The organism is Chitinimonas naiadis (assembly GCF_054780835.1).
Window position 1 is genome coordinate 516,815 of the sequence record NZ_BAAGVO010000007.1, and the last position, 55,732, is coordinate 572,546.

The window sequence follows — 55,732 nt, forward strand, 5'->3', positions numbered from 1 at the left end:
CCGCATCAATCCGGCAGAGGCCCTGCGTTATGAGTGAACTGATCCTGCATGCCCGCGGGTTGACCAAGACCTACCCGGACCTGGATGTGCCGGTATTGAACGGCATCGACTTGGATGTGGCGAGGGCCGAAAAACTCGCCATTGTCGGCAGCTCGGGCTCGGGCAAGAGCACTTTGCTGCATCTGCTGGGTGCGCTGGATGCGCCGAGTGCGGGCACGGTTGCAATTGCCGGCCAGGATCCGTTCGCGTTGAAGGAATCCGCACGTAGTGCCTTGCGAAACAGGCAGTTGGGCTTTGTCTACCAGTTCCATCATCTGCTGCCCGAGTTCACGGCGCTCGAGAATGTCGCCATGCCGCTGCTGATACGGCGCAGTCCGCGTCAGGAGGCGGAGGCCAAGGCCGCTGCCATGCTGGAGCAGGTCGGCCTTGGGCATCGCCTGCGGCACAAGCCGGGTGAGCTGTCGGGGGGGGAGCGGCAGCGCGCTGCCATTGCCCGTGCACTGGTGACCGAGCCTTCCTGCCTGTTGGCCGACGAGCCAACGGGTAATCTGGATCGCCATACCGCGCAGGCGGTCTATGAGCTGATGCTCGAGTTGAATGACCGTCTCGGTACGGCGCTGGTGATCGTGACGCATGACATCGAACTGGCTGCGCGCACTGGCCGGGTACTGACGCTGGCCGATGGCCGGTTCCATATCGCAGAATGAATATGTACAAGCTCGTCATCCAGGCGGCCGATGTCGCCACCCAGAACCTGAAACGCCTCAGCCTCCTGGCTGGCGCCCGCCAGATCGTGGCGGTCCGGCCCGGTGAGCTTGCCCACCAGGCATTCAGCCTTTCCCCTGCTGATCCGGCGCGCCGCGATGAGGTGGCTGCGTTCTGCCAGGAAGCGGGTTATGACTACGCCTTCATTCCCCAGGGGGCCCGACTGGCTGATATCGGCCTGATCGCGATGGATATGGATTCCACGTTGATCACGATCGAGTGTATCGACGAGATTGCCGACATGCAGGGCATCAAGCCCCAGGTTGCGGCAATTACCGAGCGTTCCATGCGCGGCGAGCTAGATTTCCGGCAGAGCTTGCTTGAGCGGGTATCGTTATTGGCGGGATTGCCGGAGCAGGCTTTGGAGGCTGTCTACACGCAGCGCCTCAAGCTGATGCCAGGGGCTGAGACCATGCTGCGGGCTGCGCAGGCGGCAGGTTGCAAGACCTTGCTGATTTCGGGCGGGTTCACCTTCTTTACCGAGCGGCTGCAGGCACGCCTGGGGCTGACACGGGCCATTGCCAACACATTGGAAGTGATCGACGGCAAGCTCACTGGCCGGGTGGTGGGTGAGGTGGTCGATGCAGCCCGGAAGGCGACTGAGCTGGTCCGCCTGCGTGAGGAGCTGGGGCTGCGCCCTGATCAGGTTATTGCACTGGGCGATGGTGCCAACGACCTGCCCATGCTGGCCGCGGCCGGCTATGGCGTTGCCTGCCACGCCAAGCCTGCCGTCAGGGCTCAGGCGGCGTACGCCTTGGATCAGGTCGGCTTGGATGGCGTGCTGGGCTACTTTGACTGATCAGGCTTGCTCAAGCAGGTCGAGCAGGTACTGAGATACTGCACCTGGTGCATCATGGTGAAGGTTATGCCCGCAGTCGGGTAGCGTCTCGTAGCGTAGTCGCTTGAAGCAGCTCAGGCGTGCCTCGAACTGGGGTTTGTCTTCGCCCAGCCAGTGCAGCAGCCTTGCCTCATCGCCGGCCAGCCAAACCACATCGGCGCTGGCATTCCGCCAGCAAGCCATCGCTTCTTCCAGTCTGTACAGCACGGGATTGACCCATTTGTGACGTGGGTCCGCCCGGTAGCGTGTGTCGCCGCCCTCCCCGTGCGCCAGTTCGGCGGCCAGCCAGAGCGCATGGTCCGTGGGTAGCCTCGGGTTGACCTTTTGCAGGCGAGTGGCAACCGCCGTCAAATGCGGCATCGGTTTCTCGGGCAGGGGCTGCCTGACCTCATCCAGCCAGCGCACATAGCGAGCCGGCGCTTGTTCGGGCCGGGTGGCCGGCAGGCCAAAGCCCTCCAGGGAAAGCACCTTGTTGATCCGCTCCGGGCGAATGCCGGCATAAAGACAGGCCACGATGCCGCCCATGCTGTGACCCAGCAGCGTCAGTGCCTTCTCCGGCGCCACCTGATCCAGCAAGGCGTCCAGGTCAGCCAGATAATCGGGGAAATAGTAGCTTTGGCCGGCCCAGTCGCTTTGCCCGAATCCGCGCCAATCCAGACCAATGAGTTCGTACTCCAGCAGCTTTTCGGGGGCGGCATCGATCATGAACTGAAAGGTGGCGGCGCAATCCATCCAGCCGTGTAGCAAGATGACCGGTGTTCCGCCTGCCCTGCCCCAGCGGCGCAAACCATGGTGCATGCCGCGCAGCAATACCGTTTCACTGCGGTGGGCATGGGTCGGGATATAGGCTGTCTGCATGAGGGATTCCAGGAGGACGGGATCAGACTGCAGAAGCGATTATGCCCGCCTAGGCGGGCATAATCACGGTTTGCGACAGGGCCTTCAGGCTGCTTGGGGTTGCAGCATGCCTATCATGTCGCTGACCGCACGTTCGACCGACGGGCCGCTCTCGATCAAGCTGACTTCACCGGTCTTGAACTGGGCAATCAGTTCCAGCAGTGTGAATTCCAGGCTGTCACCCTGACGGTTGGTGAACAAGTAGCGGCTCTTGCGTGGGCTGACCCAAGCGAGCTTCGCACGGCTGAGCGAACCATCTTCCTTGCGGAACTCCACCCAGGCGCCGCGCTTGAGCTGATTGGCCACTACGTCGTCATAGTCCTGGTACTTGTCTAGGCCGGCATCCCAGTTGGCGTCGGTAATTTCGAAACCCGTTTCCGATGAGCCCAGGTTCAGGGCAGGCAGGTCGGCTAGATTGGCGTTAGGTGCTGTGGGTGGTGGCGGAGCCTGGGCTGCCAGCGCGGCGATAGCTGCGCTGGAGGCGATAGGCGGCGTGATCGCGGCGGAGGGGGCGACCGGCATATCCGTTTGCGGCTCGACCGGCTTCAGGCCGGACTTGATCGCATTGGCGTGGCAGTGGACGAGTTCGGCAAAGAATGCCTCACGCAGACCGCGATCAATACCTGCCGCTTCGGTGCCATGTTCCAGTCGGCGCAACAGTTTGGGCAGCAAGTTGATCAGGCGCAGGCGCTCTTCCACTCCAACCTTGGGCGAAATGCTCCAGCACAGGTCCTCCAGCGCCTGTAAGGCGTTGGGCCAGCTTTCGGGGTTGGTTTCATGTTCAAGGGCCGCTTGCTTGAGTACCTGCTGCCACTGGACATGAGCAAAATTGGTGATGAGGTCGGGCAATTCACCTGCCGCAGCCAGCTTCTGCTTGACGGCATGGGCGGCCTGCTGCGTTGCCATCTCATTGCGCTCTTCCGCCATCAGGGCCGCTGCTGCCGCCTCTGCGCCGGAATCCGCACGTTTTTCTTCCTCGGCCAGGAAACCTTCCAGATCGGCCAAGGCTTCGTCGAACAGGCCGATGTTCTCGTCGAACTCGTTCACGATACGTTCGACGATGTCGGAAATCTTGCAGTACAGGCGGTCTTCCAGGCCGTCGGCCTCATCCCAGCCCAATGCTGCCTGGGCAAGTGCATCAAGCAGGCGCCGGGTAGGGTGCTGCTTGCGTGAGAAGAACTTGCTATCCAGCATCGCCACTTTGAGGACCGGAATCTGCAGACGGCCGATCAATGCTTTCATCGGTCCCGGAATATTGCGGTCGTCAAACAGATTGTCGAACAGCATGGCCACAATGTCGATGGTCATGGCGTCGACGTGCCCCAGCGAAGAAGCCAGGCTGGTGGTCTTGATCTGGTGCAGTACATTGGCTGTGCCGCCGGTCAGCGCCTGGGCATCCAGTTCACCCGGATCTTCCACCGCACCTTCAAGCTGGCCTTGCTGCAGCAAATTCAAGGCATCCAGAAAGCTTTGGCCCAGGTTGCCGAGGAAGGCCGGCGCCATCGGCGCGGGCGCCGTATCGGCTGTTGCCGTCTGGGCGTTGGCCTGGCCCTGTGCTGGAGCCGCCTGCATGGCCTGGTTGAAGGCCAGCAGTTGCTGCAGCGTGGACAGCAACTCCTGCTCGTTGCCGACGGCGTAAGCGGGCAATTCACCGCCGCTGGGTGCTTGTGCCGGGGCAAAGCCGCCTGATCCAAAGCCGACCTGGTTGGCGTAGCTTGCCAGCTCGGCAGCCGTCAGGCCGCTGTCCTGCTGCGCGCCACCCGCGTTGTTCTGACCCGGATTCTGGCGCGCTGCCGAACCGGCGCGACGGCGGACGCTGGCCTTGGGCAGCGTCGGCATGATGTTGCGCTCTACCAGGAAGCGATTGAGGTTCTGGTAGACGTTAGGTACGTTCTCGGCCGCGAGCTGTTCGAACTGCTTCAGGACTAGCAGCCGGACATTCAGGTCCGACTCGATCTTCATGCAGGCGCTGCGGAATGCCTCCACAACGGCTTGGGGGTTCATGGGGTTGTCTTCGCGGCTACCTTCCGGCAACTGCATCAGGTGGCCCATGCGGAAGTTCAACGCGTTCAGGTCATCACCGAGCTTGGTCTTCAGCTTGGTCGTGATATTAGTGACGGCAAGGTCTTCCTCGTAGTCATCATGACCAATCAGCGACAGCTCCAGATTGTCGAAATCCAGATTGTCGAAGCTGCTTGTGTCGGACTTACCGCCGTCGATGGTCCGGTTGAACCCTTCCACAAAGCGGCGGCGGAATTCCATCTCAATTTCACTGCGCTTGCTCTGGGCTTGTCCGCGGGCCTCCATGTAGAGGTTGTAGGATTCCCTGTCCAGCGCCTTGTCGGCAAGCTCAAACAGCGATTCTTCGATCTTGTCGAGCATCGTCACCAGCGACTTGGACAGCAGGTCCGCTGCGAGGTCCCGGCAGGATGTCAACATGGTGAGGGATTCTGGTTTTTGGCTCATCGCGCTTGGACGTGTGGCAACCGCAGGCCGGGCTTGTGCCGTACCTGCGCTGGTTTCTGGTGAAAGATTCAATCCGGCCGCGCTCATTACCCGCTCCCACGCGTTCCTGGTCAGCTATTTCCCTCTACTGGGAATGTTAGCATCGCCAAGATTCGTCCATGTCTTGTCTATCCGCCCCTGTGAGTTTGGCACAGCATCGCCATGGAACATCACAATGGAATATAAGTTCATGTTAATTTTTTGGCGAAACGCCGTCAACCACAGCAGAAATTTTCTCAGGACATGATCGCATATCTTTGATTATTAGTGCTTTAGTGTATGTTGATATTAAATGACTATGGCATTTTATATGTAAAATGCCTGTGGATAACTCAAATAGTGTGGCGTGCAAGCCAATCCAGCACCTGTGGATAGACCTCCCGCTCGGCCTCGGGGTGGGTCAACATGTCAATATGACCATAATCCCGACTCAATCCTTCGCGCTTGGCGAGCAGACCAAACCGATGTTCATGCGGTCCTGACTCCGCCGCAAAACGGCGCACGTCCCTGTCGTGCCCGCGTACTGGATCGTTCCCGCCTATCAGATAGAGGGTGGGTGGCAAGCCAGGCTGTTCGCGCTGAAGTGCCGCCTGATAGTCGAACCCATCCTGGCTATCGCGCCAGTCGGCCTCCCTCACCCATCGTTGGCTTTGCCTGAGACTCTGCCGGGTTTCATCATCAGCCCCCATGCCCAATCGGGCCGCAGCCAGATAGCCGCTAAGACTGGCCAGCAGGCCGGCGATACGCTGCCAAAAGAGTTCGATCTCATAAAGGCGGTGCCAGTTCCATACCCGTATGCTTCGTTTGCTGCCGAGGTATACGCTGGCGCTGACTCTTGCCGCCCAGTCTGGATAGCGTGCCAGCATGGCGCTCAGTAGAACGCCGCCCCAGGAGTGGGCAACCAGGTATAGCGGAACCTGCTCCCCCCGTAGGCGGATGATCTCTGCCAGGGCGGCCGGAATGTCCTCCACGATGCTCTCCGTCTGGCCGTGACGGGCGCCAGGGGCAATCTTGGGGACTGAAAGCCCCCTGCCCCGAAGATCCAGAACGTAGACATCGTACCCGCGCTGAGCCAGCCAGGGGCCGAGGCCTTTGCCCCTTTCGCTGTAAAACGTCCGGGCGTTGGCGACGGCACCGTGCAGCATCAGCACTGCGGGGCCAGTTGCGCTAGAACGGATACGGCGCAAGTGCAACTGCGCACCATCGCTGACGGTGACAAAAAGAGATTGCTGGTCGACGGGCAGATCAGTAGTCATTCGGATTCAAGCAAGCATTTGGTTGATTTCATGCTACTGGCAGGCCGAGGGCTACTCAAGTGCGCGATAAGGTGCGCGCTCGTCCAGTTCATCGAGGTAGTGGTTCATCCCCTCGCTTTCCCTCTCCAGGAAGCGACCTACCGCTTTGGCAAGCTGGGGGTTGGCCAGCCAGTGCCAGGATTGGGTGCCCACTGCTTCAAAGCCTCGCGCCAGCTTGTGCTCACCTTGCGCCCCCCCCTCGAATGCCGCGAGTCCGCGTTCGATCGCAAATTCGATGCCCTGGTGGTAGCAAAGCTCGAAATGCAGGCTGGGAACATATTCCAGCGCTCCCCAGTAGCGGCCATACAGGCGCTGTTCATCGAACAGGTTCAAGGCCGCTGCGATGGGCTCCTCCCCTCGATAGGCCAGGACCAGCAGGCAATGCCCAGGCATGGCGTTACCCAGTTGCTTGAAGAAATCCAGATTCAGATAGGGCGTAGAGCGGTGCGCGCGGTAGGTATGCTGGTAGCAGCGGTCAAAAAAGGCCCAGTCGGCTGCCGTAATGTCCCTGCCGGTCTTGCGCACTACCCGGATGCCGGCGTCAGCCACCTTGCGTCGCTCCTGCCTGAGCTTCTTGCGCTTGTCGTGATTCAGGGCGGACAGGAACGCCTCGTAGCTGTCATAACCGCGGTTTATCCAATGGAACTGCACGCTTTGCCGGCATAGCAGGCCTGCCTGCTCATAATGAGCCTGCTCGTCGCGGGCAGGGAAGAGACAATGAAAACCGGACAACCCTGCGGTCTTGACCATCAACAGTACGGCTCGCAGCAAGGTTGCGGCAGCGTCGGCACGATGTGCCAGGAGTCTGCTGCCCGGTACCGGAGTAAAGGGAATGGCGGCCAGCAGCTTGGGGTAGTAGTTCAGCCCTGCCCGCTCGCTGGCGTCGGCCCATGCCCAGTCGAAAACATACTCGCCCCAGGAGTGATACTTCAGGTAGAGCGGTATGGCGGCGATCAACTGCTCCCCTTCGTAAAGCGTTGCATACAAGGGCTGCCAGCCGGTATCGCTGCCTATGCAGCCTGTTTCTTCCAGGGCCAGCAGGAAGGCATGTCGCAGGAAAGGCTGCGAGCCCGCCAGGTCGTCCCACTGTACTGCCGGGATCTGATGGATACTATCGAGGAAGCGAGCTTCCCGTGTCGCTCCGGATGTTGCCTGGCTCATGGGGCTATCCTGGCCTGTCACGCAAGAATGGCCGGCAACTGGGGCGCATAGGTTTGGCGCTCCTTGGTGGCCGCGCCCAGCAGGACCAAACCAAGCAACTGGCCGGCCGCATCCTTGAACAAGGCCCGCAGTCCTTCCGTATCGGCTTCTACATGCCAGCTGCCGGCATTGCTGTCTACCGGTGGTGCAATCACGGCCGGACAGGCGGGCGTCTTCACTATGACAGGCATCGACGGGTAGGACAGCGTTGCGGCCTGTCCGGCGAGAATGCCACCGAGTGCCCGGGTCGCCTGCATGATGGGCAGCACGAAGGGCAGGACATGGCCAGCGACTTCGGCGCAATCACCCAATGCAAAAATATCCGGGTCGCTGGTGCGCAACTGCCGGTCGACCAGGATGCCCCTGCCGGTCTGTAGGCCGGCCGCCTGCGCCAATTCAATACGCGGCCGCAAACCAAGGGCAGACATGATCAGGTCACCCTGAAGTGCCTCGCCATCCGTGCAATGCACGAGATAGCCATCCCCTTCCCGCTCCACGGCGCTCACCGTCGTTTGCCAATGAAAGCGCACGCCCGCTTCGGTCAGCCTGTGCTCCATCCAGCGCCCTGCGGCTTCCGGCAGCAGGCGTGACAGGGGCCAGCCGGCAATATCCACCACCTCGACCGCGTGGCCGGTTGCCGCCAGATCATTGGCGAACTCGCAGCCGATCAGGCCACCGCCGAGCAGGATGACCCGTTGCTTGCCCGCCAGTGCGGCTCGGTAGCGTTCATAGTCGGCAAGATCATTGACTCGCAGTACCTCGGCGGCCCCGCTGCCGCTCAAGGGCGGACTGATGGAGTCCGCGCCCAAGGCCAGGACCAACTGGCTGTACGGCAGATTCCCCTCAGGCGTTACGATCTCCTTGCGGTCGCGATCAATGGCGCTTACCCGGGTGTGGGTGAGCAGGTCTGCACGCAACTCTTCCGCCATCTTGCTGGCGGGTTTCATCGCCAGTTGCGCCGCCGTCTTATTGGCTACCAGGCCATTGGACAACATGGGCTTGGAGTAGAAGTCGCCGGCGTCGGCGGTCACGATGCGCAGGTCGGCATCCGGTGCCTGCTTGCGCAGCTCGCGCGCCAGGTTGTAGGCGGCGAGCCCGGAACCGATCAATGTAATGGGTGCAGCCATGAAGGCTCCGTGGTGTGAGGCGTTGAAACGAAACTGCCCGGTGGGACCCACCGGGCAAGCTGTCTGGCCATTGCCAAGTTCGTCGCGCCGACTGGCGCCAAGGGTATGAGTTTATTCTACTGGCGCATTGCTCAGCATGCTGACTGCAGGCAGGCTGCTGCTAAGGATGGCTTGGCGTACGGCTTCGATCGCCTCGCGACGGGGAAAGTTGCGGCGCCAGGCCAACACCACGCGGCGCAACGGTGCCTGCCCCTTGAATGGCCGTATGGCCAGCAATTGTTCGTCAGCGGGGGTGATCGACGTTGCTGGCAGGACGGTCACGCCGATTCCTCCCGCGACCATATGTCGTATGGTCGTCAAGGAAGAGCCTTGCAGGGTCCGTTGCAGGCTGCTGCCGGTCGGCAGTGCCTCACGGTTCAGCTCGGGGCAGGTTTGCAGCACCTGATCGCGGAAGCAATTGCCCGGTGACAGCAGGAGTACATTCTCGTCTTCCAGCTGCGCGGCATCGATCGACTTGAGCGATTCCCAAGCATGCCCTTTGGGCGTGGCAACCACGAAGGGCTCATCATAGACCGCCTGGGTGGCGATGCCACTCTCCCGGAATGGTTCGGACAGAATGGCGATATCGATATCGCCCTGCTTGAGCATCTCGGCCAGGCGGGCGGTGTAGTTCTCTTCCAGCAGCAGCTGCATCTGCGGTGCCTTGGTCCGCAGGCTGGGGATCAGGAACGGCAGCAAATAAGGGCTGATGGTATAGATGGAGCCTAGCCGCAAGGGACCGGAAAGCGGGTCCTTGCCCTGCTCTGCCAGCTGCTTGATGGTCTGTACCTGCTCCAGCACGCGTTGTGCTTCCGAGACGATGCGCTCCCCTATCGGGGTGATGGAGACATCCCCCGCCGAGCGCTCGAACAACGTAACACCCAGCTCGTCTTCCAGCTTCTTTACCGCCACCGACAAGGTGGGCTGGCTGACAAAGCAAGCACCCGCAGCTCTACCAAAATGGCGTTCGCGGGCAACGGCAACGATGTACTTCAGCTCGGTCAGGGTCATGGCGCTCGGCTTGGTCCTATCAGCGACAGCAATCGGGTATTAGCAAAAGCTTACACTCGTGTCGCCCACAAGTCATATTCGTCAGCATCGGTGATTTCCACATTGAGGAAGTCGCCTACTTTCACGCCAGCTGCATGATCAACATAGACCAGGCCATCAATCTCCGGCGCATCGGCATAGCTGCGGGCAACAATGCCCTGCTCGTCGATCTCGTCTACCAGTACGGTCAGCTTGCGGCCAATCTTGGCCTGCAGCTTGGCGGCACTGATGGCAGCCTGCTTTTCCATGAAGCGGGCCTTGCGCTCCTCGGCGACTTCCGGCTCGACATGGTTGGGCAGGTCGTTGGCGGTTGCGCCGTCAACCGGCGAATAGGTAAAGCAACCCACGCGATCAAGCTGGGCTTCACCGATGAAATCCATCAGTTCCTGGAAGTCTGCCTCGGTCTCGCCGGGAAAGCCGGTGATGAAGGTGGAGCGAATGGCGATATCAGGGCAGATGGCTCGCCACGCTTCCAGGCGCTTGAGCACGTTCTCTGCGTTGGCCGGGCGCTTCATGGCCTTCAGCACGTTGCGGCTGGCATGCTGGAAAGGGATGTCCAGATAAGGCAACACCTTGCCGGCGGCCATCAGTTCGATCACTTCATCCACATGCGGGTAGGGATAGACATAGTGCAGGCGAACCCAGATACCCATGTCGCCCAGCTCCCGCACCAGTTCCGTCATGCGGGTCTTCACCGGGCGACCGTTGTGGAAACCCGTCTTGTATTTCACGTCCACGCCATAGGCGCTGGTGTCCTGCGAGATCACCAGCAACTCCTTCACACCCGCCTTGGCGAGGTTTTCGGCTTCCCTCAGGACTTCATGGATCGGTCGCGAATCCAGGTCGCCGCGCATCGATGGAATGATGCAGAAGGAGCAACGGTGGTTACAGCCTTCCGATATCTTGAGATAGGCATAGTGCTTGGGCGTCAGCTTGATCCCTTGCGGCGGCACCAGGTCGATGAAAGGATCGTGCGGCTTGGGCAGGTGCGTATGGACAGCCGCCATGACCTCCTGGGTGGCATGGGGGCCCGTCACGGCCAATACCGAGGGATGCACGTTGCGGATCTGGTTGCCGCCATCCTTGGCGCCCAGGCAACCGGTCACGATCACCTTGCCGTTCTCGTTCAGGGCTTCACCGATGGCGTCCAGCGACTCGGCCACCGCGCTGTCGATAAAGCCGCAGGTGTTGACCACCACAAGGTCCGCATCCTGATAGCTGGGCGAGATGGCGTAGCCCTCTGCGCGCAACTGGGTCAGGATCTGTTCTGAATCTACGAGTGCCTTGGGACAGCCTAGGCTGACGAAACCGACTTTGGGGGAGTGCATAACAAATCCTCGATACAAAAGCAGAACGGGCGTGTCACGCGACACGCCCGCTTGAATAAAACGTATTTTAAAACAGTAGACTACTTCTTGTCGCTGCTTCCTGGCGGGAAGCCAAAGCCGGTCCACATGTTTTTGGTTCTGTCCTGCAGCTGCTGCTGCATCTCGACGAACATATTGGTGCTTTGCTCAAGGTAGCTGGTCATCATGTTCTGCATGGCCGGCGCCTGGAACTTCATGAAATCACCCCAGAGGTTGGCATTGCCAGCGAGAGGGTTGTCGCCCTGGCCGTAGACCGACTTCGATTGATCCTGCAGGCGCTGTTGCATCTGATTGAACAGCTGCAGGTTCTTTTCCAGGTAGTTGCCCATCAGCCCCTGCATGGCATGGCCGTAGAAGCGGATGATCTGGGTCAGCACGTCGTAGGTGAACATCGGCGCACCGCCGCTCTCCTCTTCGAGGATGATCTGTAACAGCACGCTACGGGTAATGTCCTCGTGCGTCTTGGCATCTTCAACGGCGATCTCGACGTTTTCAAGTACCAGCTGCTTGACGTCATCAAGTGTGATATAGCAACTCGTGGCCGTGTCATAGAGGCGACGGTTGGGGTACTTCTTGATGATGCGCTTTTCGTTATCAGCCAAGTTTGTCTCCGTGTTTTTTTGTGAATCAATGACTTAGCAAGAAAGATTAGCACTGCTGCGATGCAGCATGGCGTTCTTGACGGCCCAAAACCCACTTCCTAGAATGAATTCTGTTGTGCGAAGCAGCATAACTATAACGCAAGCCTTTGCATACAGCACCCCTACCCAACGTGAGGAGCGATACATGAGCCAAGCCCCCTATTCCGAGTTGGCACAGCAACAACTGGAAATGGCCCTGCAGGTTGCACGCATCAGCCTGGATAGCGCAGAGAAATTGTTGCAGCTACAGCTAGAGGCTGCCAAAGAGGCGCTGGATGGTTCTGCCCAGAGTGTCGCCAAGTTGGCCGAGGTGAAAGACCCGCAGAAAGCTCTGGCGGTGCGGGCAGAGCTGGCTGAACAGGCCATGGGCTCCATGCTCGGCTTGTCCCGTAATATCTATGAGCTGGCCGCCCAGGCGCAAGCCGAGCTCGCCAGGCTGGGTGAAGCCCGTGCCGGCGAATTGCAGAGCAGCCTGCTCGAAGGCTTCGAGAAGCTCAGCAAGAACAGTCCGGCTGGCGGCGATGTGTTGGGCTCGACCTTCAAGTCCAGCATCGCGGCAAGCCAGGCCGCGTTCGATAGCCTGAACAAGGCCGCCCGCCAGGTCGCCGAGTTTGCCGATGCCAGCCTCAAGGCGGCGACGACCGCGACAACCGAATCGGTGAAATCCGGCAAGCGTGGCAAATAGAGGACCGGGCAGTACGCATCAGTAAAAACGCCACCGCATCACATACCAGGCTGGGCTGGATACGATGGGTGGCGTAGTCAGGGCCGGTCAGGCCGGCCCATTCATGACAAGGCGGTTTATCCCCGGCCAGGAATGGCTGCTAGCAGCTTCTGGGTGTAAGGATGCTGTGGATCACGGTACAGCTGATCCGAATTGGCATACTCCACCATCTCGCCCTGGTTCATGACCAGCACCTCATCCGAGATGTATTTCACGACGCTCAGGTCGTGGGAGATGAACAGATAGCTCATGCCGTACTCTTCCTGCAGTTCCTGCAGCAGGTTGAGTACCTGGGCCTGTACCGATACATCCAGTGCCGAGACGGATTCGTCGCAGACAATGATTTCCGGCTTCATGGTCAGGCAGCGTGCAATGCTGATCCGCTGACGCTGGCCACCCGAAAATTCATGCGGGTACTTGAAGAAGGCACCATCCGGCATCGAGACACGCTTGAGCAATTCACGGGCGTGGTCGGCGCGATCCTTGTCGTTCTCGAAAATACCGTGAACCCGCATCGGTTCCATCAGGATATCGCCGACGGTGAAACGGGGGTTCAGGCTGGCGTACGGGTTCTGGAAGATGATGTTGAGCCGTTTCTTGTACGGCAGGTAGTCCTTGTCGGACAGCTTCATCATGTCCTTGCCGTCGAACAGCACTTCACCGCCCTGGCATGAATGCAGGCGCAGGATGGTCTTGCCCAAGGTGGTCTTGCCAGAGCCGGACTCACCCACGATACCCACGGTCTTGCCACGTGCCAGCTTGAAGCTGACGTCCTTGACGGCATGCACTTCCCGCTTGCCGAACAGGCCCTGCTTCATGGTGTAGGTCTTGCTGAGGCCCTTGACCTCCAGCAGGATGGGATCCGACGGGTTGACACCTCGAGGACGCTCGCCCTTGGGCAGGTCCTTGTCGCGACCACTCAGGAAGTCCTCTACCACCGGCAAGCGCATGGGCCGGCTGTCGATATGTGGACGGCAAGCCAGCAAGGCGCGGGTATAGGGATCCTGGGGGGCCTCAAACAGGCGTTCCGAGCTACCTTGTTCCTTGATCACGCCATGCTGCATCACGACAACGTGATCGGCGATTTCACGCACCAGCTCCAGGTCATGGGTGATGAACAGGATGCTCATGCCGTGGCTGCGCTGCAGCTTCTTGAGCAGTTCGATGATCTGCTTCTGCACGGTTACATCCAAGGCCGTGGTCGGCTCGTCGGCGATCAGCAGTTTGGGTTCGCAGGCGATCGCCATGGCGATCATCACGCGCTGCTGCTGCCCGCCCGACATCTCGTGCGGATAGCTGTCGATACGCTTGGTCGCATCGGGAATGCCGACCTCATTCAAAAGCTCGATCGCCCGCTCGCGTGCCGCCTTCTTGCTGATGTTCTTGTGCAACATCAGTACTTCGACGATCTGCTGGCCGACCCGGTAGACCGGGTTCAGGGAGGTCATCGGGTCCTGGAAGATCATCGAGATCTGCTGGCCGCAACGGCGGCGGCGCTGATCGTCGCTTTCCTTCAGGAGATCGACGCCGTCGAACAGGACCTGGCTGTCAGCCGCAAACTCGGTATTGGTCTTGGGCAACAAGCCCATGATCGCCATCGCCGACACCGATTTGCCCGAGCCGGACTCGCCCACAAGGGCGACGGTCGAATGCTCGGGTACGACGTAGTTCACACCTTTCAGGGCTTCAAAACGTTGGCCCTGACCCATGCGGAAAGTGACCCGCAGGTTCTTGATTTCAAGCAGATTCTTTTGGCTCATCATGCATCCTGGCGCTTAGCGGCGAGTGGCTTTGGGGTCAAAGGCGTCACGCAGTACATCGGTGAACAGCCCGAAACAGACCACGAAGGTCGACATGACAATGGCGACGGTCGCCAGTTGCCACCACTTGCCAAGGACCAGCTCAACCGTTACCTCATTGATCATTACGCCCCAGGAAATCGAATCCAGCGGTACGCCAAAGCCCAGGAAGGACAGCACGACTTCGGCCTTGATGAAGTCGATTACCAGTTGTGACAGTTGCACCAGGATCAGGTGGGACACGTTGGGCAGGATATGTATGAACATCATGCGGCCCTGGCTTGCGCCGATGGCATTCGCAGCCTGTACATATTCGCGACCACGCTGCTTGATGTACTCCGCCCGTACCAGTCGGTAGACGCTGGTCCAGCCCGTCAGGCCCAACACAATGATCACCGCGCTGATGCCCTTGGTCCCCACGGCACCGGCAATGGCGAGCACCAGCAGGAAGTAAGGCATGGCGGTGAAGATGCTGTAGAACCATTCCAGGATGTCGCCGATGGTGCGGCCAAAATAGCCGCTGATAGCGCCGAGAACCGTACCGATGGCAACGGCCAGCAGTGCCGCGAGCACACCTACGGTGATCGAGACCTCGCCGCCCTTGATGGCCTTGGAAAGGACATCACGACCCCATTTGTCACCACCCAGCGGCAGGGACTCCGCACGCTTCTCCTCGAAGGAGGGATAGGCCTTGGCGGCTTCGTCGATCTGCGCGTCGTAGCTGGCCAATGGGTCGACAGCACGGGTCGCATCATCCATCGGGATGCTTTCCGGCTTCATCTGACTGTTCTTGCCGAAAGGATTCGGTTCATCGGCCATGAAGCTCGGATTGGCGAACGAGACACCGACACCCTTGCTCCAGTCCTGCGCAACCAGGCCAAATTTGGAGGCCATGGCGAGCGCGAAATAGAGACCGAGTATGAGCATGCAGAACTTGGCCAGGTTGTCGCGCCAGAGGCGCTTGCCGGCAGCCTGCCAAAAGCTTTGTGAGGCTTGTTGAGACATGGTTTTGCTTCCCCGATTATTTGAATTCAACGCGCGGATCGAGCCACTTGTAGAGGACGTCGACCAGCAGGTTGGCGATCATGGTGACCAAGGCGGTGTAGACGGTAATGGCCTTGATAATCGGGAAGTCATTGTTGCTGACGGCCAGCACAATTTCGCCGCCGATGCCTGGAATCGAGAAAATCTTCTCGATCAGGAACGAGCCGATCAGCAAGCCGGGCAGTTGCAGGCCCAGGTTGGTCACAATGGGTACCGCGGCATTGCGCAGTACGTGGACCAGCATTACGCGGCTCTCCCCTGCCCCTTTGGCGCGGGCCGTGCGCACGTAGTCCTGGTTGGCTTCTTCAACGATAAAGGAGCGGTAGAGGCGCAGGCTAGGTGCGACCGAGACCAGCAGGACCAGGAACACCGGCAATGGTGCGTAACGGGTCAGGTTGGTCCAGAGGTCGTTCATGGCCCAACCACTCACCGGGAACCAGCCCAGCACACGACCGACCACGTACTGACCTACGACCACATACAGCAGCAAGCTGATTGACATGGCCGCGGTCGAGATGGTGACGATGGTGCGGTCTGTCAGCGAGCCACGGCGATAGGCCACCCAGGAGGCGAGGCCGACGGCGATCAGGGCGTCCAGCACCCACACCTGCAGCATGATGGTCAGGGTGACGGGCGCGCGTTGCAGCAGCAGTGCGGAGACCGATTCATTGGTACTCCAGCTGCGGCCGAAGTCGAACGTGATGACCTGCTTGGCAAAGATCAGCAACTGCATCCACCATGGGTCAAGCAGGCCGAGCTGGGCCTGGATGGCGGCGATCTTTTCCTTGTTGGGTATCTTGCCGGCCAGGATGACGCTGGGGTCGGCTCCGAACACATTGAAAATAACGAACACCAGCAACATGACCCCGATCATCGTCGGGATCATCTGCCAGATGCGGCGAATCAGGTAGGAAGTCATTTTGCACCCTCGACCAGCTTGCGTTGACCGGTAATTTCCTTGAAGAAGGCATCGGAGTTCGGCTCACGACCGAGGAAACGACGCACCAGTTCCATTTCAGGAACTTGCGAGCCGTTTTCCAGAATGGTCTTGCGGAAGCGCATGCCTACATCGGTATTCATGAAGTTGCCGGCAAAGGCGGAGCGCATGTCCAGCGCCAGCACTTCGGACCACATATAGCCGTAGTAGCCAGCGGCATAGCCACCGACAATATGGCCAAAGGTGCCGGGAAACTCGGTGCCCTTGACATAGCCGAGCGCCGTATCGCCTTCCATCTTCTGCCACAGCTTCAGCGGCTGCTTGGGCAGCGGGCCGGCCAGTGCCATGTCATAGGCTGCGTAGAGCCATTGCCGGGCGTACTTGGTGCCCTGGCCAAACTGCCGAGCCTCGTTCATCTTGGCAATCAGGCCCATGTCGATGGGCTTGCAGCTGGCGCATACCTCGCTCCACAGCTTCAGCGCATCGGGATGGCGTGACCACTCCTCGTACATCTGGGATGGGGCTTCGACGAAATCGCGCTTGGTATTGGTGCCGGCATTGAGGGTGTAGCGTGTCTTGCTCAGGACGCCGTGCATGATGTGGCCGAACTCATGAAACAGCGTTTCCAGTTCTTCCTCATCAAAGCCCTTGCGGCTGAAGTTGGTCACCAGCGAGGAAACCGGGGTGGTGCCGGCAAGCGTGCTGACCTGGCGTACGCTGAATGCCGCGGCGTGCTTGTACTTGCCGTCACGCGGGAACAGGTCGAGGTAGAAGCTGGAGACATACTCCCCGCTCGCCTTGTCGAAGACGTCATAGCCTTTGACATCGGCATGCCAGACCGGCAGTTGCGCGTTCGGACGGAACTCCACGCCGTACAGCTTGCTGGTGACGGCCATCATCCAGTTGATGGTTGCCTCGGTCGGGAACTGGGCGCGTACCGCTTCCTGATCCAGCTGGTAGCGGCTGTGCTTGAGGCGGCTCTCATAGAACGAGAGGTCCCAGCGCTGCAGCTTCGCCTTGGCGTCACCCGTGTGGGTGGCCTTTTCTGCGGTCAGCTCGGCCAGTTCCTGCTTCTCCACCTTGCCGACCTGGTCCTTGACCTTGGCCAGGAAGTCGAGCACGACCTCGGGCTTGCCGACCATATTGGTGCGGGTTGCCCAGGCTGCATAGGAGGGATAGCCCATCAGGGTGGCCAAACGCTTACGCAGTTCGTTCACTTCCTGCAGGATGGCGATGTTCTGCTTGCCGCCGCGCTGCTGATAGGCGGTATACAACTGCTGCCTTACGGTTTCGCGTTCGGCATGCTCCATCACCGGCAAGTACTCGGGGTAGTCGAAACCCACCAAATAGTTGCCCTTGTCGTCCCGCTTGAAGTTGGCCAGCGTTTCGGTTGGCACACCTTCGAGGTCTGCTGCGGTGAAGGTCAGCTTCTGCTTGTTCTCGCGCACATTGCGAGCAAAGTCCTGCTGCAATTTGTCGAGCCGGGCAAATAGCCGGGCTGCTTCCTGACGTTGCTTCGGCGGCAGGCTGACACCCTTGTCCTCGAATTCGTTCAGGATGCCCTTGATGGTCTCTGCGTCGATGGCGTCGGCAGGCTTGACCGCCTTGAAGCGCTGGTACAGGGCCGCGCTCTGCATCACATCGTTCATCACGGCCGATATCTTCAGGCCGCAAGCCTCATAGGCCTGGCGAACCTTTTCATCGGGGTGTACGTTGGCGAGCAGGTCACCACCCCACCAGAACTCCCCCAGCGTGCCCACGCTCGCGCTCCATGGCTTGAGCACGGTACCCGGGCTGGCTTGCGTCAGCGGCAGTTTTTCAATCACCGTCGCTGCGGTCTTGATCTGCGCTATGGACGCATCGCAAATGCGGGGTACATCGGCAGCGCTTGCTTGGCTGATCTCACCGCGTTCTGCGGCAATGGCGATTGGTGCCCACAGGCAGGCAATCAGCAGGCTGATCTTGTTCATAACGTCTCCACTAGTCTCTGAGCGGCTATAGGTATGCGAGTTACTTGGCCTGCTGGCCCTGGCGCTTTAACCGCTGTGCCATATCGATGTCCCACATCAGGAAATGCGGGAACTGATCGGGGTGCGGCACGTAGCCCATCACCCACGGCTGGGACAGGAAGGTATCAACCTTGTAGAACTCGAGCATCCATGGCGCGTAGGCGGCGACGATACGGCTCATCTGGCGCAGTTTTTCGGTACGCACTTCCGAGTCGGGCATGGAAGCGATCTCTTCGTACAGCTTGTCGAAATCCTTGTTCTGGAAACGGGATTCGTTGGCCGGGCCGGAGTTGGGGCCGTACAGCAGCTGCATGAAGTTTTCGGCGTCGGGATAATCGGCATTCCAGGCGCCGTAGGCCATCTGGTATTTGCCGTTCTGACGCGCATTGATCAGGTCGGGGAATTGGACCTTCTTCACATCACTCTTGATCTTGAGCCGGTTCCAGGTAACGAGCACGTGCTCTTCATCGTCACGTGTGTCCTTACCGATCGAGGTCAGGTAGGTGATCTTCAGCGGCTTGCAGCCAGGCGCTTCACGCCATCCGTCACCATCGCAGTCCTTGTAGCCGAACACATCCAGCATGGCGTTGCCACGAGCGGGATCAAAGCGCAGCAAGGCATTACGGAACTTGGGGTCGAAACCGGCGACGTTGGGGCCGATAGGCGAGTAGGCCTGCTCCACCGTCCCCATCTTCACTACCCAGTTGTTCCAGGCGCTGTTGAAGGCCAGCGAGAAAGCGCGCCGCAAGGCGACCTGCTCAGGCTTGTAGCCGCCAACGGTCGGGTCTTCCATATTGAACATCTTCCACTGCACCGACTGGGAGAGTTCACGGAAGTGTTGCCAATGGAACTTCTGATACTTGGGCGCGAGCGAACCGCCAGGCGCAACGGTGTTGGCGAGGTTGGGGTCCAGCTCGGCCATGATTTCCAGGCCGCCATCGTCGAATGCCAGCCAGGCCGATTGAGGCGACTCGATGATGCGGATATCCACGACACCAACCTGCGGGAACACCTTGCCCTGCAGGATCTTGACCATGGCGGGATCGATGTTCTGGCCGCCGGCAACAGGCTCATAGCGATAGCCGCGATAGTTAGGATTGGCTTCGAGGACGATGCGGTTGCGACGCTCCCAGGTGCGCAACTTGTACGCGCCGGTACCGACGGGATGGGCGTCGACATCTTCGCCATATTTCTCGATCACTTCGCGCGCCATGCCGCTGGTTGCCGGCATTGCCAGTATCTGCGGGATCAGGAAATCGGGGCGCTTTAGATTGAATTGCAGGGTGTAGCGATCAAGCGCCTTGATACCCTCGATCGGGCTGTCATAGTCGAACTTGCCCGACTTCTGTGCCGCTGCAATCTTTTCATCCAGGCCAATCAGCTTGCCCTTGATGATGAAGTCCCATGGCGCACCGCGATTGGCGGGATCCACGATCCGTTGCAGCGAATAGACGAAATCCTGCGCGACCAGTTCACGCTTCTTGCCGCCAAAGGCAGCATCATCGGCAAAGTAGATGCCCTTCTTGATGCGGATGGTGTACTGCTTGCCATCAGCCGTCATCTGGGGAAGCGACTCCGCTACCTTGGGCACCAGCTTCATGGGGCGCGCCAGGTAGTCATATTCGTACAGCGATTCGAATATGGTGAAGTTGATGTTGTTGGAGTAGTGGTCGGTGTACTTCGCCGGGTCAAAACCCGCTTCCGGAGCGCGGAAGTAATAGCGCAGTACCTTGTTCATATCTGCCGTTTGAGCTGCGGCAGGTGAGACAAGGCCGGCAACGAGGCAGGCCAACCCTGCGAACGTAGCAAGTTTCATGGTCTTGAAGATCGCTATGGAAAACGGCTGGTGGGAGAAGGGGCAAGCAGGGGGATCGCCCCCGTATTGCACCCGGAGCAACGGTAAATGCAACAAGGGCAGGTGTGACTGAAGTCACCCCTGCCCTACTGAATCAACGCTGTTGGGCGTAATAAGTCCAGAGACGCGCCAGATCGGCGGTACCATCGGTGCCCTTGACGGTCTTCAGGGTCTGGATGGCCTTCGCCTTCTGGCCTGCAATCTGATAGGCGATACCAAGACGCAGCTTGGCGTCATCCGGGCGCTTCAGATTACCCTTGGCAATGCCTTGTTCGATCAGTGCAATGCCCTTGGCGGCCTGGCCGGCACCCACGTAGTTCATGCCGACGCTGACCAGCTGCGAGCCGTCTGCAGCCGCGGTCGCATCCTTCTCGGTCTGAGCCTGGGTCTTTTGCTCGTCGGCGAGACGCTTGTTAGCAAGGTCACGCAAACGCTTCTGGCGCTCGGCTTCGGCGCCGCTACCGAAGACATTGCTGCTGAAGGCCTGGTCGACGATCTTCTTGCCTTCGGCGTTGAAGCCTTCCTGCAGTGCAAGCTGAGCCATTTCCATGTAGTCGTTGGCAGAAACCAGGTTGCCAGTGGCGAGCTTGAGACGGTAGACGTCCAGTGCCAGGCGATCAGCGAAACCGCTCTTGCGCTGGAGACGATTGATGATATCGGTCCAGACCGACTTGTCTGGGTAGTGAGCAACCAGCTTTTCCAGCGTGCCAATGTAACCATCGGTATTGCTGAGCTTCAGGTAGCAGTTCGCAAGCAGTTGCAGCTTGTCCTTGGCGGGCGTGCGGCCAGCCTTTTCGTCGGCGTTGACCTGTGCCTGCAGATCCTTGGCGGTCGCAGCAAAGTCACCACTCATGTAGCGCAGCTGCGGGATCAAACCGGTGATCTGCGAATTGGTACCACCTTCCTTGGCGTAGCGATTCGCCCAGACGGCAGTACTGTTGTAATCCTTGGCGCGATAGAAGGCGCTGACCAGTGCTTCCATGGCGCTCAGCTTTTCGGCGCCGGACATCTTGCCCGAACCCATTGCGGATTCAAGGGACTTGGCTGCCAGTTGCGCATCGCCGGCACCTGCTGCGGCAAAACCACGCATCCGGTCAACGACGAAGGTCTCGTACCCACTCTTGTTCGGCGCAGCTGCAGCCTCGTTGATCTTGGCGAGCGCTTCCTTGTACTTCCCGCTCTTGAGCAGGCCACTGGCGGCTTGAAGGGGCTTGCCCACTTCAGGTCGGACAGTATCAGACTCTGCCATGACAACGGCAGGACTGGTGGTGATGGAAGTGAGGACGGGGAAACCGAGTGCAGCCCACAGGAGCAGACCGACGGAGAAAGGACGTGTACGCATCGTTGTTCCGACTTTGCCGTAGCGTGAAAAAACAAAGCGCGACGGCACCGCTGAACGATGCCGTCGCCGCCTGGTACGTATTACATAAACTGTTCGTTACCGACCATGCCGATCTTGGTAACACCAAGACGCTGGGCCGCAGCCATCACCGCTGCAACATCCTTGTACGGAACAAGTTTGTTGGGCCGCAGGTGAACTTCCGGCTGATCAGGGATGGCAGCGTATTCCTGGAACTTGGCTTCGAGTGCCGCATGATTCGGCACAACTTGACCGTCCAGGAAAACCGTACCATCAAAGTCGATATCGACACGATGCACGATCGGCTCGGTAGTTTTCGGCGGCGGATTGCCAGCCGGCATATCGAGCTTCACGGCATGCAACTGCACCGGGATGGTGATGATCAACATGATCAACAACACCAACATCACGTCGATCAACGGCGTGGTGTTCATCTCGGCCATAACTTCCGGATCGCCGGAGCTATTACCAGAGCCTACATTCATGCCCATGGCTTATCCCTCGTTAATTGGCTTGCTTAGCCACGCGGTGGCGGCTCAGTAATAAAGCCGACCTTCACGATACCAGCACGCTGACAGGCCACAATGACGCGACCGACAAATTCGTAGCGAGCGCCCTGGTCACCCCGGATCTGAACCTCAGGCTGAGGTGTCTTCACCGATTGTTCCTTGAGCTTGCTCACCAACGTATTGTTGTCCGGCACGAGAACCTGGTTCCAGAACACATCGCCATCCTTGTTGACGGAGATGTTGATGTTCTCTGGCTTGGTCTCGTTAGCCTTGATCGTTTCGTTTGGCAACTTCACCGGGACGGTGTGCGTCGCAACCGGGATGGTGATCAGGAAGATGATCAGCAACACCAGCATGACGTCCACGAGCGGGGTGGTATTAATTGCCGATACCACCTCGTCTTCGCCGCCGGAGTCATTTCCGACGTTCATTCCCATGGCTTAGCCTCGCTTGGACGTCTGGGTCTGGGCGTTGCTCATCAGCACGTTGTGCAGATCGGCGCCGAAGGCACGAACTTGTTCCATACCGGTCTTGTTACGACGAACCAGCCAGTTGTAACCCAGCACGGCAGGCACGGCAACTGCCAGACCAATGGCGGTCATGATCAGCGATTCACCGACCGGACCAGCAACCTTGTCGATGGAAGCCTGACCGGACATGCCGATGGCGACCAGTGCGTGGTAAATACCCCAAACGGTACCGAACAGACCCACGAACGGAGCGGTCGAGCCCACGGTAGCCAGGAAAGCCAGGCCGTCTTGCAGGCGGTTCTGAACGTTTTCGATCGAACGCTGGATGGACATGGTCACCCAGGTGTTACGGTCGATCTGGTCCAGCAACGCACCTTCGTGGTGTTCGTTGGCGTTCACGCCGCTTTCGGCGATGAAGCGGAAGGCGCTGCCTTCGTCCAGGGTGTTGACGCCGGCCTTGACCGAACCAGCACTCCAGAACGATTCGCGAGCCAGCTTGGCTTGACGCATCAGCTTGAACTGTTCGAACAGCTTCGTAACCATGATGTACCAGGTACCCATGGACATGATGACCATGATCACCAGGGTGCTCTTGGCAACGAAGTCACCTTGGGCCCACAGGGCGCCAAGACCGTAAGGGTTGTCAACGACGACCTTGTCGTCGCCGGCGGGAGCGGCCGGGGCGGCTGGCGCGGCTACTGCAGCATCAGCGGCAGGAGCAGGGGCTGCAGCGGCATCAGCAGTCGCTGCCGGAGCCGTAGCTGCCGGAGCGTCTTCTGCGTATGCAGCCTGGGAAACAAAGAGTGCCGCTGCCGGGGCAGCAACAATTGCAACGGCCGCGAAAATTGCGGACAAACGGTTGGCTACAGACATGATGCTTCCAGTTCCTTAGCTTAGATTGATCGGCAGAGCCGAAACTTCCTGATTTAACATCGCAATCCACCGACGCGTTATAGAAGCCGTCGGATTGCACGCCAAAAAATTACTCGTCAACCAGAGTAAACACCGCAGGGTAGTAAGTCGTGACATCCACCCCTTGACCACGGCAGCTCAAACGCTTCACAGCGCCAACAGCCAGCGAATTCACCTTCGGGTTGCTGGACTTGACCACGCGAGCGCTCTTGATTTCACCACCTGCGCCGATCACGACTTCAACCGTCGCTTCAGCCTTGGTGATTTCTTCCTTAGCGGCCAACACAACCCACTTGTCCTGCATGGCTTGACCTACTTCTGCCACGTTGGAACAAAGACCTTTAACGCTAGGCGGAGCTGCCGGTGCAGGTGGTGCAGATTGCACAGGCGGCGGAGCTGGTGCGAAAGTGGTCTCAGCAGGCTTCACTGTCGTCGCGGCCTGAATGGCGTTCACCGGGGGCGGTGCCTGCACTTGGACTTCAGGTGGTGCAACGAAAGATGGTGGAGGCGGCGGTGCCTTCATCTCCGGAGGAGGAGGTGGCGGAAGATCAGGTGGAGGAGGAGGTGTGACTTCCTCGATGATCTTGGTCTCTAGCGGCTTCTGAATAATCTGCATCACTTTGTGACCCAAACCATTCATCAAAGCCCAGGCCAGTAATGCGTGCAAAAGGATGACGAAGCCAAAGCCGATCAAATGCTTCGCAGGATTCCTCTGCTGCTGCGCAAAATCCATGTTTTACCCTCTATACCCGCCACGCCGTAAGGCAGGATTAAGCAACGTCAACAAGCAAAGCGGGTTACGCTGAACTTGCCATCCCAAATTGATTTATTACGCCAAGCGATGCGGTACATCTAAATTAGCGCAGACTTAACTTTCAAATCTAGCACTAACAATGCTCAGCATCAACCAATTCAAGATCGGCGACAGCCCGCAAAACAACACTCAGGATGGGACAATACCACTAAAAGACATGCTCATACCACTCAAGACAATCTGTAGGTTTTTTTGTTGTCTTTTTGCGACAAAGGCCACTTACGTGGCCTTTGTCTTGTGGTGTTTGGCGCGCCCGAAGAGATTCGAACTCCTGACCCCTTGGTTCGTAGCCAAGTACTCTATCCAGCTGAGCTACGGGCGCATTTCTTGATTGCGACATCTAGTTATATGTTTGGTGGCGCGCCCGAAGAGATTCGAACTCCTGACCCCTTGGTTCGTAGCCAAGTACTCTATCCAGCTGAGCTACGGGCGCGCTGCAAACTACTAAATATCTTGATTGGCGGAGAAGGAGGGATTCGAACCCTCGATACAGGTTTATGCCCGTATGCTCCCTTAGCAGGGGAGTGCCTTCGACCACTCGGCCACTTCTCCGTCTCAAGAGGTGCGCACTATAGCGACGCCTTTAAGCCCCGTCAAGCGTTCATGGCTCTTGATCGAGATTAAATGCTTTGTGCAGCACGCGTACCGCCAGCTCCAGGTACTTTTCGTCCAGCACTACCGAGATCTTGATCTCGGAAGTAGAGATCATCTGGATGTTGATCCCCTCTTCTGCCAGCGTGCGGAACATGGTGGATGCGATACCGACATGCGAGCGCATGCCGACGCCGACTACCGACACCTTGCAGATCTTGTCGTCGCCGGAGATCGACTTGGCGCCGATATGGCCCTGTACGCCTTCCAGGATGCCCAAAGCCTTCTGGTAGTCATTGCGTGGTACGGTGAAGGAGAAGTCGGTGTGACCCTCCATGCCCACGTTCTGGATGATCATGTCGACATCAATATTAGCGTCCGCCACCGGGCCCAGGATCTGATAGGCGATGCCAGGCTTGTCGGGTACGCCGGTCACATTGATGCGAGCCTCGTCACGGTTGAACGCAATGCCCGAGATGATGGCCTTTTCCATATTGTCTTCTTCCTCGAATGTGATCAGTGTCCCCTCCCCTTCCTCCTGGAAGCTGGATAGGACGCGCAACTTGACCTTGTACTTGCCGGCGAACTCGACGGAGCGGATCTGCAGCACCTTGGAGCCCAGGCTGGCCATTTCCAGCATTTCTTCAAAGGTGACCGTCTTCAGGCGCCGGGCTTCCGGCACCACGCGTGGGTCGGTGGTATAGACCCCGTCCACGTCGGTATATATCTGGCATTCGTCAGCCTTCAGGGCTGCAGCCATGGCTACGCCGGTGGTATCCGAACCGCCACGACCCAGGGTCGTGATGTTGCCGTCGGCATCCGCTCCCTGGAAGCCTGCCACCACCACCACTCGCCCTGCGGCAAGATCGGCACGTATGGCAGCATCGTCAATATGCTGGATACGGGCCTTGGTATGGGAGCTGTCGGTCATGATCTTGACCTGGGCGCCGGTGTAGCTGCGTGCTTCCAGGCCTATGTCTTTCAATGCCATGGAGAGCAGGCCTATCGTGACTTGCTCGCCGGTGGAAATGATGACGTCAAGTTCACGTGGATCTGGTTGGGCCTGGATTTCCTTGGCCAGGGCGATCAACCGGTTGGTTTCGCCACTCATGGCGGATACGACCACGACAATGTCGTGTCCTTCCGCCCTGTATCTTGCAACGCGACGAGCCACATTCTTGATCCGCTCAGGCGAACCCATCGATGTGCCGCCGTACTTCTGGACGATTAGCGCCATTCCTTCCCTCGGGGTATTGCGTAGAAAGGCATTGAATCTAAAGAAAGCCATGCGTGAATACAAGGACGCGATGACTACGACAATTAGAATATTTCGAACAAGCAGATGGATGGTCGAGCTATAAGCAGGCGGTCAATACCACTTCGACGGGAGGATGTTTGCCGTCCCGGACATGCGGCGCTGCAACATCATTCGGTAAGGCGCATATGGTATAAAGCCGCTTCCTCCACCACGCGCCTTGGTTCGCCAAGCGACGCCTACTGATGAATCGCGGTTTCTATACCATTCTTGCCGCGCAGTTCCTGTCCGCGCTGGCTGATAACGCCTTGTTCATCGCTGCACTGGCCTTGCTCAAGGCGCAGCAGGCACCGGCTTGGCATCAATCGATGCTGCTCTGGTGTTTTACCGTTTCTTACGTCGTGCTTGCTCCCTTTGCCGGCTCCTTTGCCGACTCCATGCACAAGGGGCGTGCGATGATGCTTTGCAACGGTATCAAGCTGATGGGCTGCATCGGCATGCTGGTTGGCCTGCCTCCACTCATTGCCTACGCCATCGTCGGTTTTGGTGCGGCTGCTTACTCCCCTGCCAAGTACGGCATCGTCACTGAATACCTGCCTCATGATCAGTTGGTCGCGGCCAATGGCTGGCTGGAGGGGGCGACGGTCGGGGCTATCATCTTCGGCACGGTACTTGGCGGCTGGATTGCCGGCCCGCATATGTCGGCCTGGCTGGCTACCACACCCCTGGCGGTGCTTTCCGGTCCGATGTTTGCCTTGATCGTACTCGCGCTGCTTTACCTTGCCGCCGCCTGGGTCAATCTCTACGTGCCCAAGCTCAACGTGGAACTCAAGCCCATTCATTTCAACCCGGGCTATCTGGTTCGCGAGTTCTGGGAGTGTGTCGTCAAACTCTGGCGTGACCCGCAGGGGCAGTTGTCGCTGGGTGTGACGACCCTGTTCTGGGGAGCGGGTGCAACCATGCGCCTGGTCGTCATTAACTGGGCCATCATCTGGTTGGGCTTCAACTTTCAGCAGGCTACCTTCCTGGTGGCCATCGTGGCGTTTGGTACCGCTGCCGGCGCCATCATTGCGGGGCGCCTTATTCCCCTGCGGGAGGCCTTCCGTGTCTTGCCTGCCGGCGTGGCCATGGGCGTGATCGTGATGAGCATGCTGGCGATCAATAATGTCGCACTCGCAGCGGTGCAGATGTTCGTGGTGGGGGCATTGGCGGGTTTCTTCGTGGTGCCGCTCAATGCCATGCTGCAGCACCGCGGGCATATGCTGATGGGCGCGGGGCATTCCATCGCCGTGCAGAATTTCAACGAGAACCTGGGCATTTTGGTGATGGTGGGGGCGCATGCCCTGCTGGTGAAGTACTTCAGCAGTCCGCTCAGCGACAATATGCGCGGGGAGGCATTGGCCTACTTCCAGCATCTGGGTGGCATACCGCCGATGTACGGCATCATTATCGGCTTTGGCCTGTTGCTGATCATTTCCATGCTCTACATCATGCGCTTGCATCGCCGGGGTGTTGCCGCAGGCATCATGCATGACTGATCGGTACCGCGGTTGCGCTGGATAGAAAAGAAAAACGCCTCTCGTTGAGAGGCGTTTTTTTTGATCGGCTTCAACCTATCGTCACATAGCCCGGTGTCGCCTGGACCCTGTCCAACCAGGCGCGAATGGCCGGATACTCGGCCAAGGAGAAGCCGCCCTCCTCCGCAACGTGCGTGTAGGCGTACAGTGCGATATCGGCAATCGTGTAATGCTCCCCGGTGAGAAAGGGAGAGGATTGCAGCCGCTGCTCCATCACCCCCAGCGCACGATAGCCTTGTATGCGCCGCTTGGCGATCTCGTCCGCCAGCGTCGTCGCCTGGTCCGTGAACTTGATCCAGAACCTCACGGTGGCGACATACGGTTCGTGGCTGTACTGCTCAAAGAACAACCATTGCAATACCTCTGCGCTTGCACGGCGTTCGCGCGGCCAGAGATCGCTGCCGTCGGCCAGATAGCAGAGGATGGCGTTGGATTCGGAAAGGAAGCTGCCATCGGGGAGTTCCAGCACCGGTACCTTGCCATTGGGGTTCTTGGCCAGAAATGCCGGCGTGCGGGTCGCACCGCTGCGGGTATCCAGTTCCTGCCAGCGATAAGGAAGATCCAATTGCTCCAATGCCAGCTTGAGCTTGTAGCAGTTGCCCGATTGCGCCATGCCGTGGACGGTATACATCGGTCACCCTTTCTCTAACGTGTCAGGCAAGCGCCCAGTTGATCGGTGTCTTTTGCTGGCGCTGCAGATAGTCGTTGGCGGCGGAAAAATGCCCATTACCCAGAAAGCCGCGATGGGCGGATAAGGGTGAGGGATGGACCGAACGCAATATGCAGTGGCGGTTTGGGTCGATCAGATCGGTCTTTGCCTCTGCATAGGCGCCCCATAGCATGAAGACGATACCGCTTTGCTGTTCCGCCAGGCGTGCCACCAGCGCATCGGTAAAACGTTCCCAGCCTCGTTTGCGATGCGAACCTGCCTGTTCGGCCTCTACGGTCAGTACGCTATTGAGCAGCAGCACACCCTGCCTCGCCCAATCGCTCAAGTCGCCATGCTGCGGCGGATTGTGGCCCAGGTCGCGGGCGATCTCCTTGAAGATGTTCTTGAGCGAGGGCGGCGGCCGCACGCCGGGAGGCACCGAAAAACTCAGCCCGTGAGCCTGCCCTGGGCCGTGATAAGGGTCCTGGCCGAGGATGACCACCTTGACGTCATTGGGCGCCAGCGATGTCAGGGCACTATAGCGCTGCTCCGCAGGTGGGTAGATGGTCTTGCCCTTCGCCGCTTCGGCGGCCAGGAAGGTTTGCAGTTCGGACCAGTAAGGCTGGGTTGTCTGGTCGGCCAATAGTTGCGACCAGGCGGGTGGAAGATTATTCGTCATGGGGATGTTTGCGTTCAAAGACTTCTCGCCGATGCCGGCGGAAGATGGTTTTTTCAAGCCAATCCTGCAGTTCGACATCCAGGTGCTGGAAGCGCGCCTCTATCTGCCATTGGCCCGGCGCAAGCTCGTTGCAAGCCGTGACCTGTGCTGGCAACTGCAGAGCCTGGGGAATGCCGGGCGAAAGATGGAGCGCGAGTGTGCCTTTGCTGCCAATGGTGATGGCCTGCTTGGTCGCCCAGCGTGCCCCTTCACCGTTCAGCTCCAGCTGTTGTCGCGCCGGCAAAGGTTCGCCGCGGGCAAGAAGCTGCCCCAGCAGTTGCAGGGTGAGATCCAACCTGGCTTCCATGGCTTGCCAGCGCAACGCATCCGGCCCGTCTTCTTCGTCCAGATGGGGTGGTGCAGCTTCCTGCAGCGCCAGTACCCTGAGCAGCAATACCCCGTCGGTGCCGATGGGGGTCTGCTCGGGCAGCCAGGCCATCGGTGCATTCAGCTTGATCGATAAGGTGGGAGGCATGGCTAACTCCACTTGCTGTGCATGAATGGGGGGCATATATATGGCGCCCCGTTGGTCTCAATGGTTCCTGAACCCCGTGCCGACATAGGGCTCGACGGATAGGTTGATTATACGCGCCCGGCCACTGCCGCTTGATCCAGGTTAAGAATGCGACGGATCTGTCCCCGGCTCGGGGAGCTCGGGAGTAGAATCCCGTCCGTTCCACCTAACCACTACGCACAATCGACCGTGCCGTCGCCTTCCAGAATCTGCCATGTCAAATCAGCCGTTCAGCCCATCCGACCTGAGTGCATTCCAGCAGCAGGGTTTTGTAATTGTCCGTGGTCTTGCCGATGCAGCGCTGCGTGCCGAGTTGTTGGCTGTTGGTAAGGATCATCTGGCCCGTGCGGTCGAACCAATCGAATATGAAGCCGACACGCATTATCCAGGCGCACCGACATCGCGTAGTGCAGACGGAGGTGCAACGGCGAGGCGCCTGCAGCAAGTTTTTGCCCGTGATGCGGTTTTCCGGCGGTGGGCGCTGGACGGTCGGGTGGCAGACAGGGTCCGGCAATTGCTGGGCAGCGACCAGATCGCCTTGACTCAGGCCCACCACAATAGCCTGATGACCAAGCAACCGGCGTTTTCGAGCGTGACCCACTGGCATCGGGATATCCGGTATTGGAGCTTCGAGGACAGCAATCTGGTCTCGGTTTGGCTGGCGCTCGGCAAGGAGGTACGCGAGAACGGCTGCCTGGGTTTCTTGCCGGGTACCCATCGCATGGATATCGACGTCGAGCGGTTTGAAAACAGGGCTTTCCTGCGCCCGGATCTGGATGAAAACAAGGTCCTGATCGATGCCGCGGTGTTCCCTGAGCTGGAGCCGGGCGATGTCGTTTTCTTTCACGCTCAGACCTTCCATGCTGCGGGCTGGAACCGGACCGATGCCACCAAGTATTCGCTGGTCTTCGGCTATCACCGCCAGGACAACCTGCCGCTGCCAGGGTCCCGCAGCGCCAGCCTGCCCGCTATCAAGCTCGATTAGACAATTCAGGGTCCCGGTCGTGAAGTGTGCTGCCATATCGGCCATGACAGTCGGACCTTGAACGACCTGCCTGTGTCTGCCTTGTAGGCGGGGCTTCCGCTATGGTGCTTCTATACAAGGAAGAACCCGCTCATGCCCAACACCCTGCTCTATGCGATAGCGACCCTTATCTGGGGTTCGACCTGGCTCGCCATTACCTTTCAGTATGGGCAAGTGCCCGCCAGTGCTTCAGTGGCCTACCGTTTTTTGCTGGCAGGGGTGTTGATGCTCGCCTGGTGCGCCATGCGCGGCGAACGACTGCGCCTGAGTTTGCGTGAGGCGGGTTGGGCATCGCTGCAGGGTGTCTTGATGTTTGGCATCAGCTACATGCTGGTCTATGAAGCTGAGCGGCATATCGCCTCGGGGCTGATGGCCGTGCTCAACTCCAGCATGGTCGTGATCAATCTGCTGGGTATGCGATTGGCCTTTGGCCGGACCATCGACGGTAAGTCCGCGCTGGGGGCCGGTCTCGGTATTGTCGGGATCGCCTTGGTATTCTGGCCGGAGCTCAATGGCGTGCGTGATGCGTCGAGCTGGTTGGGCGTAGGCTGCGGTCTCGCCGCGGCCTTCCTGGCATCCCTGGGTAACCTGGTTGCCCAGCGGAACCGCAACCATGCCCTGCCTCTTTTGCCGGGTATCGGCTATGGCATGCTGGTCGGCGGCGCAACCGCATTGATATTCACGCTGGCAACCGGGCAATCGCTGGTCTGGGATGGCCGTCCGGCCTATCTGTTATCCCTGCTCTACCTGGCCGGCTTTGGTTCGGTGTTGGCTTTTGCAGCCTACCTGACCTTGCTGGGACGTATTGGCGCGGCACGATCAGGTTATGTCGCGGTGGCGGTGCCTATCGTCGCCTTGCTGCTGTCCGCATTGTTTGAAGGTTTTGCCTGGCGCATCTGGACCGTAACGGGAATCGCCTGTGCCGTGGTCGGCAATATCATCATGCTGGCGGATGTCGGCGGCTGGTTGCGTCGCCTGGGTTGGACGCGGTTAGCGGCCAGACTGCCGTAAACATTCATAGAGACAGATTGCCGTCGCCGCACCCACATTCAGGGATTCGAGGCCCGCACGCATGGGGATGGCCAGACGCAGATCCGCCAAGGCCAGCAACTCGGTGCTGACGCCACTCCCTTCGCTTCCCATCACCAGGGCCAGATCTCCGTGCAGATCGGCGGCGTAAAGCGACACGCTGCCCTGCAAGGCCGTAACGGCCTTGCGACCGCAAAAAGCGGCCAGCAGTACGGGCAGATCTGCTCGTTCGAGTATGGGGAGCAGGAAGTGCGCGCCCATTCCCGCCCGCATGACCTTGGGTGACCAGGCGTCGGCACACGCCGGGCTAAGCCAGACCTGATCGACCCCCGCCGCCGCCGCTGTCCGAAGAATGGAGCCGACATTGCCTGGGTCCTGCACGCCATCCAGGGCCAGTATCAGTCCACTGGTGGCAGGCGTTGCCGCCTTGGGATAGTGCCAGATGGCGAGTATGCCGCTGCTGGACTCCAGTTCGGTCAATGACGCAAAGAGCGCATCGTCGATCAACGTGGGTGCTTGTGGCAGCCGGTCCACCAGTGTCTTGATCTCCGGCCGCGTCAGCGCGCTTTGCGCCACCAATACCTTCTCTGGCGGTAAACCGGCGTCCAGCGCAGCCGCCAGCAAATGAGGGCCGTCCAACAGGGTTTGCCCTGTTTTCAACCGCTCTCGGCGTTGGCTACCCAGCTTGGCGCAGGCTTTGATCAAGGGATTTTGGCGGGATTGAATCAGGTCCATGGAGCAATGCTATTGAAGCCGGCCTGGGCCGGTAGATCGGAAACGGCCACCCTCGGGTGGCCTGATAACGGGGAACTAGCTACCGAGATCGAGCCGCTTTGCCTGCCGCGTCAGGGATTGGCCGGTCATCAGGCAGACCTGCTTAAAGGCGCCGTACTGGGCTTCGGTCAAGGGCGCGCCCTGGTTGTCGGCGTAAAACAGGCCGACCGGCTTATCCTCGACGAACAGGGACATCGCCAGGAAATCACTGCCACCCGAGGCCAGCTTCAGGCTTCGTGGCAACAAAGCCTCGAACTGGGTGCGATTGGTCTGGTTGAGCCAGATGGACTGCGGCTTGAGCATCAGCCGCGTCACGATATGCGGCGTGGAGAGCTCTACCTGCAGCTGGCGTAACGGATCCTCCTCGGCTGCGCCGACAATGTACCGGGTCTTCAGGCTGTTGTGTCCCGGCATCAGCAGGCCGAACAGGATGCGCTTGAAGCCGATGCCTTCGGCCTGGGCACGAATGGCGAGACCCATGATCTGGTTGAAGGAGGCGCCGCTTTGTCCTGCCCGTTGCAGTTCGCGCAGGATATCGCTCAAGGACGGCTTTGCCGGCTCCGTGACGGCCGCCTTCGGGCGGGGCCATTCGCCGGGCAACATGGCCAGCCACCGCGCTGGAGGGAATATCTGCGCATAGGGCCAATCGTTGCGTGCGAAATGCAGCAGGGCATTGGTGATGACTTGCCACACTTCGGCTTCTTCTGACCCCAGCGCATGGGCGGCGAGATGAAGATCGTCGGCCACGCCTTTTTGCCACCAGCCTTGCTGAAGATGTTCGGACAGGCGCAAGGCAGATCGATGCAGCATGCCTCGTTGGCTACTGGCGCCACTATCATCCAGCAAGGTGTTGAAGACCTCAGGCAAGTGCCAGCGGGCGAACAGCGGAAGCGCGACCTGGTCCATGTCCACGGGGGGCGCCTGTTCGGACAGTCCGACTTCAAGGTAGCGCAGCATGCGAGGCAGATTGCCGAGCAAGGCGGTGACGTAGATCTCATCCAGCCTGGCGTCGTAGCGCATATTGCCAAAATCGCGTGCCAGTCTGGCCGCTAGCCGCGCGGAAGCGATTTCCCGCAGCAAGGCAAAATAATGTGCCGGATGCTTGGGGAGCAGCAAGGATTCGATGCTGGGCAGACGGCCAAACTGTTCGACGAAAGTATTCACCCCCATCAGCAGGATGATGCTCTCGATCGCAACGACGTCAGTCGACAGGCTGCCGCGGTCGCGCTGGTTGATATGTCGAAGCGCGTGTGCAGTCAGCAGTGGGTCACGCAGTACCAGCTCTACAATCTCGTCGGTCCGAGTGGTATCCACCCGCTTCGATAGTCCGGCCAGGGCCGCCTTGGTCGATTGCAGGATGGGGAGTGCGCGCCGCTCCCAGAACGACAGCCAGGCTTGCTGCTTGTCGTCTGCCGTGCGGGTACCCTTGGGTTGGTCGGCAGTCAAGGCATTCGCCATAAGTAGAGCTTTCCGCCCTTCCAGTCATTGATTTCGAATTCTTCGTCGGCAGGCATGTCCGGCACCGTGAAGCTGTTACTGATCAGCAGCCCTCCCGGGCGCATTTCCTTCCGTACTTTTTCCCAGAGCGTCGGCATGGCTGCCGGCGACAGGAAGGCATAGACCACATCATAGTTCGCCAGATCCTGTGACATCAGGTCCCCGTGGATCAATCGGGCGGGGCTCTGCGTCAGCTTCAACCTGAGCCAGGCAAACAGCCAGGGCAGCCAGGCGTGTTCCACGCCACTCACCTGAATATCCTGCCTGCGTCCTAGGTGAGCAAGAACGGTGCCTGTACCGGCACCGACATCCAGCAGGCTGGCCTTCGCGGGGACCAGTTTGCTCAGTGCGTCCATTGCTGCGCGGTTGCTGAGATAGAGCGGCACGCGACTGCGGTCGATGCGTCCGAAGACCAGCCAGCTCAGCACGAAGGCAAGCAGATAGAGCCAGGGCGGCAGCGCCAGCCAGAGAAAAAACACCAGCATGGGCGCAAAGAGCAGATGGATTAGCCACCACCAGCTGGCTTGCCGGGACAGAATGGACAAAGCGAGCGCCAGCATCATCTGGCATGGCAGCCAGCTTGCACCAGACCAGCCTGCCCAGCGGGCGATACCCAAGACAATTGCCGTGGCCGCCAGCTGGATGGCGAGTGCCTGGGGAGCTGGCCTCACGGTTTACCGGTTGCTCCGGCTTGAATGGCAGAGGCGGCATCCGTGGCTTGCTCGGGCTCTCCAGGCTGCTTGCCGGCAAGCTTCATGATGTTCTGCTCGGCTTCCTTGTTCAGTACGATGATACTGATACGTCGATTGACTGGATTGGCCGGATTTTCGGTATCGAAGGGGACCGAATCGGCCAGGCCAACGACCCGCAGTATCTTGCCCGCGTCCATACCACCAGTCAGCAACTGGCGGCGGGAGGCATTGGCCCGGTCTGCAGAAAGTTCCCAGTTGCTGTAGCTCTTGTCCCCTGTCGAAAAACCGGCCGCATCCGTATGGCCGGACAGCGAAAGCCGGTTCGGCACGTCATTCAGGATGGTCGAGATTTCCTTGAGAATATCTCCGGCGTAGCTTTCCATCTGGGCGCTACCGCTCTTGAACATGGGGCGATTCTGCTGGTCGATGATTTGTACCCGCAGGCCCTCAGGGGTGATGTCGAGCAGGATCTGGTCCTTGTACTGCGCCAGCTTGCCCGTCGCCGTATTCTTGATGGCGTCCTCGAGCTTCTTTTTCAGATCCTCGAGCTTGCGGCTCTCGCCTTGCTCCGGGCTGCGTCGATAGGCGCCGGCCTTGCGGGAAAGATCCAGCCCCCCGCCCTGCAGCACGCTGGTGGAGTCCCCGGCGCCCGACCCGCCACTCATGGCGACCTTGAGGGGGTTCTGGAAGTATTCGGAGATACCGCGCAATTCTCCCTTGGTGGCCGAGCCCAGCAGCCACATCAGGAGAAAGAACGCCATCATGGCTGTCACGAAGTCGGCATAGGCAATCTTCCAGGCGCCACCGTGATGGCCGTGGCCGCCCTTTTTGATCTTCTTGACGACTATGGGCCGTTGCGAATCGTCGCTCATGGCTGCATTCCTCTAGCTGACGATCAGCCCTTCTTGTTCTTCACATATTCCTCTAGTTCGAGGAAGGATGGGCGGATGTGGCCTTCCATGGCCTTGCGACCAAATTCGACCGCAACCTGCGGAGCGTAGCCGTTCAGGCTGGCCAGCAAGGTGACCTTGATGGTCTGGAATACACGGGTGCTGTCATTGGCCTTGCCCTCCAGAATGGTCGCAAGCGGGCCGACGAAGCCATAAGCCAGCAAGATACCCATGAAGGTACCCACCAGCGCCGCACCGATCAGCTTGCCGAGCTCGGCAGGCGGTAGATGCAGGGAGCCCATGGTATGTACCACGCCCATCACCGCCGCGACGATACCGAACGCAGGCAGACCGTCCGCCAGTTTGGCAAAAAACTGCGAAGGCAATTCGGATTCATGATGATGGGTCTCGATTTCGACATCCATCAGGTTTTCGATCTCGAAGGCATTCAGGTTGCCGCCGACCATCAAGCGCAAATAATCGCAAATGAACTCAACGACGTGATGGTCCTTGGCAATACTCGCGTATTTGGAAAATAGCGGGCTGGCATCGGGATTTTCCACATCGCCTTCAATGGACATCAAGCCTTCTTTACGGACTTTGGATAACACCTCAAACATCAAGGCGAATAAGTCCATGTAGAAAGTCTTGCCATAGGGACTGCCTGTGAAAACGCCCGGCGCCGCTTTCAGGATGCCCTTTAGCGACGAACCATAGGCAACGATCATTGCGCCCAGGCCACCGCCGAAAATAATGACAATCTCTGAAGGTTGCCAAAGAACATGCAGTTCACCACCGTGAGCGGCATAGGCACCAAAAATACAGAGGGACATGAAGATGTAGCCAATGACGACGAACATCGAAAACTGCTCCCAGTGGCGCTATCAGGCCGGTTGGCGCGCAATTAATCTGCGCAACGGTTGGATATTAGTTGTGGAGCGGGGTGAATGACAAACTCAACCTGCGTCAAACCTTACCAGAAGCTGCTTTGACGAGCAGTCAATAGTGCTTTTACCGGGCCAAAACTCTGGCGATGTGCCCTGCATGGCCCCAATTCAGACAACGCAGCAAGGTGTGCAGGCGTTGGATATCCCTTGTGTATGGCAAAGCCGTAGCCTGGATGTATTTTGTCCAGCTCAAGCAGTTCCGCATCCCTTGCCACCTTCGCCAGGATGGAGGCGGCGGAAATCGCAGGCTCCGAGGCATCACCTCGTACGATGGCGCGTCCCTGGCAGGAGAGCCCGGTCGGTACGCGATTGCCATCGATCAGGGCTTCGTGTGGTTGTCGAGCCAGGCCCTCGACGGCACGCCGCATCGCCAGCATGGTGGCCTGCAGTATGTTCAGCTTGTCGATTTCTGCGACCGTGGCATAGGCAATCGACCAGGCCAGGGATTGTGCCTTGATCAGGTCAGATAGCGCTTCACGACGCTCCGCCTTCAATACCTTCGAGTCCGCCAGGCCGACAATGCCATGGTCGTCTCCAAGTATGACGGCCGCGGCGAACACGGACCCCGCCAAGGGCCCCCTGCCCGCCTCATCGACGCCGCAGACCAGTCTCAATGCCGACCCCGGAGATAGGCGACCACGGCATCGGCTGCGCGCTCCGCGGCGTTCTGCCTGAGGTTTTCATGCTGCGCGGTAAAGAGCTCGTGCAGAGCCTCCCCCAGGCGCTTGTCCTCGATGCAGTTGCTCAGTGCCTGCGAGAGGTTCGCGGACGTAGCGTCTGCTTGCAACAACTCCGGAACGACGAAGCGACCAGCCAGTACATTGGGTAGGCCGACATAAGGCAGGCGTAGCTTCTTCTTGACCAGCTTGTAGGTGGTATCGGTCATCCGGTAGGTGATGACCATCGGTTGCTTGGTCAGCATCGCTTCCAGCGTTGCGGTACCGGAAGCAACCAGGATGGCATCTGCCGCCTGCATGGCTTCCTGTGCATGGCCAAACATCAGGCGCAGCGGCAGGTCCAGCGCCTTGTGCTTGTAGCGGGCAGTGTCGAACAGGTCGCGCGTCTCGCGCGTTACCAGTGGCACCAGAAACTGGGCGTGAGGGTAACGCTCATGCAATTGCCGGGCTGTCTCGATAAACAGCTCGGCATGGAATTCCACTTCACTGACACGGCTGCCCGGCAACATGGCAAATACCAGCGCCTTCTCCGACAACCCTAGCGTTTCCCTGACTTCTGCGCGATTGACGGTCACCGGCATTTCATCGGCCAGCGGGTGGCCAACGTAGGTCGCGCGTGCGCCGACCGCATCGTAGAGCGGTTTCTCGAACGGGAAGAGGCACAGCACCTCGTTCGTGGCCGCCTTGATCTTGAGAATGCGCTCACCGCGCCAGGCCCAGATCGAGGGGCTGACGTAATGAATGGTAGGGATGCCAGCATCCTTGAGCTTGCGCTCCAGGCCCAGATTGAAATCAGGCGCATCGATGCCGATGAACAGATCCGGCTTTTCCGCCAGGCAGGCACGACGGATATCGGCACGGATGCCCAGCAATTCGCGCAGGTGCTTGAGTACCTCGATGTAGCCGCGAACGGCGAGCTTCTCGATCGGGAAAAGACTCTTGGCGCCACTGGACTGCATCTTGGGGCCGGCAATACCCGCAAAGCGGGCATTGGGTATACGGCGCTTGATGGCATCGATCAGGCTGGCACCCAGCAGGTCGCCCGAAGATTCGCCCGCGACGATAGCGATCCGTGGGCCATCATGGCCGTCAAACAATGACTGCATGGACAGAGACCTGTTAGCGGATCAGACCGCGGGAGGCGGTCGGGAAGAATTCGACAAAGGCCTGGAGTTCCGGGTGTGCGGCCGCCCGGGCCGTGATCTCGGCACTGGCTTCCTCGAGGCTCAGCCCCTGCCGATACAGCAGCTTGTAAGCCCGTTTGATCTCGGTAATCTGCGGCGCGGTAAAACCACGGCGACGCAAGCCTTCGCTGTTGATGCCTGCTGGCGCAGCGCGATTACCTGCCGCGGTGACGTAGGGCGGTACATCCTGCGTAACGGCGGCGGTAAACGCTGTCATGGCGTGCGCGCCAATCTTGCAGAACTGGTGAATGGTGGTAAAGCCACCCAGGAACACCCAGTCGCCGATATGGACATGCCCTGCCACCGTGGCGTTGTTGGCCAGGATGGTGTGGCTGCCGATATGGCAGTCATGGGCGATATGGACGTAGGCCATGATCCAGTTATCGTCACCCAGACTGGTCAGGCCTTCGTCCTGGCTGGTACCGGTCGAAATGGTCACGAACTGATAGAAGCTGTTGCCGTCGCCGATGGTGAGCCGGGTTGGCTCGCCCTGGTATTTCTTGTCCTGGGGCGCGCAGCCGATATAGGCCGACCCATGAAATACATTGTTCGCACCAATGGTGGTGTGACCCTCGATGACACAATGAGGGCCGACACGCGTGCCGGCACCGATCCGGACATGTTCGCCGATCACGCTGAATGGGCCGATTTCCACATCGTCAGCAAGCTTTGCACCGGGGTGGACCACGGCGCTGGGATGGATGGACGGCATGGCTATTCCTCAGGCGGACGGGGTGGCGGTGGCCTGGTTCGTGGCTACCTTGGCACACATCAGGTCTGCCTCGGCCACTACGCACTCACCCACGCGGGCTACGGCCTTGTACTTGTAGATGTTGCGAACCTGGCGCTCGATGGTGACCTCGATCAGGATCTGATCGCCGGGCACAACCTGGTTCTTGAAGCGGGCATTGTCGATGCCGGCAAACAGGTAGAGATAGCCATCCTTGGGCTTGTCGCCGGTACTTTTGAAACTGAGCACGCCAGCGGCCTGCGCCATGGCTTCGATGATCAATACGCCGGGCATGACCGGATGCTTGGGGAAATGGCCGACAAAGAAAGGCTCGTTATACGAGACATTCTTGAGCGCAACGATGCGCTTGCCGGCTTCCAGCTCGGTGATGCGGTCGATCAGCAGGAAGGGGAAACGATGTGGCAGGTGTTCCAGGATGCCCTGGATATCCATGGTTTCGAGTGCTTGGGTCATGATGTAGGTTCTCCCTCATCGGCATCTTGCCGGCCGATTTTACGTTCCAGTTCTTTCAATCTTTTCGCCATTGCATCCAGCCGACGCAAGTGCGAGGCATTCGCCAGCCAGTCTTCGTGAGACTGCACCGGATACTGGCCGACATAGGTGCCAGCCTTGAGTATGGATTTGCCGATCAAGGTACCGGCCATGATGTTGGCCCGATCAGCGATTTCCAGGTGACCGAGTATCATGGCACTACCGCCAAAAGTGCAGTAGGCACCGATGCGGGTGCTGCCAGCAACGCCGACACAACCGGCCATGGCGGTATGCTTGCCAATATGCACGTTGTGGCCGATCTGGATCTGGTTATCCAGCCGCACACCGTCTTCCAGCACGGTATCACCCAGCGCGCCGCGATCCACCGTGGTAGATGCGCCGATTTCGACATCGTCGCCGATCAGTACGCGGCCAATCTGCGGAATCTTGTACCAGCCCTCACCGTCCCAGGCATTGCCAAAGCCATCCGCGCCAATGACTGCGCCGCTGTGGATGGTGACACGCCGGCCGATGTGGCAGTCGTGGTACACCACCACGTTGGGATGCAGCCAACCGCCCTCCCCGATCGCCACTTCGGCACCAATGCGGCAACCCGCCTCGATAACGACGTCGCTGCCGATGATCGCGTTGGCGCCTATCGTGACGAAAGGGCCGATGCTGGCATTCGCGGCTACCTGGGCATCCGCCGCGATGACTGCGGACGGATGGATACCTGCTGCTGGGCGACGTGGCGGATTGAGCAGGCTGGAAACACGGGCAAAGTAGAGGTAAGGATTCTTGACGACGATGCGCGGCTTGTCGGTCAGGTCCTGTGCATCCGGTCCGACCACGACCGCGCCCGCGGACGAGGCGGCCAACTGCTTGCGATATTTCGGGTTGGCCAGAAAGCCCAACTCATCGGCTTGCGCGGCTTCCAGCGTCGCAACCTGGCGAATCAGAACATCCTCGCCAATCAAATCACCGCCCAGGCGGGCGGTGAAATCGGACAAACGATAAGTCACTGCCAGCCCTTATTTGTCAGCCAAGGATTTGAGTACCTTGTCTGTGATATCGAGCTTGGGATTGATATAGACGGCTTCCTGCAGGATGGCGTCGTACTTTTCCACCGCAGCAATCTGCTGGATGGTGTTGTAGACGCGTTCCTGTATGCCCGACAGTTCTTCGTTGCGGCGGGTATTGAGATCTTCGCGGAATTCGCGTTGCAAGCGGGCCAGGTCCTGCTGGGACTTGACGAGCTCTCGCTCCTTGTTGCGACGCTCGGTCTCGGGCATGGTCAGGCCGCCCTTGTCCAGCTCGGCCTGCCGGGTACGTACGCTATCGGTCAGCTTCTTAAGGTCGCCTTCCCGAATGGCAAATTCCTTCTCCAGCTTCTTGGTGGCCTTAACCGCCGGGCCGGATTCACGCAGGATGCGGTCGAGATTGACGAACCCGACCTTGATGTCCTGTGCCATGGCCGGGGCCATCAGGCCCGCGGCGACTATCAGACTAACAATGCGTTTCACGATCACTACCTCGCAACTTTTGCTTCAAACACGCCGGGACCTATTTGTTACTACGCTAGCCTTGGGCGATACCGGAACAAGTGATATCAGAATATCTGGCCCAGGGAAAACTGGAAGCGTTCCAACTTATCACCTTCCTTGGCATTCAGCGGCTTGGCATAGCTGAATTTCATCGGACCAACCGGTGCCAGCCAACTGAAGGAGATGCCGGTGGAGTAGCGCAGGTCGCCAAACTTGACCTTTTCGCCCTCACCCCACACCGTACCGCCATCGATAAAGGCCGACAGCCGGACCGACTTGTCGAGCTTCATGCCCGGCACCGGCAACAACAATTCGAAATTGTTGACGAAGCGACGATTACCACCGGTGATGTCACTGGTCGTGCTGGTGGTGCCATCGGTGTTGACCACGGTAGAGCGTGGGCCAAGGCTGGATGTCTCGTAACCGCGTACCGAGTTCACGCCGCCGGCGAAGAAGTTGGAATAGAACGGCAGTTTCTGTCCGCCGTAGCCACCACCGTAACCGGCTTCCATGTTCCAGAGGAAGGTGAAGCGCTTGTCGATCGGGTAGAACCACTGCTGCTGGGCGGTCAGCTTGTAGTACTTGATATCGCCACCAGGCAGGCCAGCTTCACCGTTGATGGTGAGCAGCTTGCCGCGTGTCGGGAACAAGGCGCTGTCGCGAGTATCCCGCGCCCAGCCTATGGTACCCAGCCAGGTCAGGTTCTTTTCGCCGTACTTGTTGACGAAGTCGATGTACTGCTGAGGGCTGCTGGAGTAGACCGTCAGCCTTGAGCGCTCACCGGACAGGCCCAGGTTGATGGCGTCGTATTCGCTGACCGGGACGGACCAGCGCAGGCCGCCACCAATCGTGTCGTTCGAGTAAAGACCAATGGAAGTATTGCTCGGTTCGTAGCGACGCTTGTAGATGTCGAAACCACGCGCTACGCCATCCGGCGTTGCGTACGGGTTGGTAAACGACAGGGCGTAGACCTTGGAGCTCGAACTGGTGTTCACTTCCAGCTTGAGGTAGTTACCGCTACCGAAGATGTTCGACTGGGCGATCGAGCCCGACAACACCATGCCGTCCGACTGCGAGTAACCTGCGCCGACCTGGATGTTACCGGTCTGGCGTTCGGTGACCGTGACGTTGACGTCCACCTGATCGGTGCTGTCTGCGACCAGCGGCGTGTCGATGTTGACTTCGGTGAAGTAGCCCAGCACATCGAGACGCTCCTTGGAGCGCTTGATCTTCCAGCCAGCGTACGGCGCTGCTTCCAGCTGGCGCAGTTCGCGACGGATGACTTCATCGCGGGTACGTGTGTTACCGCTGATGTTCACGCGGCGTACGTAGGTCTTGCGGCCCGGATCGACGTAGAAGGTGAAAGCCGCTTCGAACTTGTCCTTGTTGACTTCCGGCACGGCGTTGACGTTGGCGAAGGCATAGCCCTCGTCAGCCAGCCGATCGGAAATCCGGCTTGTGGCGGCATTGATCTTGGCGCGCGAGAAAACCTCGCCCGGCTTGATCTCGACCAGCTTCTGCAGCTCTTCTTCCGGTACGATCAGGTCGCCGGCGAACTTGATGCTGGTGACCTTGTACTGCTGGCCTTCCGTGAGATTCACGGTCAGGAACATGTCCTTCTTGTCGTCCGACAGTGCGACCTGCTGGGAATCGATGTTGAATTCCAGATAGCCGTTATCGAGATAGAACGAGCGCAGGGCCTCGATGTCCGCCTGCAGCTTGGGCTTGGAGTATTGGTTGCTCTTGCTGAACCAGCTGAGCCAGCCACCGGTGTTGAGCTGGAAGTATTCTTTCAGCTCTTTCTCGGGGTATTTCTCGTTGCCGACCAGGTTGATCTGCTTGATCGTCGCGACCAGGCCTTCGGAGATGTCGAACGCGATGCCGACCCGGTTGCGCTCTAGCCGGGTGACGCTGGTCTTGACCTGGACCGAGTACTTACCGCGGCTGTAGTACTGCTTCTTCAGTTCCTGCTCGGCTGCGCCGAGCATGGCCTGGTCAAATGTCCGGCTCTCAGCCAGGCCATTCTCGCGCAAGGCCTTGAGCAGCTGATCGGATTCGAATTCCTTGGCGCCGTCGATCTGGATGTTGGCAATGATGGGGCGCTCGTCCAGCGAGACCACCAGCACACCCTTGTCCGATTCCAGCCGCACGTCGCTATAGAAGCCCGTGGCGAACAGGGCCTTGACCGCTGCTGCGGCCTTTTCGTCGTCGACGCGGTCGCCAACCTTCACTGGCAGATAGTTGAAGACCGTACCGGCTTCAGTACGCTGGATGCCTTCGACGCGAATCTCCTTGATGACAAAGGGTTCGAAAGCGTAAGCGGGAATTGTCAGGCCGAATGCGGCCAAAAGGGCGAGCGAGATCGAGGTCGGTTTCATAAACGGGTCTGGCGAAGCGAACCTGAGTCCGCACCACCGTTGAATGAAGTTTGGGCAGCCGAAATTCCTTCCGGAAACTAGCTACCCACCAAGCGCGTAATATCGTTGAAGAGTGCCACGATCATCAACGCAGCGAGGAGTCCGACGCCCACGCGCTGACCTAGTTCCATGGCGCGCTCCGACACGGGTCGGCCCCGCAAAAGTTCGGCGGAATAATACATCAAATGTCCGCCATCCAGCACCGGCACCGGCAGCAGGTTGAGCACACCCAGGCTGATACTGATCAAACAGAGAAATTCCAGATAGGCGCGTAGCCCGAGCTGAGCACTCTGCCCTGCATAATCGGCAATGGCGACCGGGCCGGACAACTGCTTGTAGGATACATTGCCGGTGACCATGCGCCACAACATACGCAAAGAAAGTGCCGAGGTGCTCCAGGTTTGCTTCAGCGCCTTGCCCATGGCATTCAACGGGCCGTAGCTCACATCCTGGCGCAAGCGGTTCAGCGCATCGACATCCGGTCCGCCGCTGGCGCCGATGCGACCAAAGCGCTGGCCTTTTTCCTCGATCACATCGGGGGTGATCTGCAGGTGTTGCGTACGGCCATCACGCAACACATCAATCTGTGTCGGCATGCCGGGCCGGTTGCGTACCGCCAATGCGAAGCTTTGCCAGTCGCGCGTAGGCTTGCCTTCGACCGACAGGGGTTGGTCGCCAACCTTCATGCCGCTTCGTGTTGCCGGGCTGTTCGGGGTGAGCTCGCGGGCCGAATAGGTGACGATATAGAGGCCGATATGTCCGGCGATATTGCCGTCCACCGCTTCCTTGTCGATATGGCTGAAATCCAGGCGTCGCGTTTGCTCCGCACCGCTTTGCGGCTTGACCTGGAAGACGGCCTCCGCGCGAGCGGATGCCTTGTCTACCAGCGCCAGTTGCACGTCAGCCCAGCTTTCCAGCTTGTCGCCATTGATAGTCAGCAGTTCGTCACCGGGCAGAAAGCCGGCCTGCATGGCCAGCGAGCCTGGCGTGACACTCGCGATGCGCGGCGTAATAACCTGCACGCCATTCATGAAGATGGCCCAGTAGACCAGAATGGCCAGCAGGAAGTTGGCCAAGGGGCCCGCAATGACAATGGTCATGCGCTTGAGCGGCGACTGGCGGTTGAAGGCACGATCCAGCTCTGCAGCAGCAACCGGCCCTTCCCGCTCATCCAGCATCTTGACGTAGCCACCCAACGGAATGGCAGCCAGTTGCCACTGGACTTCGCCGCGCTGCCAGGTCAGCAAGGGTTTGCCAAACCCGATGGAAAAAGTCAGCACTTTCACGCCACAGCGCTTGGCGACCCAGTAGTGACCATATTCATGGATGGATACCAGCACGCCAATAGCAACAGCGAAGGCGGCCAGGGTAATCAGGATGGACATGCTGTTCTCCGGGCTGCGTCAGCCGTTCAATGCTGCTGGTGCAACCACGCTTGGGCAAAGCGGCGAGCCGCGTTATCGGCGGCGATCAGGCTGTCGAGCGAGTCGGCATCAAAGTCATGGGCGACCGCATGCATGGTTGCCGCATTCAGGCTCGGGATGGCGGTAAAGCTCAGCTTGCCATCCAGAAAAGCGGCAACCGCGATCTCGTTGGCCGCATTCAGTACGGCAGGCGCCGCACCCCCGATGCGTAGCGATTCAAACGCCAGATCAAGACAGGGGAAACGCTCCAGATCGGGCTGTTCGAAGTCGAGCCGGGCGATCTGGAACAGATCCAGCGGTGTGACGCCGGCATCGATGCGTTCCGGCCAGGCAAGGCCGTAGGCGATCGGTGTGCGCATGTCCGGGTTGCCCAATTGGGCAAGGACGGAACCGTCGACATATTCCACCATGGAGTGGATGACGCTTTGCGGATGAACGACTACCGAGATGCGGTCCGGGTACAGGTCGAACAGCCAGCGCGCCTCGATCACCTCCAGGCCCTTGTTCATCAGGCTGGCGGAATCCACGGAAATCTTGCGCCCCATGCTCCAGTTGGGATGCTTGACGGCTTGCTCGGGCGTGACTTGTTGCAGCTGCTCGGCAGAGAAGCAGCGAAAGGGTCCGCCGGAGGCGGTCAACAAGATGCGCCGGACCCCCTGCCCTGCCCGGTCGTCAAATGGGTGCGGCAGGCATTGGTAGATGGCATTGTGCTCGCTATCGATGGGAAGCAGCGTAGCGCCTCCCTCACGAGCGGCATCCATGAACAGCTGGCCTGCCATGACCAGTGTTTCCTTGTTGGCCAGCAGCACCCGCTTGCCCGCCTTGGCGGCCGCCAGCGTAGGCTGCATGCCGGTGGCGCCGACGATGGCGGCCATGACGGCATCGACTTCCGGCAGGCTGGCGATCTGTTCGAGCGCGGCCATGCCGGCGAGTGCCTCTATATGAGGTAGTCCGGCTGCCAGGAGTTTTTCACGCAGTTCGGGCAGCCGTTCAGGTTCTGCCAGTACGGCGTAGCGCGGTTGATGCAGCAGGCATTGCTGAACCAGTTTGTCGATCTGGGCGTGTGCGCTCAGCGCCGTGACCCGGTACTTGTCGGGGTGGCGGGCAATGACGTCCAGTGTGTTGACGCCGATGCTGCCCGTCGAGCCCAGTACGGTAATGTTTTGCGGTGTATGCGACATGTCGGTCAGACCGGGAGTCTCGTATAGCCGAACAGCAGGGCGCTGGCTACCGGTATCAATGCCAGCAGGCTGTCCACGCGATCCAGTATGCCACCATGACCGGGCAACAGGGCGCTGCTGTCCTTGATGCCGGCCTGACGCTTGAGCAACGACTCAAACAGGTCGCCGATGACACTGACACCGGTCAGTGCCCAGGCCAGCGGCAGTAACAGCCAGATCGGCAACGTCGCGTACAACGGCGCACCCAGTTCATGCAGGACAACGGCGTAGATGGCCACGGCTACCAGCGCGCCATAGACACCTTCCCAGCTCTTGCCGGGACTGATGCTGGGGGCCAGTTTCTTCTTGCCAAAGGCTCGGCCGGCAAAGTACGCGGCAATGTCCGCCACCCAGGCAATGGCAAGCACCGACAACAGCGCCCACGCACCACCCGGCAGCTCCCGGAACCGGCTGACGCCTGCGAGCGCTGCCAATAGCAGCAGCCAGCCGACGAGAGCCGATAGCCACTTGTACTTCAGCGTCCATTTGCGGCTGAGCCACAGCGGGATGACGATCAGCCAGAACGGCAGGGCCAGCACATCCAGAAATACGCCCCAGGTGCGCGCCAGCGGCAACAGCAGCCACGCTAGGCCCATTGCCGCAAAGCTCAGGACGAACAACACGGTCTCGGTACGGTCGAAGCGTGCCAGGCGTGTCCATTCCCAGGCGCCCAGGCTGAGCGCGAAGCAGGCGAACAGACCCCAACCCAGCGGAGGGGCCAGGAACAGGCTGCCCAGAACCAGGGGCAGCAAAGCCAAGGCAGTAAGTATGCGGGTTTTCAGCATGGGGTACCCTTGAGCTGCTCGCTGGTACGACCAAAACGGCGCTCGCGGTGACGATAGGAGGCAATGGCGGCCTCCAGTGCGGTCCGGTTGAAATCCGGCCAGAACGCATCGGTAAAGTACAGCTCGGTGTACGCCAGTTGCCAGAGCAGGAAGTTTGATACTCGGCCCTCGCCGCCAGTCCGGATGAACAGGTCTGGCTCTGGCGCGTAGGCCATGGACAGGAATGGCTCGAGATCGGCTTCGTCGAAACCTGCCTGCGCTAGTTCCGGCCTGGCCTTTAGCATGGCCTGGGTCGCATGCATGATGTCCCAGCGTCCACCGTAGTCGGCAGCGATCGTCAGGGTCAGCCCCGTGTTGGCTGCCGTGCGTGCTTCCGCCGCCTCGATGGAGCGCACGATCTCTGGCGCAAACCGGTCACGCCGCCCGATCAGGCGCAGTCGGATGCCGTTCTTGTCCAGTTTGGCTACTTCCCGCTCCAGCGCGGCGAGAAACAGCCCCATCAGGAAGGAGACTTCCTCGGCAGGTCGACGCCAGTTCTCGCTGGAGAATGCGAACAGGGTCAGGTAGCTGACACCCAGTTCCGAGCAGGCCTTGACCGCCTCCCGTACTGTTTCAACCCCCTGCTTGTGACCTGCGACGCGTGGCAGGAAACGCTGTTTGGCCCAACGCCCATTGCCATCCATGATGATGGCAATGTGGCATGGGACGTCGGCGACCGTTGGGACTTCCTGGGTGGAGCTTTTGAACAGGGCCACGTTGCGGTTCGCCTTAAACCGTCAGCAGCTCTTTTTCCTTATCGGCAAGCTGCTTGTCGATCTCAGAAATGTATTTGTCGGTCAGCTTCTGCATGTCATCGGTACCACGACGCTCGTCATCTTCCGAGATCAGCTTGTCCTTGACGGCCTTCTTCAGCTGTTCGTTGCCATCGCGACGCAGGTTGCGTACCGCAACGCGGCTATCTTCCGCCTCGCCACGTACCACCTTGATCAGGTCCTTGCGACGCTCTTCGGTCAGCGCTGGCATCGGCACGCGTACCACGTCGCCCATGCTGGCAGGGTTCAGGCCGAGATCGGAGTCACGGATGGCTTTCTCGATCGCTGCGCCCAGCTTTTTCTCGAAAGGCGAGACGGACAGGGTGCGAGCATCCATCAGCGACACGCTGGCAACCTGATTGATCGGTGTCGGGTTGCCGTAGTAGTCGACCGTGATGTGATCGAGCAGGCCGGTATGAGCACGACCGGTACGAACCTTGGCCAGGTTGTTCTTGAGGTTTTCCACCGACTTCTGCATCTTGAGTTCGGTGTTCTTCTTTACGTCAGCGATCATGTTCGCTCCTGTGTCTGGCAGTGTGGCCGGTCTTTATTCCGACCTACATATTGAAAACGCGGACGTAACCACCGTCCGCGCCGAAATATCTTCAACTCCAGGCCTCCGGGGAGTATTCACCGTAGGCCCTTTGCCGGTAGGCAAGCGCAGCACCTGGCCCCTTTCGGTCCCGGCGATAGCTGCCGGTTTGCCTGGCACGCGACCCTGATGCGAACATCAGGGCTGTGACTTGTCAGCAGTGTACCAGCGTACCTTCATCTTCGCCGAGTACCACGCGCTTCAGGGCGCCAGCCTTGAAGATGCTGAATACACGAATGTTCATGTTCTGGTCACGGCAAAGTGCCAGCGCGGTGGCATCCATGACCTTCAGGTTCTTGCTGATGGCTTCGTCGAAGGTCAGTGCAGAATAACGCACGGCGTCAGGGTTCTTCTTGGGATCATCGGTGTAGACCCCATCCACCTTGGTGGCCTTGAGGACGATGTCGGCGTTCATTTCCATGCCACGCAAGGCGGCAGCGGTATCGGTAGTGAAAAACGGGTTGCCGGTGCCGGCGCCAAAGATCACGACCTTGCCTTCTTCCAGGTACTGGATGGCCTTGGGGCGGATATAGGGTTCGGCGACTTGCTGGATGGTGAGCGCGGACTGTACGCGGCTGACCAGGCCTTGCTGGCGCATGGCGTCCTGGATTGCCATGGCGTTCATGACGGTGGCCAGCATGCCCATGTAGTCGGCCGTGGCGCGATCCATGCCTGCGGCGGCAGGTGCAACGCCGCGGAAGATATTGCCACCGCCGATTACGACGGCGACCTGGATGCCCAGCTGGGCCACTTCCTTGATCTCGGCAACAATGCGTTCGACCGTGACCCGGTTGATCCCGTAACTGTCCTCGCCCATCAGCGCTTCACCCGAAAGTTTGAGGAGTATGCGTTTGTAGATGGGGGACTGGCTCATGGGCTCACCTTATATGTTTGGGGGAAATCGCTTCTTTGTAGCAGTACATCCCGGAAAAGTTCTGCAAATCCGGGTGCTACTTGCAAAAACAACCGCCCGGGTCACCCCGGACGGTTGTCTCGTATTACTGGTACAGCTTAAACCTTTGCAGCGGCGGCAACTTCAGCGGCGAAGTCGACAACCTTCTTCTCGATGCCTTCACCAACGATGTACATGGTGAATGCCTTCACGCTGGCGTTGTTGGCCTTCAGCAGTTGTTCGATGGTCTGCTTGTCGTCCTTCACGAACGGCTGGCTCAGCAGCGTAACGTCCTTCAGGAACTTCTGCACGGTACCTTCGGCGATCTTTTCCAGCATGGCTTCCGGCTTGCCGGCTTCCTTGGCGCGCTCAATGGCAACGCGACGCTCGGTTTCGATCAGCTCGGCGTCAACGCCCGATGCATCCAGCGACTTCGGCTTGCTGGCGGCGATGTGCATGGCAATATCCTTGCCCATGGTCTCGTTGCCACCGGTGTAGTCAACGACCACGCCGATCTTGGAGCCGTGCAGGTAGGTTGCCAGCTGGCCTTCGGTCTCGAAGCGGGTGAAGCGGCGAACGTTGATGTTCTCACCCAGCTTGGCGATGATGGCCTTGCGCAGTTCTTCGACGGTTTCGCCGGAGGCGGTCTTGACGTTGCCCAGGGCTTCCACGTCGGCCGGGTTGCCGGTCACGATGGCTTCGGCAGCAGCTTGGGCGAAGGCCAGGAAGCCAACGTCCTTGCCGACGAAGTCGGTTTCGCAGTTGATTTCAGCCAAGGCGCCAACCTTGCCGTTCACGAATGCAGCCACGGTGCCTTCAGCGGCGGTGCGGCCGGCAACCTTGGAGGCCTTGTTGCCGCTCTTGATGCGCAAGGCTTCTTCGGCAGCCTTCAGGTCGCCATTGCTCTCAACCAGGGCCTTCTTGCAGTCCATCATGCCCAGGCCGGTCATTTCGCGCAGCTCGCCAACCATCTTTGCGGTGATTTCCGCCATGTCAGTACTCCTTGATCGTTCAATATTCGGTAAAGACTTAACAAAAAGGGGCTACTCGCCCCTTTTTGTTCGCATCATGTGACGGCGCGATTAAGCGGCTTGCGCTTCGCTGCCGGCAGCGATGATTTCCTGGATGGCCAGGGCGCGGCCTTCGAGGATTGCATCAGCTACGCCACGGGCGTACAGACGGATTGCGCGAGCCGAGTCATCGTTACCCGGGATCACGTAATCAATGCCTTCCGGCGAGTTGTTGGTATCGACCACGCCAATGACGGGGATGCCAAGCTTCTGGGCTTCAACAATGGCACCCTTCTGGTAGCCAACGTCGATCACGAAGATCGCGTCCGGCAGGCCGTTCATGTCCTTGATGCCGCCCAGCGAGGTTTCGAGCTTTTCGACTTCGCGGGTCAACAGCAGCAGTTCTTTCTTGGACAGACCGTTGTTGGCATCAGCCAGGGTCGTTTGCAGTTCGTTCAGGCGCTTGATGGATTGCTTGACCGTCTTGTAGTTGGTCAGCATGCCGCCGAGCCAGCGGTGATCAACGAACGGAGCGCCTGCACGCAGGGCTTCTTCACGAACGATTTCACGAGCTTGGCGCTTGGTGCCGACGAACAGGATCGAGCCCTTGTTGGCGGTCAGACGACGCACGTAAGCCAGTGCGTTCTCGAACAGCGGAAGGGTCTTTTCCAGGTTGACGATGTGAATCTTGTTGCGATGGCCGAAGATGTACGGTGCCATCTTCGGGTTCCAGTAGCGGGTTTGGTGGCCGAAGTGGACGCCGGCTTCCAGCATTTCACGCATGCTGACGGACATAGTGGTAACTCCAATGCGAGGGTTAAGGTCTTCCGCTTACGACCGACACATCGTCTCAACTAAAACCGTAAAACAGCTCGTCTGGACTGATGCACCCTGGCTTGCGTAAGCGGGTAGATTCACTTCCCGAATTTGGGAAGCCGGCGATTATAGGCACAAGAGGCCACTTTTCTCAAGCATCAAGTGGCTTTGGCTCTCGTGCAGGCCGTGTCTTGCCCCTTCGCGGCGCCCTTTTCCCGTCTGGCTGGGTCAGCAGCTACCTAGTTTGGCGGCCTCGCAGATGGATTTCGCCCTGAGTTCCAGCGCCGCAGCATCCGGCGTGCCACGCAGGCGCGCCATTTCAGCTTGGGCGCGCAGATCGGCAACCAGGCCCTGGCTGCGAGCTAGTTGACGATCCAGTTCCAGTGCGGCGTTCAATGCCTGCTCCGCCGCGGGCCAATCCGCCATGCGAGCGGCGGCCCGTCCCTGCAGGCGCAAGGCATTTGCGCGTTCGGCAGGCTCAATGGCGGCGACAGACAATGCCTGGGTGGTCAAGGCGCGGGTTCGCGACCAGTCCTGTTCCTGCCAGGCGGCGCGTGCGCGCAGATTCAGTGCGGCGGACAGCAGCGCACTATTGCTTTCGATCAAGGGGGCAGCTTGGTCCAGAAAGGCAAGCGCTGGTCCCCAGCGCATATCTTCCGCTTCAAGCAATGCGAGCTGGTAAAGCACCTCGACCTTGATCGTGGATGGATAGAACGGTACCGTCAGGGCATCCTGCAGTGCGGCGCTTGCCTCCAGCGGCCTGCCCTGTCTGGCCATGGCCTGCGCATAGCCGAGCAAGGCCTGCCCCGCTTGCGGCCAATCATCCAGCGCCTTTTGCCGCTGTGCGGCTTCCTGCCACATTACCGTGGCGGCCCGCCAGTTGCCGTCTGCGCTCGCTTGTGCTGCAGCGTGCATGCTGGCTGTCGCCTGCTTTCTTGCTGCCGGCTGGATGGGCGAGCTGGCGCAGGCGGTCAAAAGGACAAGCAGCAAGGTTGCGAGTGTCTGCTTCATGGCTTGCTCCCCTGGCTGTCGCTTCTCGGGGGCGAGCTGATCGGCGGGGTGATTAACTTGTTCAGCGGCCATGCGCCCGTCACCGCATCCACTGTCTGGTTACCTTTCTGCGCCAGGTTACGACCTTCATGCACCAATGCCGCAGTGTCCGGCGATATCTGTTCTATCAGTTTGCGCGAGCTGTCGGTGGCGGCTTCCAGGTTGCCGAGTGTCCTGTCGGTCTTGTCCAAAAGGCCGGGCAGGCGCTCTTCCACCTGCTTCAGCGAGGATTCTGCTCGCTGCAGTGCTTCCCGCGTGGTGGCGAGCGTCGCTGGGACGTCCTTGGCCGTCAGTCGGTTGACGTTGTCGAGTACGGCATCAAGCCGGGCACGCGTGTCGTTGAGTCCGGCAGAGACGGTACGCAAGTTGGATAGGGTCTGATGCAGGTCCCCTTGTGGATCGTTGACCCGCTTGATCATGGATTCCACTTCGTTGATCACCGGCATTGCACGATCCCGGACCTCGCGCAGAATCTCGTCCAGGCTCTTGGCGGGGACAAACTCCAGCTCAGCGTCGCGGCCGACGGGAGGCAGCTGCATGCTGCCAAGGCCGACATCGATATAACCGTCACCGATCAGTCCATCCTTGGCGACGCGTCCTACCGAATCCGCCTTGACCCACTTCAAATGACGATCCTCGACCATGACCCCGATACGAACCCGTCCGCGGTCGTCCAGTTTCAGATCCTTGACCTCGCCGATCTTGAAACCGGAAAACTTGACGGCCATGCCGACCTTCAGGTCATTGCCGTTGTCACTGATGAAACTCAGTGGCGTCTTGGCTTCGAAATATCCTTGTCGCCAGGCAAAGAAGGCCACCACGAACGCAGCACTGAGCAACGCTGTCACGGCGAAGAAAGCCAGTTTCCAGGGGAGCGCGCGGAAGCGGGGGTCGTTATCGCGTAGCAAGGCCATCAGTGGTTCCTGTGTGTGCATCAATGCAGCCCCATTCGGCAGCGGGCTCGCTGCCTCCGAGCACCAGCCAGGCGGCGTCGGGGCATTCGGCGGCAAAGGCCGTGATCAATCGCCGTGTATCGTCCTGGTCAAGGCGTGCCAGCCATTCCCCCTCGGCCAGGATCAGCGACGGACGTGTCATCAGAGTGCGCAAGGCGCAGGCCAGACGTCGCTGACGCCCGGTCAGGCTGCTGGCCGGCGCACCGGCAAAGCCTTGCTGTTCGTCCTCAGGGATTCCCAGCTGGTTCAGTAGTTGCCCGAAACGGATCTCATCCTGCGGGTCGGGCGGTTTGCCGTAGTAGCTCAAGGGTAGCAGGCAATTTTCCCAGACACGCAAGTTGGCGATAAGACCGCCCTCACCGGGCAGCCAGCCGGCAGGGCCATGCCGAGAGGAAGAAACATATTCAAAGCAGGCGTCGCGCTTGTGGCCGTCGATCGCCAACCAGTGACGCGTTCCTGACTCCAGTGCAAGTTGTCCCAACTCGGCTGCGGCGTCGACGGTGGTCATAGGTATTGGCTCAGCAGGATAAAGACAAGATCCAGAGCAAAGACAGTCAGCAGAGCCCGGATCACGGCGCTGGAAGCCGCGATGGGAACGTCCGTAGCACTGCGCCCGCCCGCCAGGCCGCGCCCGCAGGCGACGGCGGCGATGGCGGCACCAAATACCGCACTCTTGCAAAGACAGGTCAGCAGGGCGGATACCGGCAGAGCCAGCGGCAAGCGGCTCAACTCGTTCAGCCAGCCAAAGCCTGCCACGCCCACCGCACCGGTCAGCAATGCCACGGCCGCGAAATAGAAGGTCAGTATGGTCGTGGCCAGCAGCATGCTCACGATTCTTGGCAGGACCAGATAGCCGTATATATCGATGCCCATCCGGCTCATGGCGGTGAGCTCTCCGCTATAACGCATCATGGCAAGCTCGCTCGCCATGGCTGAGCTGGAGCGTGCGGTGAGCAGGATGGCAGTCAGCAGGGGAGCCAGCTCCGTGAAGGTAATGGAGGCCAGTATCCGCAGGCTGCCCTCCCCGCTCTGACCTATCTGGTAGTGCAATTGGGCGACGACGATACCGCCAACGGCCGCGCCGATGAACAGCAGCAGGGGCAGCGCCTCGATGCCACAAAAGTACAATTGCTTCATCAGTACGCGCTGTACCGGCCAGCGCCGCAGGGAGGTCGCTGTGCCCATGGCCTTCCAGAACAGAAGCAGGCCGTTCATTGTTCAGCCACCTCCCGCTTGCCTGGCTATCAGCTGTATTGAAACAATCAATTTAATTCCTTCATGAGGTCGGACTTATACTATCGCCCAATTGTGGCCGCTCAGTGCGGTCATGTCTGATTTCGATCCAGTAACATTGCATAAGGAACCCGCCATGTCCAAGACCACGCATAGCAGCCTGCTTATTCTAGGCTCCGGCCCTGCCGGCTACACCGCTGCCGTATACGCCGCGCGCGCAAACCGCAAGCCGCTGCTGGTCACGGGTCTGGCCCAGGGTGGCCAGCTGATGACGACCACCGAAGTGGACAACTGGCCGGCCGATGCAGATGGCGTGCAGGGCCCGGAGCTCATGCAGCGTTTTGAAGCCCATGCGCGTCGTTTCGGTACGGAAATCGTATTCGACCATATCCATACGACCAAGCTGGACGAGAAGCCCATTCGCCTGATTGGTGATGCTGGCGAGTACACCTGCGATGCCCTGATTATCGCGACCGGTGCCTCGGCGCAGTACCTGGGATTGCCAAGCGAAGAAGCCTTCATGGGCAAGGGTGTGTCGGGTTGCGCTACGTGCGACGGCTTCTTCTATCGTAACCAGCAGGTGGCGGTAGTCGGCGGCGGCAATACCGCCGTGGAAGAAGCCCTGTACCTTGCCAACATCGCCAGCCATGTGACGCTGGTTCACCGTCGTGACACCTTCCGTGCGGAAAAGATCCTGATCGATCACCTGATGGAGAAGGTTGCCAGCGGTAAGATCACCCTGCAGCTCGACAGCACGCTGGATGAAGTGCTGGGCGATGCCAGTGGCGTGAACGGTATCCGTGTGAAGTCGACCAAGGACGGCTCGACTAAGGATCTGGCTGTTACCGGTTGCTTCATCGCCATCGGCCACAAGCCCAATACCGACATCTTCGCCGGCCAACTCCAAATGGAAAACGGCTACATCATTACCAAGAGCGGCAATCAGGGTGGTGCGACCTCCACCAGCGTGCCGGGCGTGTTTGCCGCGGGTGATGTGCAGGATCACATCTACCGCCAGGCGATCACCAGCGCCGCAACCGGTTGCCAGGCTGCGCTCGATGCCGACAAGTATCTCGATACGCTTAAGTAATCGCCGCAATCTTGCCGCACCAGGGCCGCCGAAAGGCGGCTTTGTCGTTCTGCAAACGGTAAAATCCCCGCATGTCCCGCCCAAAGTCTCCATTTGCCGAGCAGCTCAAGCCCTTGGCGCGCAGCCTGCGCGCCGAGCGGCAGGTGCAGCTTGCCAAGCCCAGGCCGACACCGCCTGAGACTGAAGCAACGCTGTTTCGAAAGGCGGTACAGGATGTGCTCCCACTCAAGCACCCGCTGCCCTACCCGCATCCGGCTGCGCCGGTCTCGGATGCGCCCTTGCAGCACCAGCGCGACGAACAACGGGTCATGCACGATGCCATGACGGATTTCTGGCCCTGGGACGAGATTGAGTCCGGGGAGGAGCTGCTCTATCTGCGTAGCGGACAGAAGCTCGATACGCTGAAGAAACTGCGCCGTGGCCACTGGGTGGTGCAGGCCCACCTTGATCTGCATGGATTGAACACCGACGAGGCTCGTGCCGCGGTCGGCGGCTTC

The 55,732-nt window shown here is 59.6% G+C and carries 55 protein-coding genes and 3 tRNA genes (2 of these 58 cut by a window edge); 9 read left to right on the plus strand and 49 right to left on the minus strand.

The window, feature by feature from the left end; translation table 11 throughout:
- The 3 genes in view from ACYVHK_RS22615 to serB are tightly spaced (at most 2 nt apart) and all read left to right on the plus strand, a layout consistent with a single transcriptional unit that may run on beyond the window.
- On the plus strand, nucleotides 1-37 hold the 3' end of the coding sequence (locus tag ACYVHK_RS22615; protein ID WP_460536875.1) for a lipoprotein-releasing ABC transporter permease subunit. It extends 1,202 nt beyond the left edge of the window; 37 of the gene's 1,239 nt are visible here — the last part of the coding sequence; its start codon lies beyond the left edge, outside the window; its stop codon occupies nucleotides 35-37.
- The gene (lolD, locus tag ACYVHK_RS22620) at nucleotides 30-707 is read left to right on the plus strand and encodes an ABC transporter ATP-binding protein (RefSeq protein ID WP_460536877.1); all 678 of its coding nucleotides are present in this window, start codon (nucleotides 30-32) and stop codon (nucleotides 705-707) included. Before ACYVHK_RS22615 ends, lolD begins: the two co-directional genes overlap by 8 nt.
- 2 nt (nucleotides 708-709) lie before the next feature.
- Nucleotides 710-1,564, plus strand: coding sequence for a phosphoserine phosphatase SerB (gene serB / locus ACYVHK_RS22625; RefSeq protein WP_460536879.1), 855 nt, complete (start codon nucleotides 710-712; stop codon nucleotides 1,562-1,564).
- On the opposite strand, the gene ACYVHK_RS22630 is transcribed toward serB, so the two are convergent.
- The 8 genes from ACYVHK_RS22630 to phaR form a co-directional block, all read right to left on the minus strand.
- Nucleotides 1,565-2,461, minus strand: coding sequence for an alpha/beta fold hydrolase (locus ACYVHK_RS22630; protein WP_460536881.1), 897 nt, complete (start codon nucleotides 2,459-2,461; stop codon nucleotides 1,565-1,567).
- An 84-nt stretch (nucleotides 2,462-2,545) separates the two neighbouring features.
- Complete coding sequence (locus ACYVHK_RS22635) at nucleotides 2,546-4,939, minus strand: DUF1631 domain-containing protein (RefSeq protein WP_460536883.1); 2,394 nt, start codon at nucleotides 4,937-4,939, stop codon at nucleotides 2,546-2,548.
- A gap of 398 nt (nucleotides 4,940-5,337) precedes the next feature.
- Nucleotides 5,338-6,261, minus strand: coding sequence for an alpha/beta hydrolase family protein (locus ACYVHK_RS22640; protein WP_460536885.1), 924 nt, complete (start codon nucleotides 6,259-6,261; stop codon nucleotides 5,338-5,340).
- Between the two features lie 51 nt (nucleotides 6,262-6,312).
- A complete protein-coding gene (locus ACYVHK_RS22645; protein WP_460536887.1) occupies nucleotides 6,313-7,461 on the minus strand; it encodes a GNAT family N-acetyltransferase in 1,149 nt (382 codons plus the stop codon).
- 17 nt (nucleotides 7,462-7,478) lie between these two features.
- Nucleotides 7,479-8,627 (minus strand): FAD-dependent oxidoreductase, encoded by a 1,149-nt coding sequence (locus tag ACYVHK_RS22650; RefSeq protein WP_460536889.1) that lies wholly within the window; start codon nucleotides 8,625-8,627, stop codon nucleotides 7,479-7,481.
- A 111-nt stretch (nucleotides 8,628-8,738) separates the two neighbouring features.
- The gene (locus ACYVHK_RS22655; RefSeq protein ID WP_460536891.1) at nucleotides 8,739-9,677 is read right to left on the minus strand and encodes a hydrogen peroxide-inducible genes activator; all 939 of its coding nucleotides are present in this window, start codon (nucleotides 9,675-9,677) and stop codon (nucleotides 8,739-8,741) included.
- A 50-nt stretch (nucleotides 9,678-9,727) separates the two neighbouring features.
- On the minus strand, nucleotides 9,728-11,044 hold the full coding sequence (gene rimO / locus ACYVHK_RS22660) for a ribosomal protein S12 methylthiotransferase (protein ID WP_460536893.1): 1,317 nt from the start codon (nucleotides 11,042-11,044) through the stop codon (nucleotides 9,728-9,730).
- Between the two features lie 80 nt (nucleotides 11,045-11,124).
- The gene (gene phaR, locus ACYVHK_RS22665) at nucleotides 11,125-11,685 is read right to left on the minus strand and encodes a polyhydroxyalkanoate synthesis repressor PhaR (RefSeq protein ID WP_460536896.1); all 561 of its coding nucleotides are present in this window, start codon (nucleotides 11,683-11,685) and stop codon (nucleotides 11,125-11,127) included.
- Between the two features lie 184 nt (nucleotides 11,686-11,869).
- Between phaR and ACYVHK_RS22670 the strand changes: the two genes are divergently transcribed.
- Nucleotides 11,870-12,409 carry a phasin family protein gene (locus ACYVHK_RS22670; RefSeq protein ID WP_460536898.1) on the plus strand — a complete coding sequence of 180 codons (540 nt, stop codon included), beginning with the start codon at nucleotides 11,870-11,872 and terminating at the stop codon, nucleotides 12,407-12,409.
- Nucleotides 12,410-12,525: 116 nt separating this feature from the next.
- Here ACYVHK_RS22670 and ACYVHK_RS22675 read toward each other — a convergent pair whose 3' ends face one another.
- The 14 genes from ACYVHK_RS22675 to ACYVHK_RS22740 form a co-directional block, all read right to left on the minus strand.
- Nucleotides 12,526-14,208, minus strand: a complete 1,683-nt coding sequence (locus ACYVHK_RS22675; protein ID WP_460536901.1) for an ABC transporter ATP-binding protein — start codon at nucleotides 14,206-14,208, stop codon at nucleotides 12,526-12,528.
- Nucleotides 14,209-14,223: 15 nt separating this feature from the next.
- Nucleotides 14,224-15,252 (minus strand): ABC transporter permease, encoded by a 1,029-nt coding sequence (locus tag ACYVHK_RS22680; protein WP_460536903.1) that lies wholly within the window; start codon nucleotides 15,250-15,252, stop codon nucleotides 14,224-14,226.
- A gap of 16 nt (nucleotides 15,253-15,268) precedes the next feature.
- On the minus strand, nucleotides 15,269-16,210 hold the full coding sequence (locus ACYVHK_RS22685; protein ID WP_460536905.1) for an ABC transporter permease: 942 nt from the start codon (nucleotides 16,208-16,210) through the stop codon (nucleotides 15,269-15,271).
- On the minus strand, nucleotides 16,207-18,198 hold the full coding sequence (locus tag ACYVHK_RS22690) for a M3 family metallopeptidase (protein WP_460536907.1): 1,992 nt from the start codon (nucleotides 18,196-18,198) through the stop codon (nucleotides 16,207-16,209). The genes ACYVHK_RS22685 and ACYVHK_RS22690 overlap by 4 nt, the downstream gene beginning before the upstream one ends.
- A 40-nt stretch (nucleotides 18,199-18,238) precedes the next feature.
- Nucleotides 18,239-19,975, minus strand: a complete 1,737-nt coding sequence (locus ACYVHK_RS22695) for a periplasmic substrate-binding domain-containing protein (protein WP_460536909.1) — start codon at nucleotides 19,973-19,975, stop codon at nucleotides 18,239-18,241.
- Nucleotides 19,976-20,186: 211 nt separating this feature from the next.
- Nucleotides 20,187-21,434 carry a tetratricopeptide repeat protein gene (locus tag ACYVHK_RS22700; RefSeq protein WP_460536912.1) on the minus strand — a complete coding sequence of 416 codons (1,248 nt, stop codon included), beginning with the start codon at nucleotides 21,432-21,434 and terminating at the stop codon, nucleotides 20,187-20,189.
- An 80-nt stretch (nucleotides 21,435-21,514) separates the two neighbouring features.
- Nucleotides 21,515-21,943, minus strand: coding sequence for an ExbD/TolR family protein (locus ACYVHK_RS22705; protein WP_460536914.1), 429 nt, complete (start codon nucleotides 21,941-21,943; stop codon nucleotides 21,515-21,517).
- Nucleotides 21,944-21,969: 26 nt separating this feature from the next.
- Nucleotides 21,970-22,398 carry an ExbD/TolR family protein gene (locus ACYVHK_RS22710; protein WP_460536917.1) on the minus strand — a complete coding sequence of 143 codons (429 nt, stop codon included), beginning with the start codon at nucleotides 22,396-22,398 and terminating at the stop codon, nucleotides 21,970-21,972.
- Nucleotides 22,399-22,401: 3 nt separating this feature from the next.
- A complete protein-coding gene (locus ACYVHK_RS22715) occupies nucleotides 22,402-23,304 on the minus strand; it encodes a MotA/TolQ/ExbB proton channel family protein (RefSeq protein ID WP_460536920.1) in 903 nt (300 codons plus the stop codon).
- Between the two features lie 109 nt (nucleotides 23,305-23,413).
- Nucleotides 23,414-24,076, minus strand: a complete 663-nt coding sequence (locus ACYVHK_RS22720; RefSeq protein WP_460536922.1) for a hypothetical protein — start codon at nucleotides 24,074-24,076, stop codon at nucleotides 23,414-23,416.
- 326 nt (nucleotides 24,077-24,402) lie between these two features.
- Nucleotides 24,403-24,479 (minus strand) — tRNA-Arg (locus ACYVHK_RS22725).
- Between the two features lie 34 nt (nucleotides 24,480-24,513).
- Nucleotides 24,514-24,590 (minus strand) — tRNA-Arg (locus ACYVHK_RS22730).
- A 25-nt stretch (nucleotides 24,591-24,615) separates the two neighbouring features.
- Nucleotides 24,616-24,709, minus strand: a tRNA-Ser gene (locus ACYVHK_RS22735).
- Between the two features lie 49 nt (nucleotides 24,710-24,758).
- A complete protein-coding gene (locus tag ACYVHK_RS22740) occupies nucleotides 24,759-25,985 on the minus strand; it encodes an aspartate kinase (RefSeq protein WP_460536925.1) in 1,227 nt (408 codons plus the stop codon).
- 263 nt (nucleotides 25,986-26,248) lie between these two features.
- Between ACYVHK_RS22740 and lplT the strand changes: the two genes are divergently transcribed.
- Nucleotides 26,249-27,541, plus strand: coding sequence for an MFS transporter (lplT, locus tag ACYVHK_RS22745; protein ID WP_460536927.1), 1,293 nt, complete (start codon nucleotides 26,249-26,251; stop codon nucleotides 27,539-27,541).
- 70 nt (nucleotides 27,542-27,611) lie between these two features.
- Here lplT and ACYVHK_RS22750 read toward each other — a convergent pair whose 3' ends face one another.
- From ACYVHK_RS22750 to ACYVHK_RS22760, 3 genes are read right to left on the minus strand one after another with little or no spacing between them, the layout of a single operon-like run.
- Nucleotides 27,612-28,211, minus strand: coding sequence for a glutathione S-transferase family protein (locus tag ACYVHK_RS22750; protein WP_460536929.1), 600 nt, complete (start codon nucleotides 28,209-28,211; stop codon nucleotides 27,612-27,614).
- Between the two features lie 22 nt (nucleotides 28,212-28,233).
- Nucleotides 28,234-28,908, minus strand: coding sequence for a uracil-DNA glycosylase (ung, locus tag ACYVHK_RS22755; RefSeq protein ID WP_460536931.1), 675 nt, complete (start codon nucleotides 28,906-28,908; stop codon nucleotides 28,234-28,236).
- On the minus strand, nucleotides 28,898-29,422 hold the full coding sequence (locus ACYVHK_RS22760; protein WP_460536934.1) for a PilZ domain-containing protein: 525 nt from the start codon (nucleotides 29,420-29,422) through the stop codon (nucleotides 28,898-28,900). The genes ung and ACYVHK_RS22760 overlap by 11 nt, the downstream gene beginning before the upstream one ends.
- Before the next feature lie 253 nt (nucleotides 29,423-29,675).
- Here ACYVHK_RS22760 and ACYVHK_RS22765 point away from each other — a divergent pair, with 253 nt between their 5' ends.
- A complete protein-coding gene (locus ACYVHK_RS22765; protein WP_460536936.1) occupies nucleotides 29,676-30,446 on the plus strand; it encodes a phytanoyl-CoA dioxygenase family protein in 771 nt (256 codons plus the stop codon).
- 132 nt (nucleotides 30,447-30,578) lie between these two features.
- A complete protein-coding gene (locus tag ACYVHK_RS22770) occupies nucleotides 30,579-31,496 on the plus strand; it encodes a DMT family transporter (protein ID WP_460536939.1) in 918 nt (305 codons plus the stop codon).
- Here ACYVHK_RS22770 and ACYVHK_RS22775 read toward each other — a convergent pair.
- From ACYVHK_RS22775 to ACYVHK_RS22890, 24 genes are all read right to left on the minus strand, one after another.
- Nucleotides 31,476-32,249 (minus strand): TrmH family RNA methyltransferase, encoded by a 774-nt coding sequence (locus tag ACYVHK_RS22775; protein ID WP_460536941.1) that lies wholly within the window; start codon nucleotides 32,247-32,249, stop codon nucleotides 31,476-31,478. The two genes, ACYVHK_RS22770 and ACYVHK_RS22775, sit on opposite strands and share 21 nt — an antisense overlap.
- A gap of 75 nt (nucleotides 32,250-32,324) precedes the next feature.
- A complete protein-coding gene (locus ACYVHK_RS22780; RefSeq protein ID WP_460536943.1) occupies nucleotides 32,325-33,746 on the minus strand; it encodes a hypothetical protein in 1,422 nt (473 codons plus the stop codon).
- Nucleotides 33,731-34,456, minus strand: a complete 726-nt coding sequence (locus tag ACYVHK_RS22785) for a class I SAM-dependent methyltransferase (RefSeq protein ID WP_460536945.1) — start codon at nucleotides 34,454-34,456, stop codon at nucleotides 33,731-33,733. Before ACYVHK_RS22785 ends, ACYVHK_RS22780 begins: the two co-directional genes overlap by 16 nt.
- The gene (gene motB / locus ACYVHK_RS22790; protein WP_460536947.1) at nucleotides 34,453-35,349 is read right to left on the minus strand and encodes a flagellar motor protein MotB; all 897 of its coding nucleotides are present in this window, start codon (nucleotides 35,347-35,349) and stop codon (nucleotides 34,453-34,455) included. Before motB ends, ACYVHK_RS22785 begins: the two co-directional genes overlap by 4 nt.
- 23 nt (nucleotides 35,350-35,372) lie before the next feature.
- Nucleotides 35,373-36,227: a flagellar motor stator protein MotA gene (gene motA / locus ACYVHK_RS22795; RefSeq protein WP_460536949.1), complete on the minus strand. Its 855-nt coding sequence runs from the start codon at nucleotides 36,225-36,227 to the stop codon at nucleotides 35,373-35,375.
- A gap of 113 nt (nucleotides 36,228-36,340) precedes the next feature.
- Entirely contained in the window at nucleotides 36,341-36,922 is a 582-nt protein-coding gene (rnhB, locus tag ACYVHK_RS22800; protein WP_460537096.1) for a ribonuclease HII, read from the minus strand.
- A gap of 2 nt (nucleotides 36,923-36,924) precedes the next feature.
- Nucleotides 36,925-38,097, minus strand: coding sequence for a lipid-A-disaccharide synthase (gene lpxB / locus ACYVHK_RS22805; protein ID WP_460536952.1), 1,173 nt, complete (start codon nucleotides 38,095-38,097; stop codon nucleotides 36,925-36,927).
- A gap of 13 nt (nucleotides 38,098-38,110) precedes the next feature.
- The gene (lpxA, locus tag ACYVHK_RS22810; RefSeq protein ID WP_460536954.1) at nucleotides 38,111-38,887 is read right to left on the minus strand and encodes an acyl-ACP--UDP-N-acetylglucosamine O-acyltransferase; all 777 of its coding nucleotides are present in this window, start codon (nucleotides 38,885-38,887) and stop codon (nucleotides 38,111-38,113) included.
- A gap of 9 nt (nucleotides 38,888-38,896) precedes the next feature.
- A complete protein-coding gene (fabZ, locus tag ACYVHK_RS22815) occupies nucleotides 38,897-39,379 on the minus strand; it encodes a 3-hydroxyacyl-ACP dehydratase FabZ (RefSeq protein WP_460536956.1) in 483 nt (160 codons plus the stop codon).
- Nucleotides 39,376-40,419 carry a UDP-3-O-(3-hydroxymyristoyl)glucosamine N-acyltransferase gene (gene lpxD / locus ACYVHK_RS22820; RefSeq protein ID WP_460536958.1) on the minus strand — a complete coding sequence of 348 codons (1,044 nt, stop codon included), beginning with the start codon at nucleotides 40,417-40,419 and terminating at the stop codon, nucleotides 39,376-39,378. Before lpxD ends, fabZ begins: the two co-directional genes overlap by 4 nt.
- Nucleotides 40,420-40,428: 9 nt before the next feature.
- Complete coding sequence (locus ACYVHK_RS22825) at nucleotides 40,429-40,920, minus strand: OmpH/Skp family outer membrane protein (protein ID WP_460536960.1); 492 nt, start codon at nucleotides 40,918-40,920, stop codon at nucleotides 40,429-40,431.
- An 86-nt stretch (nucleotides 40,921-41,006) separates the two neighbouring features.
- Nucleotides 41,007-43,319 carry an outer membrane protein assembly factor BamA gene (bamA, locus tag ACYVHK_RS22830; protein ID WP_460536962.1) on the minus strand — a complete coding sequence of 771 codons (2,313 nt, stop codon included), beginning with the start codon at nucleotides 43,317-43,319 and terminating at the stop codon, nucleotides 41,007-41,009.
- Nucleotides 43,320-43,396: 77 nt separating this feature from the next.
- Complete coding sequence (gene rseP / locus ACYVHK_RS22835) at nucleotides 43,397-44,743, minus strand: RIP metalloprotease RseP (RefSeq protein WP_460536965.1); 1,347 nt, start codon at nucleotides 44,741-44,743, stop codon at nucleotides 43,397-43,399.
- Between the two features lie 26 nt (nucleotides 44,744-44,769).
- Nucleotides 44,770-45,963, minus strand: a complete 1,194-nt coding sequence (gene ispC, locus ACYVHK_RS22840; RefSeq protein WP_460536968.1) for a 1-deoxy-D-xylulose-5-phosphate reductoisomerase — start codon at nucleotides 45,961-45,963, stop codon at nucleotides 44,770-44,772.
- Nucleotides 45,964-45,968: 5 nt separating this feature from the next.
- Nucleotides 45,969-46,787 (minus strand): phosphatidate cytidylyltransferase, encoded by an 819-nt coding sequence (locus ACYVHK_RS22845; protein ID WP_460536971.1) that lies wholly within the window; start codon nucleotides 46,785-46,787, stop codon nucleotides 45,969-45,971.
- Nucleotides 46,781-47,470 (minus strand): polyprenyl diphosphate synthase, encoded by a 690-nt coding sequence (gene uppS / locus ACYVHK_RS22850; RefSeq protein WP_460537098.1) that lies wholly within the window; start codon nucleotides 47,468-47,470, stop codon nucleotides 46,781-46,783. The genes ACYVHK_RS22845 and uppS overlap by 7 nt, the downstream gene beginning before the upstream one ends.
- An 85-nt stretch (nucleotides 47,471-47,555) precedes the next feature.
- Nucleotides 47,556-48,113 (minus strand): ribosome-recycling factor, encoded by a 558-nt coding sequence (frr, locus tag ACYVHK_RS22855; protein WP_460536973.1) that lies wholly within the window; start codon nucleotides 48,111-48,113, stop codon nucleotides 47,556-47,558.
- Between the two features lie 232 nt (nucleotides 48,114-48,345).
- Nucleotides 48,346-49,065, minus strand: coding sequence for a uridine monophosphate kinase (gene pyrH, locus ACYVHK_RS22860; protein WP_460536975.1), 720 nt, complete (start codon nucleotides 49,063-49,065; stop codon nucleotides 48,346-48,348).
- A gap of 137 nt (nucleotides 49,066-49,202) precedes the next feature.
- The gene (gene tsf, locus ACYVHK_RS22865; RefSeq protein WP_460536977.1) at nucleotides 49,203-50,075 is read right to left on the minus strand and encodes a translation elongation factor Ts; all 873 of its coding nucleotides are present in this window, start codon (nucleotides 50,073-50,075) and stop codon (nucleotides 49,203-49,205) included.
- A gap of 90 nt (nucleotides 50,076-50,165) precedes the next feature.
- The gene (gene rpsB, locus ACYVHK_RS22870; protein ID WP_460536979.1) at nucleotides 50,166-50,888 is read right to left on the minus strand and encodes a small ribosomal subunit protein uS2; all 723 of its coding nucleotides are present in this window, start codon (nucleotides 50,886-50,888) and stop codon (nucleotides 50,166-50,168) included.
- Nucleotides 50,889-51,137: 249 nt separating this feature from the next.
- Nucleotides 51,138-51,920, minus strand: coding sequence for a hypothetical protein (locus ACYVHK_RS22875; RefSeq protein WP_460536983.1), 783 nt, complete (start codon nucleotides 51,918-51,920; stop codon nucleotides 51,138-51,140).
- Nucleotides 51,917-52,873 (minus strand): MlaD family protein, encoded by a 957-nt coding sequence (locus ACYVHK_RS22880; RefSeq protein WP_460536985.1) that lies wholly within the window; start codon nucleotides 52,871-52,873, stop codon nucleotides 51,917-51,919. Before ACYVHK_RS22880 ends, ACYVHK_RS22875 begins: the two co-directional genes overlap by 4 nt.
- The gene (locus ACYVHK_RS22885) at nucleotides 52,854-53,420 is read right to left on the minus strand and encodes a P-loop NTPase family protein (RefSeq protein WP_460536988.1); all 567 of its coding nucleotides are present in this window, start codon (nucleotides 53,418-53,420) and stop codon (nucleotides 52,854-52,856) included. Before ACYVHK_RS22885 ends, ACYVHK_RS22880 begins: the two co-directional genes overlap by 20 nt.
- Nucleotides 53,417-54,127 (minus strand): MlaE family ABC transporter permease, encoded by a 711-nt coding sequence (locus ACYVHK_RS22890; RefSeq protein WP_460536990.1) that lies wholly within the window; start codon nucleotides 54,125-54,127, stop codon nucleotides 53,417-53,419. The genes ACYVHK_RS22885 and ACYVHK_RS22890 overlap by 4 nt, the downstream gene beginning before the upstream one ends.
- A gap of 154 nt (nucleotides 54,128-54,281) precedes the next feature.
- On the opposite strand from ACYVHK_RS22890, the gene trxB reads away from it, so the two are divergent.
- Nucleotides 54,282-55,235 carry a thioredoxin-disulfide reductase gene (gene trxB / locus ACYVHK_RS22895; protein WP_460536993.1) on the plus strand — a complete coding sequence of 318 codons (954 nt, stop codon included), beginning with the start codon at nucleotides 54,282-54,284 and terminating at the stop codon, nucleotides 55,233-55,235.
- Nucleotides 55,236-55,306: 71 nt separating this feature from the next.
- On the plus strand, nucleotides 55,307-55,732 hold the 5' portion of the coding sequence (locus ACYVHK_RS22900; RefSeq protein WP_460536995.1) for a Smr/MutS family protein. The gene runs 207 nt beyond the window's last position; only the first 426 of its 633 coding nucleotides appear in the window; it begins with the start codon at nucleotides 55,307-55,309; the stop codon falls past the right edge of the window.

Excerpts from the sequence above, each read along its gene's own strand:
- lplT (WP_460536927.1), top strand. The coding sequence starts at position 26,249 with ATGAATCGCGGTTTCTATACCATTCTTGCCGCGCAGTTCCTGTCCGCG.
- uppS (WP_460537098.1), bottom strand. The coding sequence starts at position 47,470 with ATGGATGGCAATGGGCGTTGGGCCAAACAGCGTTTCCTGCCACGCGTC.
- ACYVHK_RS22765 (WP_460536936.1), top strand. The coding sequence starts at position 29,676 with ATGTCAAATCAGCCGTTCAGCCCATCCGACCTGAGTGCATTCCAGCAG.
- tsf (WP_460536977.1), bottom strand. The coding sequence starts at position 50,075 with ATGGCGGAAATCACCGCAAAGATGGTTGGCGAGCTGCGCGAAATGACC.
- ACYVHK_RS22715 (WP_460536920.1), bottom strand. The coding sequence starts at position 23,304 with ATGTCTGTAGCCAACCGTTTGTCCGCAATTTTCGCGGCCGTTGCAATT.
- motB (WP_460536947.1), bottom strand. The coding sequence starts at position 35,349 with ATGAGCGACGATTCGCAACGGCCCATAGTCGTCAAGAAGATCAAAAAG.
- ACYVHK_RS22760 (WP_460536934.1), bottom strand. The coding sequence starts at position 29,422 with ATGCCTCCCACCTTATCGATCAAGCTGAATGCACCGATGGCCTGGCTG.
- ACYVHK_RS22640 (WP_460536885.1), bottom strand. The coding sequence starts at position 6,261 with ATGACTACTGATCTGCCCGTCGACCAGCAATCTCTTTTTGTCACCGTC.
- ACYVHK_RS22690 (WP_460536907.1), bottom strand. The coding sequence starts at position 18,198 with ATGAACAAGATCAGCCTGCTGATTGCCTGCCTGTGGGCACCAATCGCC.
- bamA (WP_460536962.1), bottom strand. The coding sequence starts at position 43,319 with ATGAAACCGACCTCGATCTCGCTCGCCCTTTTGGCCGCATTCGGCCTG.
- ACYVHK_RS22780 (WP_460536943.1), bottom strand. The coding sequence starts at position 33,746 with ATGGCGAATGCCTTGACTGCCGACCAACCCAAGGGTACCCGCACGGCA.
- ispC (WP_460536968.1), bottom strand. The coding sequence starts at position 45,963 with ATGTCGCATACACCGCAAAACATTACCGTACTGGGCTCGACGGGCAGC.
- serB (WP_460536879.1), top strand. The coding sequence starts at position 710 with ATGTACAAGCTCGTCATCCAGGCGGCCGATGTCGCCACCCAGAACCTG.
- ACYVHK_RS22670 (WP_460536898.1), top strand. The coding sequence starts at position 11,870 with ATGAGCCAAGCCCCCTATTCCGAGTTGGCACAGCAACAACTGGAAATG.
- ACYVHK_RS22635 (WP_460536883.1), bottom strand. The coding sequence starts at position 4,939 with ATGTTGACATCCTGCCGGGACCTCGCAGCGGACCTGCTGTCCAAGTCG.
- ACYVHK_RS22740 (WP_460536925.1), bottom strand. The coding sequence starts at position 25,985 with ATGGCGCTAATCGTCCAGAAGTACGGCGGCACATCGATGGGTTCGCCT.
- ACYVHK_RS22720 (WP_460536922.1), bottom strand. The coding sequence starts at position 24,076 with ATGGATTTTGCGCAGCAGCAGAGGAATCCTGCGAAGCATTTGATCGGC.
- ACYVHK_RS22695 (WP_460536909.1), bottom strand. The coding sequence starts at position 19,975 with ATGAACAAGGTACTGCGCTATTACTTCCGCGCTCCGGAAGCGGGTTTT.
- ACYVHK_RS22775 (WP_460536941.1), bottom strand. The coding sequence starts at position 32,249 with ATGGACCTGATTCAATCCCGCCAAAATCCCTTGATCAAAGCCTGCGCC.
- ACYVHK_RS22705 (WP_460536914.1), bottom strand. The coding sequence starts at position 21,943 with ATGGGCATGAATGTAGGCTCTGGTAATAGCTCCGGCGATCCGGAAGTT.
- rseP (WP_460536965.1), bottom strand. The coding sequence starts at position 44,743 with ATGTCCATCCTGATTACCCTGGCCGCCTTCGCTGTTGCTATTGGCGTG.
- ACYVHK_RS22875 (WP_460536983.1), bottom strand. The coding sequence starts at position 51,920 with ATGAAGCAGACACTCGCAACCTTGCTGCTTGTCCTTTTGACCGCCTGC.
- ACYVHK_RS22885 (WP_460536988.1), bottom strand. The coding sequence starts at position 53,420 with ATGACCACCGTCGACGCCGCAGCCGAGTTGGGACAACTTGCACTGGAG.
- trxB (WP_460536993.1), top strand. The coding sequence starts at position 54,282 with ATGTCCAAGACCACGCATAGCAGCCTGCTTATTCTAGGCTCCGGCCCT.
- ACYVHK_RS22700 (WP_460536912.1), bottom strand. The coding sequence starts at position 21,434 with ATGCGTACACGTCCTTTCTCCGTCGGTCTGCTCCTGTGGGCTGCACTC.
- ACYVHK_RS22845 (WP_460536971.1), bottom strand. The coding sequence starts at position 46,787 with ATGCTGAAAACCCGCATACTTACTGCCTTGGCTTTGCTGCCCCTGGTT.
- ACYVHK_RS22650 (WP_460536889.1), bottom strand. The coding sequence starts at position 8,627 with ATGGCTGCACCCATTACATTGATCGGTTCCGGGCTCGCCGCCTACAAC.
- lpxB (WP_460536952.1), bottom strand. The coding sequence starts at position 38,097 with ATGCAGTCATTGTTTGACGGCCATGATGGCCCACGGATCGCTATCGTC.
- ACYVHK_RS22630 (WP_460536881.1), bottom strand. The coding sequence starts at position 2,461 with ATGCAGACAGCCTATATCCCGACCCATGCCCACCGCAGTGAAACGGTA.
- lolD (WP_460536877.1), top strand. The coding sequence starts at position 30 with ATGAGTGAACTGATCCTGCATGCCCGCGGGTTGACCAAGACCTACCCG.
- ACYVHK_RS22680 (WP_460536903.1), bottom strand. The coding sequence starts at position 15,252 with ATGTCTCAACAAGCCTCACAAAGCTTTTGGCAGGCTGCCGGCAAGCGC.
- lpxA (WP_460536954.1), bottom strand. The coding sequence starts at position 38,887 with ATGCCGTCCATCCATCCCAGCGCCGTGGTCCACCCCGGTGCAAAGCTT.
- ACYVHK_RS22880 (WP_460536985.1), bottom strand. The coding sequence starts at position 52,873 with ATGGCCTTGCTACGCGATAACGACCCCCGCTTCCGCGCGCTCCCCTGG.
- ACYVHK_RS22710 (WP_460536917.1), bottom strand. The coding sequence starts at position 22,398 with ATGGGAATGAACGTCGGAAATGACTCCGGCGGCGAAGACGAGGTGGTA.
- ACYVHK_RS22750 (WP_460536929.1), bottom strand. The coding sequence starts at position 28,211 with ATGTATACCGTCCACGGCATGGCGCAATCGGGCAACTGCTACAAGCTC.
- ACYVHK_RS22655 (WP_460536891.1), bottom strand. The coding sequence starts at position 9,677 with ATGACCCTGACCGAGCTGAAGTACATCGTTGCCGTTGCCCGCGAACGC.
- ACYVHK_RS22675 (WP_460536901.1), bottom strand. The coding sequence starts at position 14,208 with ATGAGCCAAAAGAATCTGCTTGAAATCAAGAACCTGCGGGTCACTTTC.
- rpsB (WP_460536979.1), bottom strand. The coding sequence starts at position 50,888 with ATGTCCGTCAGCATGCGTGAAATGCTGGAAGCCGGCGTCCACTTCGGC.
- ACYVHK_RS22770 (WP_460536939.1), top strand. The coding sequence starts at position 30,579 with ATGCCCAACACCCTGCTCTATGCGATAGCGACCCTTATCTGGGGTTCG.
- pyrH (WP_460536975.1), bottom strand. The coding sequence starts at position 49,065 with ATGAGCCAGTCCCCCATCTACAAACGCATACTCCTCAAACTTTCGGGT.
- ACYVHK_RS22685 (WP_460536905.1), bottom strand. The coding sequence starts at position 16,210 with ATGACTTCCTACCTGATTCGCCGCATCTGGCAGATGATCCCGACGATG.
- ACYVHK_RS22645 (WP_460536887.1), bottom strand. The coding sequence starts at position 7,461 with ATGAGCCAGGCAACATCCGGAGCGACACGGGAAGCTCGCTTCCTCGAT.
- ung (WP_460536931.1), bottom strand. The coding sequence starts at position 28,908 with ATGACGAATAATCTTCCACCCGCCTGGTCGCAACTATTGGCCGACCAG.
- rimO (WP_460536893.1), bottom strand. The coding sequence starts at position 11,044 with ATGCACTCCCCCAAAGTCGGTTTCGTCAGCCTAGGCTGTCCCAAGGCA.
- motA (WP_460536949.1), bottom strand. The coding sequence starts at position 36,227 with ATGTTCGTCGTCATTGGCTACATCTTCATGTCCCTCTGTATTTTTGGT.
- frr (WP_460536973.1), bottom strand. The coding sequence starts at position 48,113 with ATGATCGCTGACGTAAAGAAGAACACCGAACTCAAGATGCAGAAGTCG.
- ACYVHK_RS22890 (WP_460536990.1), bottom strand. The coding sequence starts at position 54,127 with ATGAACGGCCTGCTTCTGTTCTGGAAGGCCATGGGCACAGCGACCTCC.
- fabZ (WP_460536956.1), bottom strand. The coding sequence starts at position 39,379 with ATGACCCAAGCACTCGAAACCATGGATATCCAGGGCATCCTGGAACAC.